Here is a 57,671-nt window from a genome sequence, read left to right as displayed (position 1 = left end):
GCGCTTCGTAGGGTATATGATCAGATGCCAGAGCCTCGTTATGTTATTTCTATGGGTTCATGTGCTAACGGAGGGGGATACTATCATTATTCGTATTCTGTTGTACGGGGATGTGATCGTATTGTTCCTGTTGATGTTTATGTTCCTGGTTGTCCTCCAACGGCAGAAGCTCTTATTTATGGGATTCTTTTATTGCAAAAGAAAATTCGTCGTATTGGTAATATTAAGCGTTAAAAAGGTTATGATGTGGTTAGAAAGATGGAAGATATCGGTGATTACATAGTTAATTCCTTTGGTCGCTCTGTGAGGTCTACTATTAATTCAGTGGGAGAATTATCTCTTGATGTTGATTGTGGAGATCTGCTTTCTCTTTGTTATTTTCTTCGAGACGATTCGAATTGCCGTTTTGTAAATATAGTAGATTTATGCGGTGTTGATTTTTTAAGTCGTTCGAGCCGTTTTGATGTTGTTTATCATTTTCTATCTCCAAAATACAATTGTCGTGTACGTGTGAAAGTGGCTGTGTCTGAAGGGGATTCTATCCCTTCAATGGTTGAAGTATATCCTGCGGCAAATTGGTTTGAACGTGAAGTATTGGATATGTACGGCATTAAATTTGAAGGTCATCCTGATTTACGACGTATACTTACGGATTATGGTTTTGAAGGGCATCCTTTGCGTAAAGATTTTCCGGTCACTGGTTTTGTAGAACTTCGTTATGATGATAAGGCTAAGAAAGTTGTTTATAGCCCTGTGGAGTTGATGCAGGAGTACCGTGATTATGATTTTTTATCTCCTTGGGAAGGGTCGCCTCTTTTTGCTGATAAAGATTCTGAGAATGGAAACGTTTCTTAGAAAGATCGTTATTTTATTTTTTTGGTTTGATAGGGTTGGAGTCCATTATTGATGGGTGAGAAGAAGATTCGTGGTTTTACTATGAATTTTGGTCCGCAGCATCCTGCGGCACATGGAGTTTTACGGCTTATTCTTGAACTTGATGGTGAGGTTGTAGAGCGTGTTGATCCTCATATAGGACTTTTGCATCGTGGAACCGAAAAACTTATTGAGACCAAAACTTTTTTGCAAGCAGTTCCGTATTTTGATCGCTTGGATTATGTGGCTCCGATGAATCAGGAGCATGCATACGCTTTAGCAGTTGAAAAGCTTCTCGGAATTGAAATTCCAATTCGAGGACAATTAATTCGTGTTCTTTATTCCGAAATTGGGCGTATTCTTTCTCATTTGTTAAATGTAACCACGCAAGCTATGGATGTCGGAGCGTTGACTCCTCCTTTATGGGGTTTCGAGGAGAGAGAAAAGCTTATGGTATTTTATGAGCGTGCTTCTGGATCACGTATGCATGCAGCGTATTTTCGTCCTGGAGGGGTTCACCAGGATATTCCGCCTGTATTAGTTGAAGACATTGGTTGTTGGTGTGATTCTTTTCCTGCGGTGCTTGATGATATTAGCGGTCTTTTAACTGAAAGTCGTATATTTAAGCAACGTAATGTTGATATTGGTACTGTTAAACTTGAAGATGCGTGGGGATTAGGTTTTTCAGGGGTTATGATTCGTGGGTCTGGTGCGGCTTGGGATTTGCGCAAGTCTCAGCCATATGAATGTTATGCAGAGTTAGATTTTGATATCCCAATAGGAAAAAAAGGGGATTGTTATGATCGTTATTTGGTGCGTATGATGGAAATGCGTGAATCTATAAAAATCATACGACAGTGTGTGGATCGTTTGCTTGGAGATAATAGAGTGGGTCCGGTATTTGCTTCGGATTCCAAAATTATTCCTCCAAGAAGAGCTGATATGAAACGTTCTATGGAGGCGCTGATTCATCATTTTAAACTTTATACGGAAGGATATCATGTTCCGGTTGGAGAAGTTTATGCGGCTGTAGAGGCTCCTAAAGGAGAATTTGGGGTTTATTTGGTTTCTGATGGGAGTAATAAGCCCTATCGGTGTAGGATTCGTGCGCCCGGATTTGCGCATCTTCAGGCGATGGAATTTTTATGTAAGGGGCATCAATTAGCAGATGTTTCTGCTATTTTAGGATCTTTGGATATTGTTTTTGGTGAGGTTGATAGATAAATTCTGCTTAAGAATTTTTTATTGGTATAAAACTTTATTTTATTGGCATAGGGTTTGGTGAGGACTTAAAAAGATATGTCTATTCGTCGATTGGCAGCGGAAGAATTTCAACCATCGTCATTTTCTTTTAGTGAAGAAAATATTGTTTGGGCGAATGAAGTTATGAGCAAATATCCTTCATCACGTTATCAATCTGCGGTTATTCCGTTGTTGATGCGAGTTCAAGAGCAAGAAGGATGGGTTAGTCGGGCAGCAATTGAATTTGTTGCTGGTATGTTGGATATGGCATATATTCGTGTCCTTGAAATTGTAACTTTTTATACTCAATTTCAATTAGCTCCAGTAGGAACGCATGCTCATGTTCAGGTCTGTGGAACTACTCCGTGTATGTTGCGGGGTTGTGAAGATTTGATTGAGGTTTGTCGCAATAAAATCCATCAAAAGCCATTGCACAGGAATCCAGAAGGAAAGCTTTCTTGGGAAGAAGTGGAATGCCAGGGAGCTTGTGTGAATGCGCCAATGGTCATGATAGGGAAGGATACATACGAGGATTTGACGCCAGAGCGTTTAGAAGAAATTATTGAAGCTTTTTCTGCAGGACGTGGCGATTCTATCCGTCCTGGTCCTCAAATTGATCGAATTAGTTCTGCTCCTGCAGGAGGATTAACATCGCTTGTTGAAGAATGATAAAACAAAGAGGGAAAATGATAAAAACAGGGATATATTACTTTTCTGACTTTTGATTTTCTAGAGTGGTTTATCAATCTTTGTAATCGAATAATTAAGAGATATTTTAGAACAATAAGGCAAGAGAGGATATCGTTTGAATTTAAATTGATATCTAGAATGGGATGCGAATTAATGAAAATGGTATATAATATTTTTGAAGATGTACGGAATGACTCTTTGTAAAAAAGTATAGAAAGCCTGAACATGCTAAAAGATCAAGATCGTATTTTTACCAATCTGTATGGTTTGAAGGGAAAGTCTCTCGATGAATCGATGGCGAGAGGTCATTGGGATGGTACCGATAATATTTTAGGTAAAGGTCGTGATTGGATTATTAGCGAAGTAAAAGCCTCTGGTTTGCGTGGACGTGGTGGTGCTGGTTTTTCAACGGGAATGAAATGGTCTTTTATGCCTAAGACATGCTCTGATCGCCCTCACTATCTTGTAGTGAATGCTGATGAGTCTGAGCCTGGAACTTGTAAAGATCGTGATATCATGCGGCATGAGCCACATGTTTTGATTGAAGGTTGTGTCATTGCTTCTTTTGCTATAGGAGCACATTGTGTTTTTATCTATGTTCGTGGAGAATTTATAAGGGAACGTGAATCTTTGCAAACAGCGGTGGATGAATGTTATGCAAGGGGTCTTCTTGGTCGTAATAGTAAACTTGGTTATGATGTTGATATTATAGTACATCATGGTGCTGGAGCCTATATTTGTGGAGAAGAGACTGCTCTTCTTGAAAGCCTTGAAGGGAAAAAAGGGTTGCCTCGACTTAAGCCTCCTTTTCCTGCTAATATGGGTCTATATGGTTGTCCTACTACGGTTAACAATGTTGAATCTATTGCAGTGGTTCCTACTATTTTGCGGCGTGGTGCGAGTTGGTATTCAAGCTTTGGCCGTGAAAATAATAGAGGTACGAAGCTTTTTTCTATTTCAGGTCATGTGAACTATCCATGTACCGTTGAAGAATCTATGTCGATCACTTTTGATGAATTAATTGAAAAGCATTGTGGTGGTATTAGGGGAGGATGGGATAATCTTTTGGCTGTTATTCCTGGTGGATCTTCTGTTCCTTGTCTTACGGGAGATCAGATGAGAGGCGCTATAATGGATTATGATAGTCTTAAAGCGATGGGATCAGGGCTGGGAACTGCGGCTGTAATTGTGATGGATCGGTCTACAGATATTATTAGGGCAATATGGCGTTTATCTGTTTTTTATAAGCATGAGAGTTGTGGTCAATGTACTCCTTGTCGCGAAGGTACTGGATGGATGATGCGATTGATGGAGCGTATGGTTAGAGGGGTGGCTCAAAAGCATGAAATTGATATGCTGTTTGAAGTCAGTAAGAATATAGAAGGGAGAACTATTTGTGCTCTTGGTGATGCTGCGGCATGGCCAATACAAGGATTAATAAAGAATTTTCGGCATGTAATGGAAGAGCGTATTGATCAGTATAATGTACATCATTTTTGATGGTAAGGATGTTGATTTGGATGGGCATCAAAAATATTTTTTAGAGTATCCTCTTGTAAAAAGTGGTTTATTAAAATGATGGTAAAACTGAAGGTTGATGGTATAGAGATTGAAGTTCCTAGTGATTTTACGCTTCTTCAAGCCTGTGAATTTGCTGGTGTTGAAGTGCCTCGTTTTTGTTATCACGAGAGATTGTCTATTGCTGGTAATTGTCGCATGTGTTTGGTGGAGATTAAGGGTATTGCATCGAAACCTCAAGCATCCTGTGCTATGAATGTTTTTGATTTGCGTGCAGGTTCTAATGGTGAATTGCCTGAAATTTTTACCACAACTTCTATGGTTCGGAAAGCCCGTGAAGGCGTGATGGAATTTCTCCTGATCAATCATCCTTTGGATTGTCCTATATGCGATCAGGGAGGGGAATGCGATTTACAAGATCAAGCTATGTTTTTTGGATTTGGATCTTCTCGTTATTGTGACAACAAGAGATCTGTTGAAGATAAATCCATAGGTCCTTTAGTTAAAACAGTTATGACTCGTTGTATTCATTGTACGCGTTGCGTGCGTTTTATCACTGAGGTAGCAGGAGTGCCGGACCTAGGTTTGATTGGAAGAGGTGAAGATGCTGAAATTACTACTTATCTTGAACAGTCTTTAACCTCTGAAATACAAGGAAACATCATTGACCTTTGTCCTGTTGGCGCTTTGACCTCAAAACCATTTGCGTTTACAGTTCGTTCGTGGGAATTGACCAAGACAGATAGTATAGATGTGATGGATGCTCTCGGTTCTGCTATTAGGATTGATACGCGTGGCTGTGAAGTAATGAGAATTTTACCGCGTATCAATGAATCTATTAACGAAGAATGGATATCAGATAAAACTCGTTTTATCTGGGATGGGCTTAAGGTGCAGCGTTTAGATCGCCCTTATGTTCGTGTCGATGGGCGCTTGAGACCTGTTGATTGGGATTATGCCTTGAAGGTGATTAAAACAGCTGTTTCTCCTTCTGGTGTAAAATTAGGGGCTATTGCAGGAGATCTTGCTTCTGTAGAAGAGATATATGCTCTTAAGTTGATGATGCAATCTTTAGGTTGTAATAATTTTGATTGTCGGCAAGATGGAGAGAGTCTTGATCCTTCGTATGGCCGTTCTAGTTATATATTTAATCCGACTATTCAAGGAATAGATGAAGCTGAAGCAATGTTGATTATTGGCTCTAATCCTCGTTTTGAAGCGGCTATTTTGAATGCACGTATTCGTAAGCGGTGGCGACTTGGGAATTTTCCTATAGCTGTCATTGGAGATGTCGGAGAGTTGCGATATAATTATCAGCATTTAGGTGTCGGAAGCGAATCTTTAGCTAATCTTGTTTCGGGGAAAGATCCTTTTTTTAAGACATTGCAAGGGGTTGAGAAACCTTTGATTATGGTGGGGCAAGGGGCTCTCAAGGGTTTTAACAAAGTTGAGGTATTGGCAAATGCTGCTAAATTAGCTATTGATGTTGGAGCAGTCAGTGATTCATGGAATGGTTTTGCCGTTTTACATACTGCTTCTTCGCGTGTTGGGGCTTTGGATTTAGGCTTTGTTCCTGCGGATGATAATTTAAATGCAATGAATCTTTTACATAAAACTGACGTTGTATTTTTGTTAGGAGCAGATGAATTAGATTTTTCTCGTAAGAAGGCTTTTACTGTATATATAGGTTCGCATGGTGATAAGGGAGCTCAATCCGCTGATGTTATATTGCCTGGCGCTGCGTATACAGAAAAGTCAGGTTTGTGGGTGAATACTGAGGGTAGGGTGCAGATGGGCATGCGTGCTAACTTCCCTCCAGGTGAGTCAAGAGAAGATTGGGAAATAATATGTGCTCTTGCGGATAAATTAGGATGTATTTTGCCCTTTAATTCCTTATTGCAGTTGCGCTCTCATTTATATTCGCATTACCCGCATTTTATGCGATTAGATGAAATCGTTCCTTCTTCCACGGAGGGTATTTATTCTTTGGCTAAAAAAGCAGGAGAAATGCAGAAAAGAGAATTTGTTTCAACGGTAAATAATTTTTATTTAGCAAATGCTATAGCAAGAGCTTCGGCTACCATGGCTCAATGCTCTCTTGTAGCGCAAAATTGCGGTAAAAGTGTTTCTAATAATAGAGTGAGGGAATTAGAGTAATGTTTTCCTTCTTGGGGGAATTTTTTGTTCCTTTATTTTTTATGATCATTAAATCAATCGTTTTTTTGGTTGGTGTTTTGATTTTTGTGGCATATATCTTGCTTATGGATCGCAAGATTTGGGCGGCAGTGCAATTGCGTCGTGGTCCCAATGTTGTTGGTCCTTGGGGATTATTCCAATCTTTTGCTGATTTTTTAAAATTTGTATTTAAAGAGCCTATTATTCCTGCTAAATCCAACAAATTTTTGTTTCTCTTGGCGCCGCTCATTTCGGCTATTTTATCTTTGTCTGCGTGGGCTGTAGTACCTGTTGCGGATGGTTGGGTTATTGCCGATATCAATGTGGGAATACTTTATATTCTAGCAATTTCTTCCCTTGAGGTTTATGGTATTATTATAGGAGGATGGGCATCAAATTCAAAATATGCATTTCTTGGTGCCTTGCGTTCTGCTGCACAGATGATTTCTTATGAAGTTTCTATTGGTTTAGTGATTGTGACAGTTTTATTGTGTGCGGGTTCGCTGAATCTTACAGATATTGTTAATGCTCAAAAAAGCGGTATAGGAACAATTTTGGGATTTCCTCCCTCGATACTTGATTGGTATTGGTTGGCTCTTTTCCCAATGTTTGTTATTTTTTTTATTTCTCTTCTTGCAGAGACGAATCGTCCTCCCTTTGATTTATCCGAGGCAGAATCAGAGTTAGTTGCTGGTTATATGGTGGAATATAGTTCAACTCCTTACTTATTGTTTATGCTTGCTGAATATTCAACTATTGTTCTGATGTGTGTTTTGACAAGTATTTTATTTTTAGGAGGATGGTTGCCTCCGGTTGATATAGCAGTCTTTAGATATGTTCCTGGATTTTTTTGGCTTGTCTTTAAAACTTTAGGAGTGTTTTTTATGGTTTCAATGGTCAAAGCTTTTGTGCCACGCTATCGTTATGATCAATTGATGCGGTTAGGATGGAAGGTTTTTCTTCCTCTATCGTTTTCAATGGTTTTAATAGTTTCTTTCTTTCTCAAAATTATGATGTAATCATATAAGGGATTTTAAAAGGGTTTTTATGTGTAATGTAAGCTTTCTTTTTCTCAAAGAATTTGTGTTATCTTTTTTTCTTTGTATGCGTTATTTTTTTAAGGCGAAAGCCACGATTAATTATCCTTTTGAGAAAGGCTCCGTGAGTCCTCGTTTTAGAGGAGAGCATGCCCTGCGCCGTTATCCTAATGGAGAAGAAAGATGTATAGCTTGTAAGTTATGTGAAGCTGTTTGTCCTGCGCAAGCTATTACAATAGAATCCGGACCTCGTCTTCATGATGGAACACGTCGGACTGTGCGTTATGACATAGATATGATTAAGTGTATTTATTGTGGTTTATGTCAAGAAGCTTGTCCAGTTGATGCTATTGTTGAGGGTCCTAATTTTGAATTTGCAACAGAGACTCGTAAAGAGCTTTATTATGACAAAGAGCGTCTTCTGGATAATGGTGATAGATGGGAAAGTGAAATTGTTCGTAATATTGTGATTGATTCTCCTTATCGTTAATATTGATTTTATGATTATATATGTTTTTTGTAATGACTATAATTTTTTCCTTCTAATGAAGATCTTAAGGAATATGTGAAGATGGTTGTACAATCTTTGTTTTTTATCTCTTTTCCTTTGTTGTAATAGCTTCCTCGCTTCTAGTCGTTACATTACGTAATCCCGTATATTCAGTTTTCTTCCTCATTCTTGCTTTTGTTAATTCTGCGGGTCTTTTTCTTCTTTTGGGGGCAGAATTTATCGCAATGATTACTCTAGTTGTATATGTTGGGGCTGTGATCGTTCTTTTCCTTTTTATTATTATGATGCTTGATATTGATGTTGAAGAAGCAAAACCTAGAAGAAATCGTCCATTTTTAGGGGCTTTTTTTATAGGAATTTTAGCTGCTGAATTGTTTGTATGTGCAAGTAATTTACTAGTTTTTGGATTAGAAGGTGAGGTTTCTAGATTGGTTTTTAGGGGAAATAATACAGAAGATATTGGTGAGGTTTTATACACAAAATATATTTATCCCCTTGAAATATCAGGATTTATTTTATTGCTATCTATGATTGGTGCAATTGTACTAATGCTCCGGCATCGTCCCGGCATTAAGAGACAAAATATTTCCAAGCAATTAAAGAGTAATCCTGGAAATTCTGTTACAGTAGTTAAAGTAAAATCAGGGGAGGGGATTGAGGATGAATATTAATCTTGCTCATTATTTGATTGTATCTGCTATTATATTTATTATCGGTTCTTCTGGAGTTTTTTTTAATCGTAAAAGCATTATCACGACATTGATGTCGATAGAGATTATGCTTTTGGCGGTGAATTTAAATATGATTTCTTTTTCTGCCTATATGCAAGATATTGCTGGTCAAATATTTTCTTTATTTATCTTGGTGGTTGCAGCAGCCGAGACTTCTATAGGACTTGCTATTTTAGTTGTTTTCTATAGGAAGCGAGGTTCAATTTCTGTTGATGATTTTAATCGAATGAAGGGTTGATTTGTAGCTATGATTTATGAGGCTATAGTTTTTCTTCCTCTCGTAGGGGCAGTTGTTTCTGGATTTTTCGGTCGTTTGATGAGAGAAAAATTGCCTGAGATTTTTACTTCTGTATTAATGGTAATCGTAGCACTGTTATCTTGGTGGGTGTTTTATGAAGTAGGTTTTTCTAACTTTACGGTAGTTAAATATGAAATATTTCATTGGATCAAATCTAGTGGACTGGATGTATCTTGGGGATTGCGTATAGATACTCTTTCTTCTGTTATGTTTGTGGTTATTAATTCTATTTCAGCAGTTGTTCATATATATTCTATTGGTTATATGCATGATGATCCACATCGCCGGCGGTTTTTCTCGTATCTATCATTGTTTACTTTTGCGATGCTTGTTTTGGTTTCTTCTGATAATTTTTTACAAATATTTTTTGGTTGGGAAGGTGTTGGCCTTGCATCTTATTTGCTAATTGGTTTTTGGTCTTTTAAAGAATCTGCCCTCAAAGCTTCAATGAAGGCTTTTGTAGTCAATAGGATAGGTGATTGCGGTCTTATTCTTGCTATTTCTGCGATAGTTTATCTTTTTCAATCGGTTGATTTTGATATTGTTTTTAACAAAGCCACTCAATACTTTACGCATGGTAATCTTGTAGGGACAACACATAAAGCTCTTGCTCCTTTTGGAATAGAGATACATAGGCATGATGCTATTGCGATAATTTGCTTTTTGTTGTTTTTAGGTGCCATGGGAAAATCTGCTCAGTTTTTATTGCATGTATGGCTTCCCGACGCGATGGAAGGCCCGACACCTGTTTCTGCTCTTATTCATGCTGCTACGATGGTGACAGCTGGTGTTTTTTTAGTAGCTAGAATGTCTCCACTTTTTGAGCTTTCTTCCGTTGTTTTGGATTGTATAGTAGTCGTTGGATCTATTACAGCTTTTTTTGCTGCAACCGTTGGCCTTGCTCAACATGATATCAAACGTGTTATAGCGTATTCTACTTGTTCACAGTTAGGTTATATGTTTGTTGCATTGGGGTGTGGGGCTTATGGAGCTGCTATTTTTCACTTGTTTACACATGCATTTTTTAAAGCACTTCTTTTTTTAGGGGCTGGATCAGTGATACACGCAGTCTCTGGAGAACAGGATATGCGTCGTATGGGTGGGTTATATAAACATTTGCCTGTAACAGGTTTGATGATGATTATTGGTACCTTAGCGTTGACGGGATTTGGGCTTCCTAAAACAAGTATAGGGCTTTCAGGATTCTTTTCTAAAGATGTAATTCTAGAAGTGGCGTATATGTCTTCGAATCGTTTTATTGCTTTTTTCCCTCTTTTATTTGCTGCTTTTTTAACCAGTTTTTATTCATGGAGATTAATGTTTTTGACTTTTTTTGGTAAGATGCGCGTGGATAAAAATATCTTACAAAAGATTCATGAATCTCCAATGGTTATGCAAATGCCACTTTTTATTTTGGCGATAGGATCTATATTTTTCGGATTTGTTTTTCATAGTTTCTTTTTTGGGGATGGATATTCTTCTTTTTGGAAAGAGGCGATTTTTACTTCTTCTCGTAATAAGATGTTGGGAATACATCATTATGTGCCTTTATGGGTAGAATATTCTTCTTTTATAGCTTTTTCTGCTGGTTTTGTGGTTTCTTTTATAATGTATATCGTTTTCCCAAGTTTACCAAAATTCCTTTCAAAAAAAATTTCTTATTTCTACTACTTTCTTCACAATGCTTGGTATTTTGATCGGATTTATGATTTCTTGTTTGTTCGTCCTACGATTCGTTTGGGAGAATGGTTATGGAAGGGTATTGATTTATCCATAGATAGATATGGTCCTAATGGCGTTGCAGCTTGTGTGCGGTATTTATCTTTTTATGCGAGTCGTTTGCAAACAGGGTATCTGTATCATTATGCATTTGCCATGTTGGTGGGAATTTCTATATTGGTGCTAGTCATGTTGTTGAAAGGTAATATTTAATGGATTTGCCATTTCTTTCAATTATAACTTTTACACCTTTTATAGGTGTTCTTCTTTTGTTTCTTGCTTCTTACTTGGGATGTGAGCGTCGCTCTTTTCTGGGTATTGCTTTGGGAACCAGTATTATCAATTTTGTTTTTTCCTTGTTTGTCTGGGCTATATTTAACCAAAATAATTCTGGATTCCAGATGATTGAATATTATCATTGGATTGATTATTTTTGTGATTATCATCTTGGAGTTGATGGTATATCGATTCTTTTAGTAGTGCTAACCGCTTTTCTTACTCCTTTTTGCATTTTATCTAGTTGGGAGTCGGTTCAAGAACGCTTCAAAGAATATATGATAGCTTTTCTAATTCTTGAATCTATGACAATAGGAGCTTTTTTATCGCTGGATATCGTATTATTTTACATATTTTTTGAAGCTAGTTTGATTCCTATGTTTATCATAATAGGTGTTTGGGGAGGAAACGAACGCGTTTATGCGGCGTATAAGTTTTTTCTTTATACATTTTTTGGTTCTGTTTTTATGCTCTTGGCGATTATGGTGATGTGTTGGGACAAAAAAACAACTAGTATTATTGATCTTTATGCAAGCAGCTCTTTCCCAATGTCTATACAGTGTTGGTTATGGTTGGCTTTTTTTATCTCTTTTGCGATAAAAATTCCTATGTTTCCTTTTCATACTTGGTTACCAAGTGCTCATGTACAGGCGCCAACTGCTGGTTCGGTTTTTTTAGCGGGTATTATGTTGAAAATGGGCGGTTATGGTTGTCTTAGATTTTTATTGCCTCTTTTTCCTTTGGCTTCTAAATATTTTTCTCCCCTTATCCTTATATTGTCTGTAATATCTATTATATATGCCTCTCTAGTTGCGATGGTACAGAGAGATATCAAAAAGCTTATAGCATATTCTTCGATAGCACATATGGGATATGTAACGATTGGTATATTTTCAGGAATAAGAAGTGGTGTTGAAGGTGCGATGTTTCAGATGCTATCACATGGTCTTGTGTCTAGTGCGCTATTCTTTAGTATAGGTATTCTTTATGATCGGTTACATACGCGTGATCTTTATGCCTATGGTGGTTTAGTTCGTAATATGCCTCGATATGCAGTAGTAATGATGGTATTTACTATGGCTAATATTGGTCTTCCTGGAACATCAGGATTTATTGGAGAATTTTTGATTATTGTATCTGCTTTCTTCAATCATAATATGATTGCCGTTTTTGCATCTTTTGGTGTTGTCTTATCAGCGCTATACTCTTTATGGTTTTATCGTAAGATTGTTTTTGGTGTGTCGGAACGTGAAGAAGTGAAAAAAATAAAAGATTTATCATTACGGGAGCGTTGTATTGTATATCCGATCGCAGTATTAATAGTTTTTTTTGGAATATATACTATTCCGGTTTTTGATACTTTTGCCCTTACCATTTCTTCTATTGTAAAAACTGATTCGTTCGGAAAATAATACTGGTTGTATTATCTAACTGACGAGGAATTGGAACTATTATTATGATTCCTATAAGCTGTATAAGTGATTTTTTTCTTTGTATTCCTGAAATCATTATTGCCCTTGGAAGCCTTTTTCTTTTATTGATGGGTGTCTTTTCTCGTCGCAAGAATGCCTTTCATTTGGTTGTTTTCCCAGTGATAGTGTTGAGTGTTGCTCTTATTTCTCTCTTTATTATGCCTTATAAAGGGATAGGATTGGGCGGGGCTTATATTTCAGATAGCTTTTCATATTTTGCAAAGTCTATCATTCTAGGTAGTAGCATCATGCTTTTCATAATGATGTTCAGCTGTATTCATGTGAAACCTTTTAGCTGTTTTGAATTTCCTGTAGTTATTTTGATGGCTATTTTGGGTATGCTTTGCATGATTTCAGCGAATGATATGATGTCTTTTTATATGGCACTAGAGCTACAATCTTTGGCGCTTTATGTGGTTATTGCAATGAATCGTGAGAGCGTTTTTTCTATAGAAGCAGCTCTTAAATATTTTGTGTTAGGGGCGGTTTCTTCTGCTTTTTTATTATATGGAATGTCTTTTATTTATGGATTTACAGGTTACACGGATTTTTCACATATAGTGACGTCGTTGTTCGTTGGGTATAAGTCGTCTGTTGTAATAGTCGGAGTTGTGCTGATTCTAGTGGGTCTTTTCTTTAAAATGGCACTGGTTCCATTTCATATGTGGATTCCTGATGTTTATGAAGGATCCCCTATGTTTGTTACTGCTTTTTTAGCAACTGTCCCAAAATTTGCTATTACGATGGCGCTTTATCGTATCACAATTGTTTTTTGGCCGATGATTTTTGATTTACTACAGATCTTTATGCTTGTTTCTGTTGGTTCAATGGTTTTGGGTTCCATTGTTGCGATCAAACAACAGGACTTAAAGCGTCTTATGGCTTATTCCTCCATAGGTCATGCAGGATATGCTTTGCTCGGTTTTTCGGCTGGTACTGTTCTTGGAATTTCTGCTATGATTAGGTATATGATCATTTATCTTGTTATGATGATAGGATTTTTTGCTTGTGTTTTATCGTTACGTCGTAAAGATGGGAGCAATATTAAAAACATTTCTGATCTTTCAGGATTATCGAAGCAGAGTATTTTTCTGACCTCTGTTTTGACTATTTTGCTTTTTTCGTTAGCGGGTATTCCACCTTTTGCGGGTTTTTTAGGGAAGTATTTTCTTCTTCTTTCTGCTGTAAATAGAGATTTTTATATTTTTGCTATGATTGGTTTGTTGTCTTCTGTAGTATCCGCTTACTATTATTTGCGTATTGTCAGTATTATGTGGTTTAATCAGCCAACGGAAGAATTGATTCTCGTTGGAAAGCAAATGAGTCCGATTATTATCGCATCTACTTTTTTTGTTGTTGGTTACTTCTTGTTTGAGAATATCTTAAACTCGTGGATTACTACGATAGTTAGATCAATGTTTTAACGATGTTATCTGATCTTTCTGAATGTAAAAAACTTTATAATTTTCGGTATGAATTTTTTGATACTATCGTTTCTACAAACGATGAATGTATGAAACGTGCATTATCTGGCGATTTAGGAAATTTATGGATAATTGCATCACGTCAAACATCTGGTCGAGGTCGTGGAGGGAAAAAATGGGTTTCTGATAAAGGGAATCTATACGCTTCGTTACTATTGATTGATTCTATATCGAAGGATTCCCTAACGCTCTTGTCTTTTGCAGTTTCTGTTGCTATGCACTCAATTATAGCATCTATTCTTCCTGCTGAGGTAGATGTCAAAATAAAATGGCCAAATGATTTGTTAGTTTTTCAACGTAAGATTGCTGGAATTTTAATTGAGACTTTAGATTTAAAAAGTGGTTTACAAGCAATTGTTATTGGAATAGGGTTGAACGTTGAGTATTGTCCCAAAGATACTTCTTATCCTGTTACTTCTCTGAGAAAAGAGGGAGGATGTATAGATTTAAAGAGTATTTTACCAATTTTTTTCCAAGAAATTGCAAAAATGTTAGCTATTTGGAAAAAAGATACAGGACGAGAAGAAATCATGAAACTTTGGCGTTGTTTTGCTTACGGAATAGGTAATCCTATCACGATTAAACTTCCCCAATTTTCTATTTCAGGTCATTTTGTTGGAGTTGATGATTTTGGATATTTATTATTGGAAGAAAAAAAAGGTTGTTTTCGTAAAATTTTTACAGGAGATATTTTTATTTAAAATGAAAGATCATATATGAAAGAACAGGAAGATTTAGTGTTTTTGCCTCTTGGTGGTGTTGGTGAAATTGGCATGAACATGGCTCTTTATGGATTTGGCAATCCTAACAATCGTAAATGGATAATGGTTGACTGTGGTGTTTCCTTTCCGAAAGATGATTTACCAGGAGTGGATCTCGTATTTCCAGATATTACTTTCGTTTTGGAAGAACGTAAGAATCTTATGGCAATTATTATTACGCATGCCCATGAGGATCATTATGGTGCTCTACATGATTTATGGTCATTTCTCAATGTTCCTGTCTATGCTTCTCCTTTTGCAATTGGGCTTTTAGAGGCTAAAGGAGTATACGAGCGTTTTCCTAAGAATATTCCATGTATATCCTTTCAAGCGGGAGATCAAATTGATATTGGTCCTTTTTCCATAAAATCTATACAAGTTAATCATTCAATTCCTGAATCTATGGCGTTAATTATCCGCTCTCCAGTGGGTAATATTGTTCATACAGGTGATTGGAAGCTTGATGATACTTCTGTTCTTGGAGATTTGACAGATGAAGATTCTTTGCGTGCTATAGGAGACGAAGGAGTCCTTGCATTAATGTGTGATTCTACTAATGCAATGCTTCATGGAACCCCTGTCTCAGAAAAAGATGTTGCTCAAAATCTGTATAATATTATTAAAAAAACTGAAGGCTATGCTGTGATCACAGCTTTTGCATCCAGTGTTAGTAGGATTCGCAGCATTATAGATGTTTCTGAAAAATTAGGGCGTAAGGTATTACTGCTTGGTTCTTCATTGAAGCGTGTAGTGAATGTTTCTATTGGTATTGGGCTTATAAAAAAAGATCAATCATTTGTTTCGGAGGAAAGTTTTGGATTGTATCCTCGCGAAAAATTAGTTGTTATTGCAACCGGTAGTCAGGGAGAACCACGTTCTGCTTTGGCTCAGTTGTCGCGTGGTGAAATGCGCAATTTAAAATTGAGTAACAAGGATAAGGTGATATTTTCGTCTCGTTCTATACCAGGAAATGAAGTGGCAATAGGTCAACTCAAGAATCAACTGATAGAGCAAGGTGTGCAGATAGTATCAGACGATGCAGAACATCCAGTACATGTTTCAGGTCATCCATATCGTAAAGATTTAAAACGTATGTATCAGTGGATTCGTCCTAAAATTATGGTTGCGATTCATGGAGAGCTTTCGCATCTTGTTGCGCAAAAAGAACTTGCTTTGCAATCTGGTATTGCTCAGGTTCCGTTTGTTCGCAATGGTAAGATGTTGCGTCTTTTCCCCGATCCTGTTGAGATTGTAGATGAAGTAGTTCATGGACGTTTTTTAAAAGACGGTTTTCTGGTTGGAAAATTTGAGGAATTGGGAATTGCTAAGAGAAAACAGCTTTCTTTTGTTGGACATATATCAGTCAATGTTCTTCTTGACAATCATTATGACATCATTGGTGTGCCAGAAGTTATTGATATTGGCATACCTACTTATGGTGAGGATGGAATCAAAATCAATAAACTATTGTCAAAAACGGTTATTACAACAGTAGTTAATTTTCCTCAAAATCGTCGGAAAGATTTAAAAGCATTGCGGGAATCAATAGGTCGTTCTTTACGTTCTTGTCTCAAACAGGCTTGGGGAAAGAAGCCCATTGTTACTGTTTTTGTGAGTAGAATATCTCGTCAACGGTAGTATAGTATGAGTATATCTTGAAATTAATATTTAATATTGCGTGATATCTCCACAGGAAATGATTTGAGGATTATCCTGGAAAATAGTTAAATTTTACAATTAAGTTCGTTTAATAAAAGGATATGATAGTGAAAAGATCAAAGTATTTTTTACCAGCTATGCAGGAAAATCCTAAAGATGCAGAAATTATCTCGCATAAAATGATGTTGCGTACAGGGATGATATCTCAACACTCAAAAGGAATGTATTCTTGGCTTCCTTTAGGAAATAAAGCTCTTAGTAAGGTTAATGCGATTATTCGCGAAGAGCAAGACCGAATAGGTGCACTTGAAATGAGTAATCCAACTTTGCAATCAGCTGACTTGTGGATTGAAAGTGGGCGTTATGAATCTTATGGGAAAGAAATGCTCCGGATCGTTGATAGAAACGATAAGTCTATGCTTTATGGTCCGACTAATGAAGAGATGATGACCGATATTTTTCGCTCTCATGTGAAATCTTATAGAGATCTTCCATTGATTTTATATCAAATGCAATTGAAATTTCGAGATGAGTTGAGGCCGCGTTTTGGAACTATGCGTTCGCGTGAATTTCTGATGAAAGATGCTTATTCGTTTGATTTAACTTTCGAGGATTCAGTACATTCTTACAATAAGATGTTTGTCTCATATCTTCGGATTTTTCATCGTTTGGGATTAAAATCTATACCAATGCGTGCTGAATCTGGTCCAATTGGTGGTAGTTTAAGTCATGAATTTATTGTTCTTTCGAATACAGGTGAAACACAATTATTTTGTTCTAAAGATTTTATGAATTTCCCGATTCCTTCAGAAAACACAGATTTTGATGATATTGTTTCTTTAAAAGATATTGTGAGACAATGGACTACTCCTTATGCTGCTACTTCTGATGTACATAATGAGAAATTATTTCATTCTTTATCGGAAGAAGATAGAATTGTGGCACGGGGTATTGAGGTAGGTCATATTTTCCATTTTGGCACAAAATATTCTCATCCCATGTCAGCGACATTTCAAGGTGCGGATGGTAAGAAACATTATGTCCAGATGGGATCATATGGAATTGGTCCTATGCGTGTTGTTGCTGCTATTATTGAGTCTTCCCATGATGCACAAGGGATTATATGGCCTGATTCAGTTTCCCCTTTTCATATATCGCTTATTAATCTCAAAATTCACGATCAGGCGTGTTGTTCTGCAAGTGACAAAATTTATACACAGCTTTCTCAAGCGGGATGTGATGTTTTTTTAGATGATGTAGATGAACAAGCGGGATCTAAGTTTGCTTTAGCTGATTTATTAGGTTTTCCTTTGCAGATTATTATTGGTTCAAAATTTATTTCTGATTCTAAGGTTGAAATCAAAAATAGATCAACGGGTACAAAAGAATATATGTCATTAGAAGAAGTTGTTAATTATGCCTCGAATCGCTTTTTTGGGGAAAAGTTGATGATTAAAACATCATATTAAGGGGAAAAAATGATTTTTTTTTCTAGATTTGAAGTGGCAATTGCTTGGCGTTATCTGTTTTCGCGTCGCAAAGAATCTTTTATCTCTATTGCTTCTTCTGTATCATTTATCGGCGTAATGATAGGGGTTATGGCTCTTATTGTTGTTATGTCTGTAATGAATGGATTCCGTGCAGATATGATTAAACGTATTTTGGGAATCAATGGGCATATCATAATACAGCAGAAATATTATCCGCTTGTTGATTACCAATCTCTTTCAAAGAAACTCAGTTCTATTCCAGATGTTACGCAGGTTTCACCTTTTGTCACTGGTCAGGCATTTATTTCTAGTATGAATTCTCGTGGTTCTGGCGTATCGGTACGGGGCATTTCTAGCAAAGATTTTTCTCATATAAAAAAATCTTTCTCACGTTTTTATGGTGGATTAAATGATTTTGATCAGGGAAAAGGGATTGTTATAGGAGAAGATCTTGCTCGTGTTTTAGGTATTTCAATAGGGGATAAAATCAAAATTCTTTCTCCATATGGTGACATTACGCCATTGGGAATAGGAACTCGTTCTAAGTCATATACTGTTTCAGCAATATTTCAAATACGTATTCCAGATTATGATAGTGGAATGATTTATATGCCCCTTGAAGAAGCACAGTTATATTTTAATATTGAAAATGCGGTCTCGGGCATAGAAATTTTTGTCAAAGATCCTGATATGATTGAAAAATCACGTAAAAATATTATCGATATCTTTGGAAATGATGTGTCAATTGTCGATTGGCAGCAACGTTATCAAATGTTTTTTTATGCCATGCAAGTTGAGAGTAATGCTATGTTTGTTATTTTGGCATTGATAGTTTTAGTCGCTTCTCTTAATATTATTTCTGGTTTAGTGATGTTGGTAAAAGAAAAAAGGCGGGATATAGCAATTTTGCGTACTATGGGTGCTCGCATTTCTTCTATTATGGCTATATTTTTTATGATAGGTGCTTTTATTGGTATTTCTGGAACTTGTGCAGGTGTTATTATTGGTATTTTGATTTCTGTTAATGTTGAAGTGATACGACAGTTTTTTTTGAATGCATTTGGTGTGGTAATATTTGATACAGAAGCATATTTATTAACTGAATTACCTTCTAAAATTTCATGGATTGAGGTTTCGTGGATTGTTGCAATGACTGTTTTTTTATCTTTGTTGGCAACAATATTTCCTAGTTGGAAAGCATCTCGTATAGATCCTGTCAAAGCTTTGCGCTATGAGTAGGAGAGCATGTTGAGTAACACAGAAGTTTTATTGCTTCAGAATATCAAGCATAGTTATTATCAGGTTGGCAAATATTTTCCAGTTCTTGAAAACGTTCACCTTAGCTTAAAAAAAGGTGAAATGGTTGCTCTCGTTTCTCCTTCGGGAACGGGGAAATCAACTATTTTGCATATTGCAGGTTTATTAGAAAATCCTGATAAAGGCGATATTATTATTGATAGTCAATCATGTAACCAACTTTCTGATGAGAAAAAAGCATTTTTGCGTTGTACTAAAATTGGTTTTGTATACCAAGCACATCGCTTGTTAACGGATTTCTCGGTCATAGAAAACATCATTATTCCTCAAATTATTGCTGGAGTCGATCATAATACGGCACATCAACGTGCTATGGAGATTTTAGATTATATGGGGATGGCTCCATATGCTAATAGGAATTCCTCTGATATTTCTGGGGGCGAGCAACAAAGGGTAGCAATTTGTCGTGCTGTTGCAAACAAGCCTTTAATTATTTTGGCAGATGAGCCGACAGGCAACTTAGATCCGAAAACAGCACAACGGGTTTTTGGTTTTTTAAAAGATTTGGTTGCTCGTTTCGGTTTGGCAACATTAGTCGCAACGCATAATCATGATCTTGCTTCTCAGATGGATCGGCAAATTACCATTAAAGATGGTATGATTGATATTTTATGATGCGTATTTTTTATCTTATTTTAGGCAGATGTGCTAATAGCATATAATTGACATCCATTTTTTTTTCAGAAAGTTTCCATTTATTACATAATATACTATAAACCACACCGATACGATCTATAACTTCTACGTTATTTTTAGCTAAAAGTTCTTCTATTTCTATTGGTTTGACAAATTTTTCATATTGATGAGTACCTTTTGGTAGCCATTGAAGAACGTATTCAGCTCCGACAATGGCCAATAACATTGCTTTAAAAGTACGGTTAATCGTAGAGACAAACATCAATCCATCGTCGAGAAGAAGAGAGCAACAAGTGTTTGCAAAGTAATGGATATTATTAACGTGTTCTATCACTTCCATGTTTAAAATAACATCAAATTTTTCATCAGTTTTAGCTATGTCTTCAGCACAAGCTACACGATAATCAATGTTTATATTGTGCGTATCAGCGTGATTTTTAGCTGTTGCAATGTTTTTTGGAGAAGGATCGATTCCTATTACAGTTGCTCCCATTCGAGCTATAGGTTCTGATAGCAAACCTCCGCCACAGCCTAGATCTAATATGCGTAAGCCTTTGAAAGGATAAGCATCATGATTATCGCATTGAAAGTGTTGCATTATTTTTTTTTGAATATACTGTAATCTTACTGGATTTATTTGATGGAGGGGTTTAAACTTTCCCGTGGGATTCCACCACTCGGATGCTATGTTTGAAAATTGATTTATTTCTTCTTGGTTTTTAGTGGTATAGTTCGGATATTTTTTTTGCATTTAAACCTCCTTATAAAATCAATAGACATGATCTATTGATTTTGTGTTATTTGCAAGTACGATCTTCTTTTGAAAAGGTGCTGATAGCTATCAAACCTTTATAATTAATATAAGAAAACTTCTGCTAGGATTAGTATGGCACGTATTGTTATGAAATTTGGTGGTACTTCTGTAGCTAATATTGATTGTATTCGCAATGCTGCTTTGCATGTTAAGCGTGAAGTGAATATGGGACAAGAAATTGCTATTGTTGTTTCTGCTATGAGTGGAGAAACTGATAGGCTAAGCTCTCTGTGTCAGTGTATGGGATCTCTCAATAATACACGTGAAAGAGATGTTGTTATTTCTTCAGGAGAACAGGTTTCTTCTGGGCTGATGGCTCTCGCTTTGCAATCATTGGGTATTGAGGCAATCTCATTGCAAGGGTGGCAGATTCCTGTTTTGACAGATAATATACATGGAATAGCGCGGATATCCCGTATAGATGGGACAAAAATTATTTCTCACATGAAGACAAAAAAAGTAGTAGTCATTACTGGCTTTCAAGGAATAAGCCCTGCAGGCTATATCACAACCCTTGGTCGTGGAGGATCCGATACTTCAGCGGTTGCAATAGCGGCTGCTATCAATGCAGATCGGTGTGATATTTATACAGATGTAGATGGTATTTATACTACTGATCCACGTATTGAGCCAAAAGCTCGTTTGATGAAAAATATTTCTTTTGAAGAGATGTTAGAAATGGCATCACTTGGAGCTAAGGTAATGCAAGTTCGTTCCGTAGAATTGGCTATGCTTCATAAAGTTTGTTTGTTCGTGCGTTCAAGTTTTGCAGATTCAAATCAACAAGAGCAATCAGGAACGTTTATTTGTGATGAGGAAAATATTATGGAACAAGAAGTAATTACTGGAATTGCTTATACAAAAGATGAAGCTCAAATTTCTTTGAGGCGTCTACAAGATCATCCTGGGATATCGGCATCTATTTTTTCTCCGCTTGCTAAAGCTAATATTAATGTTGATATGATTATTCAAAATATTTCTGAAGATGGTCAGTATGCAGATATCACTTTCACGACCCCTTCGTTGAGTTTAGAAAAAGCTCTTGCAGTTTTAACTGATAATAAAGATAAAATTGGTTATGATGTTATTCAACATGAGGATAAACTAGTTAAAATTTCTGCTATAGGAATTGGAATGCAAAGTCATACGGGGGTGGCGTCAGCTTTCTTTTCATGTTTTGCCGAAAAAAATATCAATATTAAGGCAATTACGACATCTGAAATAAAAATATCTGTTTTAATTGATAGTGCTTATACTGAATTAGCTGTGAGATCATTACACTCTTGTTATGGTTTAGATATTACTTAATATTATTTTTTGTCTTTAAAATAAAGTTTTTTAAATATGCTCGTATTATTGGTATACGTTATTGAATGTTTCCTTGAGGAACAATCAATTTTTAGGATATAGAGTTTTTTGCATATAGGTAATTTTCTTCGGATAATTTGTATTGACAAGAATATTTTCTAAGGTCATGATGCTGATATCTTTAGAAAATTTAAAGAGTTGCTATTCTAGTTTGGAAAATAATTTTTCTGTTTTTTGTAAGGTATGTTTTGATTTTGTGTTGCAAATAATTGTTTCCCAGCAAAGAATGCTTTCTTTAATTTAGGCGTTATTTTTTTTTTGAGCTTGATAAAACGTACTAAGGATTCTTTGCGTTAAAATAATTTATGCTTTTTTTTTCTATGATAGTATGTTAATGAGTGTTCTGTTGTATTTTTACGATAGAAGTGCTGTGTAACTTATTTTCTAACTAAGAATGTCATTTTTGTATATTTTAATAGGATATGCGGGATATTTTTAGAAAATGATTCTAATTAGCTAATCAGAATATTAAGTTTTTAAATATGCACATTCGCGAACAAGCAAAGAAAAAATAGTAAAATTTCGGTTGTGAATTCATTATTTGCAAAGTTATTTTCGGTGTATAAGACAGCATTGAAAATCATTATCACTCTGTGAATTAAGAATATTATTTCAATTTTTTATGAGAGTTTTTGGGTTTTGGTTTTTCTTTCTCACAAGCAAGTATGCAATTTGAAGAATCGTTTTTCTGAAATAGAATTACGTATGTCCGAGTCGCCTTCTGTGGATGTTTATATTAAGCTGACAGAAGAGTATGCTGCGATTAGTCCGATAATATCTAAGATCGATATTTATGAGAAAAAAAAAGGTGAAGAGCAAGATCTTCGTACTATTATTGATGATCAAGACAGTGACTTAGGCATTCGAGATCTCGCTAAGGCTGAGATTGGGGAAGTGGAAAAAGAAATCAAAGCGCTTGAATATGAAATAAGTTGTCTTCTTTTGCCCAAAGATACAGATGATGACAAAAGCTGTATCCTTGAAATTCGTGCTGGAACAGGGGGATCAGAGGCTGCGTTGTTCGTTGGTGATCTTTTCCGTATGTATGAGCGTTATGCTACATATCAAAAATGGAAAGTAGAAATATTGTCGTCAAGTGATAATGATGATGGTGGGTATAAAGAAATAGTAGCAACAATATCTGGTAACGGAGTTTTTTATCGTATGAAATTTGAATCAGGCGTGCATCGCGTACAACGTGTTCCTGCAACTGAAGCAAGTGGACGGGTTCATACCTCAGCAGCAACTGTTGCAGTGTTGCCAGAAGCAGAAGAAATTGATGTTGCAATTGCTACGGAAGATATTCGCATTGATACTATGCGAGCATCTGGTTCAGGAGGGCAACATGTTAATACTACGGATTCAGCTGTAAGAATTACACATATTCCTACTGGTATTATGGTAACTTCCTCTGAAAAATCACAGCATCAAAATAGATTACAAGCAATGAAGGTATTAAGAGCACGTCTTTATGATATTGAAAGAAAGCGTATGGCACATGAAAGATCCGAAAATCGTAAGGCACAAATTGGATCCGGAGATCGTTCTGAGCGTATTCGTACTTATAATTTTCCACAAGGACGTATTACTGATCACAGAATCAATTTAACTCTTTATAAACTTGAATATGTTTTGCAGGGTTATCTTGATGAAATTGTCAATGCATTGCTTACTGCGCATCAAGCAAAAATGATAGGTTCTGCAAGTGAATGATTCATTGTTAATTAAAGAACTTCCTCATACTGTTGAAGGTTGTCTTTCGTTGATAAAATATTATTTTAAAGAATCGGGATTGCAGGGATTAAGGAATCCTCGTTCTTTTCTATGTGGTGTTACGGGATTATCTTCTTGTCAGGTTATTGCGTGCCCAGATACAATTCTTGATGATGAACAGAGGCTATTGCTTAAAAAAGCGGTTATTCGTTCTTTGAATTATGAATCAATACATCGTATTTGTGGATGGCGTGATTTTTATAATGTAAGATTAGCTCTTTCATCGGATACTTTTGAGCCTCGCCCTGAAACGGAGCTTTTAGTTGATTCTATATTATCTTTTTTCCTTTCTCAAAGGGGAAAGAAAAAAGATGCTCGTATTCTTGATCTTGGGATGGGTAGTGGAGCGATTTGTCTTGCTTTGCTAAAGGAAAATTCTTTTTTTGAGGGTTTGGGGGTTGATATTTCCAGTAAAGCCCTTGAAATTGCTAGGAAGAATGCTGTTGCCAATGGTCTTTCCAAGAGATTTTCCGCATTGCAAAGCAATTGGTTTTCTTCTATTGAGGGGTTTTTTGATATTATTGTTTCTAATCCCCCTTATATAGAATCTGCTGTTGTGGATAAACTTGGGCCTGAAGTAAAGAATTTTGATCCGGTGATTGCTCTTGATGGGGGTCCAGATGGTTTGTCTCATTATCGTGTTATAGCAGATGGTGTATCTCGCCATTTAAGTAAGAATGGATTTTGTGGTTTAGAAATTGGTTATAATCAAAAAATAGACGTGATACGTATTTTTGAAGACAAGAAATTATTCTTAGTCAATTCTTTTAAGGACTATGAAAAAAACGATAGAATATTACTATTTTGTCGTTGATATGTGAAGTTTTTTAAAGAAGATTCTTGTAATATGTAGAAATGAAAGTGTTATCAATGGGTTAATTAATAAATTAAATTTTTATACTAAAAATAGTGAATAACAAGTATTTATGAGTTGGGATAGATAATAAATGAGATCAGGTCAACAATATAAACGTAGTCGCGGACGAGGATCTAGCGGCAGTAATGGAAATTTTGGTCGTAAAAATCTTAATCCATTGGTACGTAATTATGATAGCAATGGATATGATGTTAAGGTTCGAGGCACTGCTCAACACATAGCAGAGAGATATTCAGCTCTGGCTCGTGATGCAATAAGTGCAGGTGACTATGTAGTAGCAGAAAATCATTTTCAGCATGCAGAACATTACAATCGCATTGTTTCTATAGCTCAAGCGCAGATTCAAGAAAAGTTGCAACGTGATGAACAGGAAAACCTTCTTTCAAAAGAATCAAGAGGCCATGTTCAAAATGCACCTAGTGGTTTTGAAGATAATTCGACGATTAAAGAACAAAAGGAACCGCTTTTTAGTAGCGATATTCAGCCTGCAGTTGGGGATGAGGTATTTAAAGCCCCTGAGCCATCTCTTGAAAAAAAAGCGCCTAATAAAAAAGTATATCGTAGAAGAGTTGTACGTCCACGTGTATTCCATAATAATAAAATAAACAATAAACCTGCAGAAGAAACAACAACTTCTGTTCTTCTCCAATCTCAAGAAGTGAATTCAGAAACTGTAGATAAAGATTTTACATTGTGATATTTTACTGTCTTTAATATAAGGGCAATCAGAATCTGGAGGATTGTATGATGGATAGTGATAAATATTCAGACTCAAGAAGTGAATTCAGAAACTGTAGATAAAGATTTTACATTGTGATATTTTGCTGTCTTTAATATAAGGGCAATCAGAATCTGGAGGATTGTATGATGAATAGTGATAAATATTCAGAATTAATGCGTAAATTTTTGCATTCTTCCCAAGCATATGCTTTGGCACAAGGTCATCAGAATTTAGTGCCTGAACATCTTTTACATACTTTTCTTGAAGATGCAGAAGGATTTATTTGTTTGTTAATTCAAAGCTCTGGAGGAGATCTTGGGAAGCTAAGGAATGCTAATCGCAGTGCTCTTTCTAAAATCCCAAAGGTTACGGGAGGAGGCGGACAAGTTTATCTTTCTCAGCCTTTGGCTGCAATTTTATCTAAGGCGGAGGAGATAGCCAAAAAATCAGGTGATTCTTTTGTTACAGCAGAGAAAGTTCTTTTAGCTATGATATTAGCTAAGGAATCAGTAGGAGATTCCCTTAAAAAATGTGGGATCAGCATTAATCGTCTTGAAGAATCGATCAAGAAATTACGTAAGGGGCGTGTAGCTGATTCTGCTAATGCTGAGCAAGGATTTGATGCTTTAAAGAAATATTGTCGTGATTTGACTGCAGAAGCACGGGATGGAAAACTTGATCCCGTTATTGGTCGTGACGATGAAATGCGTCGTTCTATTCAGGTTTTATCGCGTCGCACTAAAAACAATCCAGTGCTAATTGGAGATCCTGGTGTCGGTAAAACTGCTATTATCGAAGGTTTGGCTTCGCGTATTGTTAATGGGGATGTTCCTGAATCATTGAAGGATAAAAGATTAATGGCTCTTGATATAGGAGCATTAATTGCAGGTGCCAAATTTAGAGGAGAATTTGAAGAGAGGTTAAAATCTCTTATTGGTGAAATACGATCAGAGAACGGGGAGATCGTTTTATTTATTGATGAATTGCATATATTAGTAGGAGCAGGGAAAACCGATGGAGCAATGGATGCATCTAATTTGCTTAAGCCCTCTTTAGCACGCGGAGAATTGCATTGTATCGGAGCAACGACATTAGATGAATATCGTAAATATATAGAAAAAGATCCGGCTTTGGCTAGAAGATTTCAATCAATCTTGGTTGGTGAGCCTACAGTCGCCGATACAGTATCTATTTTACGAGGGCTTAAAGAAAGATATGAACAGCATCACAAAGTACGGATTTCTGATTCAGCTTTAGTCAGTGCCGCAGTGCTTTCTAATCGTTATATTACGGATCGATTTCTTCCTGATAAAGCCATTGATTTGATGGATGAAGCTTCTGCTAGAGTACGTATGCAAATAGATACGAAGCCCGAAGCGCTTGATGAATTTGATCGTCGGATTATTTGTCTCAAAATAGAAAAAGAGGCTTTAAAAAAAGAAAAAGATCAGTCTTCGAAAGATCGTCTTCTAGATTTAGAAAAAGAATTAGCTTCTTTAGAAGAAAAAGCGCATTCTTTAACTTTGCGATGGCAAGAAGGTCAGCGAAAGCTTTTTTATGCTGCTGATCTTAAAAAGCGTTTAGAATCCATGCGTAATGAGCTAGCTATAGTACAACGTCAAGGACAATTTGAACGTGCTGGAGAGCTTGTTAATCTTTTGATTCCAAAAGCAGAAAAAGAATTAGATGAGGCTGAAAAAGCCGGTGGTGTCGCAGAAGATATAGTTCAAGAAGTCGTAACATCTGATAATATTGCAAGTATTGTATCAAGTTGGACGGGTATTCCTGTTGACAAAATGTTGGCAAGTGACCGAGAAAAATTTGTACGGATAGAAGAAGAAATATCTAAATCAGTTGTTGGTCAATCTGCGGCTATCGAGTCTGTATCTCATGCATTGCGTCGTTTCCGAGCTGGATTGCAAGATCCACGACGTCCGATGGGATCTTTTATGTTTTTAGGTCCTACTGGGGTTGGAAAGACGGAATTAGTTAAATCTTTAGCTCGATTGTTGTTTGATGATGAGAATTCTATGATTCGAATAGACATGTCTGAATATATGGAAAAGCATTCTGTATCTCGTCTTATAGGAGCTCCTCCTGGTTATGTTGGGTATGAAGAGGGGGGGATTCTAACTGAAGCAGTGCGCAGGCATCCTTATCAAGTTGTCTTATTTGATGAAATGGAAAAGGCACATTCGGATGTTCATAATATCTTATTGCAGGTTCTAGATGATGGAAGGTTGACAGATAGTCAAGGGCGTACGGTAGATTTTCGCAATACGCTGATTATTATGACCTCTAATTTAGGGGCAGAGTATTTAATCAAAGATTGTGACGCTACTGATTCTCACGACAAGGTAATGCAACTTGTTCGATCTACATTTAAGCCTGAATTTTTAAATCGTTTAGATGAAATAATATTGTTTCAGAAATTGCGTGAAGAAGATATGGCACAGATTGTTCGTATTCAGCTTGATATGGTATTATCACTTATTAAAGATAAAAATATTTCAATGAATTTTGAAGACGAAGTAATAGATTGGCTTTCTCACAAGGGATACGACCCTTTTTATGGAGCTCGGCCGTTGAAGCGTGTGATACAAAAACATATTCAAAATCCATTGGCTGAGAAGATTCTCTCTCAGACAATATCTGAGGGAGATTCCATTGAGGTTTTTGTTGAAAACGATAGCCTTAATTTTCGAACTGTTTAGAGTTATTTTTTGAAATAAGAGACTATCGTCATAATATTCTATATATTCGGACGATTTTTGTGAGGGCTTTCCCTTATTTGATAAAAACATTAGCAATAAATAGTTTGGGCGGAAACACAAACATTTAATTAAAAATATTTGTGTTTCCGTTGCACAGTCGTACTATTCAAATAGTATTTTTTCTTAATAATATTTGTAGTGTGGATTTTATTGTCTTATTCATGCAATTTTAAATCAAAGTATTATAAATTTCATAATTTCACGTAAATAACCATAAGGTATGATAGAGGAAAATGTGGAATCATACTTTTTAATAGAATAACTATTTGTTATTTTGATCATATTTCAAATTTTTATTTATCGTTAATAAAGAGATGTTTTTTGCGAATTTTTTCCGTTATTGATGAGGGAATTAATTCTTTTGTTTCCATAAGAAAACGTTGTAGCATCTCTCCTTTTAAAGTTTCTCCCTCGGGAATTCGAATTTTCATAGGATTTACTTTGATCCCGTTGACAATTAATTCATAATGTAGATGTGGTCCTGTTGCCAGTCCTGTTGCTCCAATCCAACCAATGATTTGTCCTTGTTTAACGGTTGTTTTTTCTGTGACATTTTTAGAGATTGCATCTTGATGATTATAGGAAGAAACAAATCCATTTGCATGACGGATAATAGTTTGTTTTCCATAACCACCTGCCCAACCAGATTTTTCAACAATACCATCACTAACAGCTATAATAGGTGTTCCTCTTGGTGCCGCCCAGTCTACTCCTGTGTGCATTCGCGTATAGCCTAATATTGGATGACGTCGCATACCAAATCCAGAGGTTATACGTCCAAATGGCACGGGGGTACGGAGTAAAAAAGGTCGAGAGCTTTTTCCATTTTCATTAAAATATTCCACTGATCCATCAAGGGGGTTTTGGAAACGATAGAAACGAGTGCGTGTTTCACCAAAGCGAGCATGAATATATAATAATTCGGAATCATTGGTGCTTTGGTTTTTAACAGGATCAACGGAGAAAAAAGTTTCAAGAAAATCAGTTGGTTTAAGATGTTCTTGTAAATTTAGGTTGTTTGCTAGGATTCTGATGACTAGTTGTACCAGATTTTTATTCATTCCATTAAAAGAAGTAGCGCGCCATATTCCATCATAAATACTTGGAAATGATTCAGATGTTCGTATGTTATCTGTATAAGAATCAATATCTATTTTAGCGGGTTCTGCGCCTAAGACATATTCATTATTGTCGTTAAGGGCGATAGTTAATATATGCTCTTTTTTATGGTAAATGCTGAATCTTATTATTGTAGATTCTGCTTCTTTTTGTAGCATGCCAATTCTGATTGTTTCGTCTTTTGTTAGCTTATCAACGTGTATTTTGTCTTTTAAGGCTTTTACTATTTTAGAGCTTTCACTGTTAGAATAACCAGCTTGGATCATAGCTTTAAAAACTGTGGTATTGTGTTGTATTACAATTAAATCATCGGCAAATTCAGGAGATATATTTGTTGATAATTGAGGTGTTGTAATCGTTCTATTTTCTTCGATTACTTTAACTGTTGTACTATTAATAGTGCTATTATATTGCTCTTTATATAAAGGCTGATCGTCGGCATAATAGAGGTTATATGATTGATTTTTATCATAATTTAAGGGAAAATATTGGTTTATAATTGCTTTTTTGATTGTATCATCTTTTTCTATAATATCTTTTTTAATATTAGTAATATCTGTTGGAAAATTGAATTTTTTGGTAGTTATTTCAAGCTTAGATTTAGTGTCATATAGTGTATCAATGTTGTTAATTGTATCCATCAACATTTGCGATGTTGATTCTATTCTCCCTCCAGAAAAAATTTTTAATGGATCAAATTTAGGATAATCTCTTAAATTTTGATATGGTGTTGTGAATGTCATTCTAGCATAAGCAAATGGAATTTTTTTGATGATATCTTTATCATGAGATTTGATGAGAGTGGGAACATCAATAATGATTTTTTCAGGATTTTTAGATTTTGTGTTTTTTGTAGATAATCGCGCTTTTCGCATAGAAAAAGGGTTAGGATTAAAATGAGCGGAATTTAGATCTAATGTTTGACGGGATAATTTTGCAGGTATCGCTACTTTTTGATGTCCATCTAAGGCGGTCAAAAGAGCCCCTCCCATGAGAACTCCAGAAGTGACTCCAGCAAAGAATGTTGTGTATACCCATCGAAGAGAAACCTTGCGTCTATTTAGAAATATTTTTTCATTATTGTCTCCTAGAATAGGAGGGTTATTACCAAACGAAAATAGTATTTCTTTTTTATTTAATGTACTATACAACGTCATTTCACACGATTAACATTCAAAAGATCCATTTTTCAACAGTGCATAATTTGTAAGGGGATATAATTTTTCTTACTAAGAGTCAAATTATAGGGTTTGGATATGGTTAATGGTTTGAGGGTAGTAATATTTTTTTGATTATTTTTTATTGACTTATTTATGGCAATTGTTTTAGTATGGCGGATGTTATTTGAGAATAGAGTAGAGAAGAAAGGGAGACATGGGCGGCGATTTTTTATATTTGTAATTAAGGATTTAATTACGAAGGTAGGAGGCGTTTTTTCATGTTTTTCTGGTTGTTATGACGTTGAGAGATGTTTTAGCATTAGGATTTTTTTTACATGGTGGCGCCTTTGGCAAGAACATGAGAGTTTGATCCTGGCTCAGAACGAACGCTGGCGGCAGGCTTAACACATGCAAGTCGAGCGCTTATTTTTAGTAGGAGCGGCAGACGGGTGAGTAACGCGTGGGAATCTACCTTTTTCTACGGGATAACGCACGGAAACGTGTGCTAATACCGTATACGCCCTGAGAAGGGGAAAGATTTATTGGAGAGAGATGAGCCCGCGTTAGATTAGCTAGTTGGTGGGGTAAATGCCTACCAAGGCTACGATCTATAGCTGGTCTGAGAGGACGATCAGCCACACTGAGACTGAGACACGGCCCAGACTCCTACGGGAGGCAGCAGTGGGGAATATTGGACAATGGGGGCAACCCTGATCCAGCCATGCCGCGTGAGTGAAGAAGGCCTTAGGGTTGTAAAGCTCTTTCGCCGGAGAAGATAATGACGGTATCCGGAGAAGAAGTCCCGGCTAACTTCGTGCCAGCAGCCGCGGTAATACGAAGGGGGCGAGCGTTGTTCGGAATAACTGGGCGTAAAGGGCGCGTAGGCGGGTAATTAAGTTAGGGGTGAAATCCCAAGGCTCAACCTTGGAACTGCCTTTAATACTGGTTATCTAGAGTTTAGGAGAGGTGAGTGGAATTCCGAGTGTAGAGGTGAAATTCGCAGATATTCGGAGGAACACCAGTGGCGAAGGCGGCTCACTGGCCTGATACTGACGCTGAGGCGCGAAAGCGTGGGGAGCAAACAGGATTAGATACCCTGGTAGTCCACGCTGTAAACGATGAGTGCTAGCTGTTGGGTGGTTTACCATTCAGTGGCGCAGCTAACGCATTAAGCACTCCGCCTGGGGAGTACGGTCGCAAGATTAAAACTCAAAGGAATTGACGGGGGCCCGCACAAGCGGTGGAGCATGTGGTTTAATTCGATGCAACGCGCAGAACCTTACCAGCCCTTGACATATAGAGGACGATATCAGAGATGGTATTTTCTTTTCGGAGACCTTTATACAGGTGCTGCATGGCTGTCGTCAGCTCGTGTCGTGAGATGTTGGGTTAAGTCCCGCAACGAGCGCAACCCCTACCTCTAGTTGCCATCAAGTTTAGATTTTATCTAGATGTTGGGTACTTTATAGGGACTGCCGGTGATAATCCGGAGGGAGGTGGGGATGACGTCAAGTCCTCATGGCCCTTATGGGCTGGGCTACACACGTGCTACAATGGTGGTTACAATGGGTTGCGAAGTCGCGAGGCGGAGCTAATCCCAAAAGGCCATCTCAGTTCGGATTGCACTCTGCAACTCGAGTGCATGAAGTTGGAATCGCTAGTAATCGCGGATCAGCATGCCGCGGTGAATACGTTCTCGGGCCTTGTACACACCGCCCGTCACACCATGGGAGTTGGTTTTGCTTGAAGACGGTGCGCTAACCGTAAGGAGGCAGCCGGCCACGGTAGGGTCAGCGACTGGGGTGAAGTCGTAACAAGGTAGCCGTAGGGGAACCTGTGGCTGGATCACCTCCTTTCTAAGGAAGATGTTTAGTATTGTTAGATTTATTTAATGATCTGAGCATTTTTTAAAGAATTAGAGCGATAAGCTCAAGAAAAGAATTTGTTAATTTTAGCAAGTTCTAAGGGATCGCCGTCCATGTTTCTCTTTCTTTTTGAATAATTTTGCGGTTGATGGGGTCATTTGAGTTTATGTTAAGGGCCCATAGCTCAGGCGGTTAGAGTGCACCCCTGATAAGGGTGAGGTCGGTAGTTCGAATCTACCTGGGCCCACCATTCAATCAGGCAAGGGGCCGTAGCTCAGCTGGGAGAGCGCCTGCTTTGCAAGCAGGATGTCAGCGGTTCGATCCCGCTCGGCTCCACCAATTGCGAATTTATAGTTTTTTTGTTCTAGGGATTTTTTCTTAGAGCAATAGTTTTTTGAAAATTGAATAGAAGGTAGATTTTTTTGTATTTTTTATATTGGCATTGTATGCGATATGGGAGGTACCGACGTTGTATAACCGCACGTTGAAGATTTATCTCAGGAAATTGGTCTATTGAAAGAGCATAATTTATTTATGTTTTTTTTAATTAAGAAACGTTTGTAATGAACTTTATGACGTATTGACAATGAGAGTGATCAAGCGCGATAAGGGCATTTGGTGGATGCCTTGGCATGCACAGGCGATGAAGGACGTAATACGCTGCGATAAGCTACGGGGAGCTGCAAATGAGCATTGATCCGTGGATTTCCGAATGGGGCAACCCACCTTAGGTGTCTAGGAAAGTATACTATTAAGGTTTAATTTTCTAGGTACTTGAAGGTATCTTTACCTGAATAAAATAGGGTAAAAGAAGCGAACGCAGGGAACTGAAACATCTAAGTACCTGTAGGAAAGGACATCAATTGAGACTCCGTTAGTAGTGGCGAGCGAACGCGGATCAGGCCAGTGGTAGGGAAGATTTAAGTAGAATTATCTGGGAAGGTAAGCCATAGAAGGTGATAGCCCCGTACACGTAATAATTTTTTCTATCCTTGAGTAGGGCGGGACACGTGAAATCCTGTTTGAAGATGGGGCGACCACGCTCCAAGCCTAAGTACTCGTGCATGACCGATAGTGAACTAGTACCGTGAGGGAAAGGCGAAAAGAACCCCTACTAGGGGAGTGAAATAGACCCTGAAACCGAATGCCTACAAACAGTCGGAGGCTGTAAAGCTGACGGCGTACCTTTTGTATAATGGGTCAACGACTTAGTGTGGCAAGCGAGCTAAGCCGATAGGTGTAGGCGCAGCGAAAGCGAGTCTGAATAGGGCGTTTAGTTTGTTGCATTAGACCCGAAACCGAGTGATCTAGCCATGAGCAGGTTGAAGGTTGGGTAACACCAATTGGAGGACCGAACCCGTATCTGTTGCAATAGATTGGGATGACTTGTGGCTAGGGGTGAAAGGCCAATCAAACTCGGAGATAGCTGGTTCTCCGCGAAATCTATTTAGGTAGAGCGTTAACTGAATACCCTCGGGGGTAGAGCACTGGATAGGCTATGGGGGCTTACCGCCTTACTGATCCAANCCAAACTCCGAATACCGAGGAGTAATAGTTGGCAGACACACAGTGGGTGCTAACGTCCATTGTGGAGAGGGAAACAACCCTGACCTCCAGCTAAGGCCCCGAAGTCATGGCTAAGTGGGAAAGGAAGTGAAAATCCCATAACAACCAGGATGTTGGCTTAGAAGCAGCCATCATTTAAAGAAAGCGTAGCAGCTCACTGGTCTAAAATTAAGGATTTTTGCGCCGAAAATGTAACGGGGCTCAAGCCATGCACCGAAGCTGAGGATTTGTTTATTTTTTTTAAGATAAGCGAGTGGTAGCGGAGCGTTCCGTAAGCTGATGAAGGAGGATCTGTGAGGACTTCTGGAGGTATCGGAAGTGAGAATGTTGACATGAGTAACGATAAAGAGGGTGAGAAACCCTCTCGCCGAAAGACCAAGGGTTCCTGCTTAAAGTTAATCTGAGCAGGGTTAGCCGGCCCCTAAGGTGAGGCGGAAACGCGTAGCTGATGGGAACCACATTAATATTTGTGGGCCTGGTGTAAGTGACGGATTAAGTATATTGTACATCTTTATTGGATTAGATGTGCTTTGGATTAATTCCAGGAAATAGCTTCACCGTATAGACCGTACCCGAAACCGACACAGGTGGTCAGGTAGAGTATACTAAGGCGCTTGAGAGAACTGCGTTGAAGGAACTCGGCAAATTGCACGCGTAACTTCGGGATAAGCGTGACCTTTTTTGGGCAACCAGGAGGAGGTGTCACAGATTAGGGGGGTAGCGACTGTTTACCAAAAACACAGGGCTCTGCGAAGTCGTAAGACGAAGTATAGGGCCTGACGCCTGCCCGGTGCTGGAAGGTTAATAGGAGGGGTGAGAGCTCTGAATTGAAGCCCCAGTAAACGGCGGCCGTAACTATAACGGTCCTAAGGTAGCGAAATTCCTTGTCGGGTAAGTTCCGACCTGCACGAATGGCGTAACGACTTCCCCACTGTCTCCAACGCAGACTCAGTGAAATTGAATTCCCCGCGAAGATGCGGGGTTCCTGCGGTTAGACGGAAAGACCCCGTGCACCTTTACTATAGCTTTACATTGGCGTTTGCGTTGATATGTGTAGGATAGGTGGTAGGCATTGAAGTAGAGGCGTTAGCTTTTGTGGAGCCATCCTTGAAATACCACCCTTATCCATGTGGACGTCTAACTGCGCTCCGTTATCCGGGGCCGGGACATTGTATGGTGGGTAGTTTGACTGGGGCGGTCGCCTCCGAAAGAGTAACGGAGGCGCGCGATGGTAGGCTCAGAGCGGTCAGAAATCGCTTGTTGAGTGCAATGGCATAAGCCTGCCTGACTGTGAGACTGACAAGTCGAGCAGAGACGAAAGTCGGTCATAGTGATCCGGTGGTTCCGAGTGGAAGGGCCATCGCTCAACGGATAAAAGGTACGCCGGGGATAACAGCCTGATGACCCCCAAGAGCTCATATCGACGGGGTTGTTTGGCACCTCGATGTCGGCTCATCGCATCCTGGGGCTGTAGAAGGTCCCAAGGGTTTGGCTGTTCGCCAATTAAAGCGGTACGTGAGCTGGGTTCAGAACGTCGTGAGACAGTTCGGTCCCTATCTGCCGTGGGTGTAGGAATATTGACAGGATCTTTCCCTAGTACGAGAGGACCCGGGATGGACGTATCTCTGGTGGACCTGTTGTTATGCCAATAGCATAGCAGGGTAGCTAAATACGGAATGGATAACCGCTGAAAGCATCTAAGTGGGAAACCAACCTGAAAACGAGTATTCCCTATCAGAGCTGTGGGAGACTACCACGTTGATAGGCTGGATGTGGAAGCTAGGTAACTAGTGAAGCTGACCAGTACTAATAGCTCGATTGGCTTGATTGCTCTTATTGTCCATAGTCATATATAGTCATATAATGTTCTAGACCATTTTCCATTCGTTTTTTATAGACTTGGTGGCTTTTGCGGGGTTTCTGCACTCGTTCCCATTTCGAACACGGCCGTTAAATGCCCTAGCGCCTATGGTACTTCATCTTAAGATGCGGGAGAGTCGGTCGCTGCCAGGTCTATAAAAAGCGGGTTCTTATTTTATTGTTATTTGTATATTGATCAAAATTATTGTCGCGGGGTGGAGCAGTCTGGTAGCTCGTCAGGCTCATAACCTGAAGGTCGTGGGTTCAAATCCTACCCCCGCAACCATTGTATTATGGAATCTTATTACAATGAACCAAAACATAGAGCAACAAATTTTGGATGCGTTGAAAATCCTGTACATACCAGGAGAAACAATTAATATCGTGGATATGAAAAGACTATCTAATATCTGCATAGTCCAAAATACTGCCTACCTCTCCATAACAGTCCCTTATAATCTAGCACAACAATTGCAATCCTTGCGCTTGAATGCACAACAAATTGTCCAAAATATCCCGCAAATTAAAAATGCTGTCGTTACTCTAACTGAAAATAAAAATAAACCTATCCTAGATCCAATAATTGAAAATAAATTAAAAATTAATGCACTCATCACAATAGCTTAGTTTTTTTGTTGTTATTCGTTACTATAGGGTGACTTTGATCGTATATCTCTATGATTCTTTTGCTATCAACATTCGTATAAACTTGGGTACTTGATAACCTTGCATGCCCTAAAACACTTTGAATAGATCTCAAATCTCCTCCATTAGAGAGAATATGAGTGGCAAAAGAATGACGTAAAGTATGTGGCGTCGTGGTTGTAGGTAGAGATAAATTTTGGCGTAAGTAGCGTATATAACGTTGAAAAACTCCTGGATTTAGAGGTTTTCCACGTGCTCCACGAAATAAAGGAAGTTCTATATGAAGATCAAAGGGACATAGTGTATAATATTTCATTATAATTTCTCTTACTGAAGATAAAAGTGGTACGATTCTAGTTTTATTCCCCTTGCCTGTAATGCGGAGAGAGGATTCGTCGTCAATTATATTTTGAGGTGTAAGAGATAATGTTTCGGAAATACGTAATCCGCATCCATATAATAAGTATAATATAGCTGAGTTACGAGCATTAATCCATTTGGTATCATTATGGGTATTTATATCATAATTTATAAGATTGAGTGCTTGTTTTTCACTAAGTGGTTTTGGTAAAGAGTTTGATTTTTTGAGATTTTTCATGTTGAGGATGTTTGCTTCACCAGTTATTTGGCGTTTTTTAAGATATTTAAGAAAGGATCTAATCCCTGAAAGGCTCCTTGTGAGAGAACGGTTTTCTATCCCATGTAGACGACGTTTGGAAACAAAAGCACGAATATCCGTGTAGAGTAATTGGCGCATGGCTTGAAGGTCAATTTTTTCTCCAGTATAAAATGCCATAAAAGTTAGGAATTGACGCATATCACGTTCATAGGATTGAAGGGTTAGTTTTGACAATCCATGTTCAACTTTTAAACTATTAAGCCAATTTTGGCGTTCTTCTAGCAGTTCTGTGGTGACTATTTCATGAAGATTTTTTCTTTCCATTACAGAATCCTTATTAAAAATATTGCTCAATTTTTACGAAAATGTATTTTCATAAAAAGTCTGTTCTTAGCGGGGTATATTTTTTACTTTTTCCAAAGAGAGTAAATTTTTATTTTTTTTGGGAGATTGTCTGGAACGGGATTAAATCCATGTGATCCTAGGGGATTGCACTTTATTACTCGAAATAAAGTCAGCCAACCGCCGATCCATAATCCATAACGAGCAATAGCTTCATAAGCGTACTCTGAACAAGTAGGTAAATATCGACAGGAATGTCCAAATATATTAGAAAATACGAGTTGATAAATTCGGATGATTCCTATACCAATTAAGCGTCCAGGGGTTTTAGGAAATTTTCCAGTCCAATTTCGTGATTTTGGAATATTTTTTTGAGACAAAGGTGTTCCTTCTTTAAAATAAAGAGTAAATATATTTTTTCAAAAAGTTCGTAGTACATTATTACATAAAAAATAAAATATTCGAAATGTTTGAAAAAATTATTTTTAATTAAAAATAGGATTTTTAGGTTGTATTGATAAAATAAATTATATTGTATTCCTCTAAGTATAATGTCCAAATATTTCTGATAACTTTATTTTAATAAGGTATAAATTAACTTGTATTGTAATGGATATTTACATCGTTATACGATTTGTAATCTCAAAACATTAAATTTGAAGGGCCGGAGTTCCATTTTAATATGAAATCAAAAAATCCAACTTCTGAGGAAGCTAAGGAAGCTATACGGGTTATTTTACGTTGGATCGGCGATGATCCGGAACGTGAAGGGCTTAAAGACACGCCTGAACGTGTTATTAAATCGTATAAAGAGCTTTTTTCGGGTTATGAACAGGATTTCATTGTTCAAGATACATCGCGCTTTTATTTTGGAGAGGTATCCAATTATGGGGATATGGTTCTAATAAAAGATATATCCTTTTCTTCATATTGTGAACATCATATTCTTCCAATTTTTGGAAAAATACATCTTGCATATATTCCTAAAAAACGTGTGATTGGTTTGTCAAAGTTGATACGTATTTTAGAAATTTATTCACGTCGTTTGCAAATACAAGAACGATTGACGATGCAAATTGCTAATGAAATAGGAAATGTTGCTGATTCTAAGGGAGTCGCTGTTTTGATTGAAGGACAGCATATGTGTATGTCGATGAGAGGAATTAAACGAGAAGGTTTAACTACAGTAACAACATCTTTTACCGGTGAATTTAATAGCAACAAAGAAAATAAAGATATTTTCATCAGAATGATTAACAATAAAAGATAGTGTTTATCTTATTTTTATAGTGATAATATTTTGAAATTTATAATTTTTTTTAAAATATTCTGCTAATAGAAAAAAATAGAACAGTAATTTTTTATTGATATTTTTCTATCGAGGCTGCTTTAATTCACTATAATTTTAATCCATTAAAATTAATATACTTAACCAATTCTAGAAAACGATTATATAGCTAATATTCGGCTGTTATTAGCGCAGCATATCCTCATTTCTATGGCTCCGTTAACTGTATGAGGTAAAAATTCGGTTATCCTAGTTAATATTAAGAAAGAAAAATAGGTTATTTTAAATAAAATAATATTCAAATTATAGCTAAACTATCATAGAAAACATGCTATTTTTCTCTTGAATGATAGTTCGTTACGCTTAAAAGAGATTATATCTTCTATGATAACATATTGTATTTAGGGTCATATTATCCTCTAAAGCATTCTGCTATATTATAAAAATAAGTATCAAATTTTTAATAACATAGATTTGTTTTTGAAATAATAGATTGTTAATACATAAAGTGTACAACTTTTAGGGGGTTTAAAATGATCAGAGAATTTTATTATGTACCGAGGAATTCATAATCTACAGTTTATAGATCAGCGTGCATTTCAACGTATCAAAGTTGATCTCAAGGGTCGTTTTCTCTTGTTTGACGGCACAGAGTATGACTGCGTCGTAAGGGAAGTATCTCCTGGAGGACTTTGTATTGCTTGTGATGTACCAATTGTTCTTATAGGAGAACGTTTCATTGTTTTTGTTGAAAAAATAGGACGTATCGAAGGTAAGGTTGTAAATTTTGACATAAAAAAAGGATATGCTGTCAGAATAATTTCCTCTGAAGACAATCGAAGGAAATTAGCTGATAAGCTTGTATGGCTTGCCAATAAAGATGATTTATCTCTTCAAGATCATCGAAAGTATAGTCGCAAGATTTCTCAAGACGTTGAGGCTCAGTTAACATTAGAAAATAAAACCGTACATTCTTGTCAGGTTATTGATATATCAGAATCAGGAGTCTCTGTGAGTGTTGATTTGCATATCAAAATATTTTCTAAAGTATTTTTTAACGATATTCTAGGTCGTGTTGTGAGAAACTTTCCTGGAGGCGTTGCAATAGAGTTTGCTACTATCCAAAATATGGAAGAATGAGATCTGATATTTAGTTTATAGAATTTATTTTTTAAAGTTTGAAAATATTTTTTGAACATATAAATCAAGTGTCTTTTTTGCACGTTTGCATTTAATTTTTTCTTGAATTAACATTAATTCTTAGAATATTTTTATATTTACATAGTAATTGGCTCAAACATCCTTTTTATCTTAAATTTTCCTATAATCATTGATTTTTTTTAAAATATCAATACAATTCCATATTTTAAAGGGGTTTGTAATGGCGCGGATTATTGAAAATAATATAGGTGATATGGCGTTGACATTTGATGATGTTTTGTTACGGCCGGAATTTTCTGACGTTTTACCAGGGGATATTGATATATCCACGCAAATAGCTAAGGATTTTAAATTAAACTTGCCCATTATATCGGCCGCCATGGATCAGGTGACGGATTCGCGTCTTGCTATAGCAATGGCACAGGCAGGTGGTTTAGGAGTAATACATAGAAATTTATCTCCTTGTGAACAAGTTTCTCAAGTGCATCAAGTCAAAAAATTTGAAAGTGGAATGGTCGTTAATCCCGTGACAATTTCTCCCTGTTCTACATTGGAAGATGCTCTTTTTTTAATGAAAAATAATAGTATATCGGGAATTCCTGTTGTTGAATCCAATACGTGTTATCCAGGGAAACTAGTCGGTATATTGACTAATAGAGACGTACGTTTTGCTTCTGATACGCAGCAAAGAGTAGGTGAGTTGATGACTCGCGATTTGATTACAGTAAAGAAAGAGATTAGTTTAGAAGAAGCAAAAGCATTGCTTCATAAATATAGAATTGAAAAATTACTTGTCGTAGATGATGATAATTGTTGTATAGGGTTGATTACTGTAAAAGATATAGAAAGGTCAAGACTTAATCCACACGCAACTAAAGATAGTAAGGGACGTTTGCGAGTTGCGGCTGCTGTTTCAGTGGGAAAAGATATTGAAAATCGAGTAGGGCCACTTGTTGATGTAGGGGTAGATCTTTTGGTTGTGGATACTGCTCATGGACATTCTCAGAAAGTTTTGGATGCAGTAAAAAAAATTAAGAAAAATTTTCCTTCTGTATTGGTTATGGCTGGAAATGTTGCCACCTCTGAAGGGGCTTTGGCATTGATTGATGCGGGTTCTGATATTATCAAAGTTGGTATAGGTCCTGGATCAATTTGCACTACTAGAATTGTAACAGGTGTTGGATGCCCGCAACTTTCTGCTATTATGTCGGCTGTTGCCGTGGCAGAGCGTGCAGGTGTCGCAGTTATTGCTGATGGTGGAATCAGATTTTCTGGTGATATTGCTAAGGCTATTGCCGCGGGTTCTGCGGCTGTGATGATAGGATCGTTACTTGCGGGAACTGATGAAAGTCCGGGGGATATTTTTCTCTATCAAGGTCGTTCTTTTAAATCTTATAGGGGGATGGGATCTGTTGCTGCTATGGTGCATGGATCTGCTGCGCGGTATTCTCAAGATGGAGTAACTGATGTATTAAAATTAGTTCCCGAGGGGATAGAGGCTCGAGTTCCTTATAAGGGGCCTGTAGCATCAGTTCTTCATCAGATGGCAGGTGGTCTTAAATCTTCTATGGGCTATGTAGGGGCTGCGGATATTAAAAAATTTCAGAAAAAAGCCAATTTTATTCGTATTTCTGCTGCTGGAGTACGAGAATCACATGTTCATGATGTAAAAATTACACGTGAAAGCCCTAATTATTTTGAGACAGCGTAAAATGACATCCTAAATTTTGATATATATAAATTTATGATTATTTTTTAATCGGCGTAAGCTGATATTTGAGTGTATCAATTTCTTGCATTGTTGTCTGTGTTAGCAGGCTGTCATATTTTTTATTTTTTTTGAGATAATGAAAGATAGGAGACTTCTTTCCTTCACGAAGAGCGGTTAATGCTATGATACGCGCAGTAACAAGGTACATTTTCGTGTATAGTTCTTTGTCTGAAATTTCTTTTTTTTCTTGAGTTAAGATTTTAAATATTTCTTCTATTTGAAGACGAATGCTGTATATAACCTTGGATTCTAAGCAATCGTTTTTTCTGGTGGAAAACAACTTTATACCTCATAAAAATAAATCCTCAACAAGTATTATCATTTATAATGAGAATTAAGAGTATCTCAAGAGGCATATAAACAAAAATTAATAGTACAGTTTGAGGTATTCGCAGGATGATATGTTATATCTATGTGGATTCTGTAAAATAGAGAGAATTTTTATTTAAAGGGAGTGCTCAAATAATATTTAAGGATTTGAAATATTTTTTGTATTATTTCTTTGTTGGTTTGATGTGGCATTTTTTGAACAATAAACTCATTATATATAAGTGTGATCCTTTTACGAACTCACCTTTTAGTTAAAATATTTGAGTTGACCTTACTAGTAAGAAGAGGTGTCAGCTGTCGTTTTATTAGGATTTTGCTTAAACAAATTTTCCATCCACAGAAGAATGCAGTGAATGGCTATTAGAAAAGAATTGGTCTTGATTATTATACTTGGAATTATTTGAACATCATATATTATGTTTTTCATGTATATAGTTCAATCTAGAGAAGAAAATAATATTTTTGAATATTGTTCTTCAATGGAAATTTGATCAATTTGTGAGGAGAAAATATCGGTGGTAAACAATCTTTCTTTCAGCCTTTCTTCGATGGATCTTTCTGCATTGCTATGCAGTCGTATTTGTCATGATATCATTTCACCGATAGGCGCGATTCATAATAGTTTAGAGCTATTAGATGAAGAAGGAATTGAAGATGAAGCAATACAATTGATTCGTTTAAGCAGTATGAATGCAATAGCGCGTCTTAAGTTTATTAGATTAGCTTTTTGCTATACTGGTTCTGTCCATTCTTTAGTTGGCTTGGATGAAATTAAACAAATTATCAGAGATTTTATTGCTATTGATAATAGAATTACAGTATTTTGGGTAAGCGAGGAAACGGATCTTTTTAGGAAGAAATCTAAGCTTTTGCTCAATCTTTTTATGATAGCGTATGCTTCTCTTCTTAAGGGTGGAGAAATAATTATATCTATCAAGGATTCAACCGCTGACAATATTTTTTCTTTGAAAATTAATGGCAATCGAGTGCGATTACCTGAAAAATTCATTCAAATTATGGCTCAAGATGTAGATTTGGAAATTGATTCACACAGTGTGCAATTATATTACACGGCATTGTTAGCTGATGAAAATGATGTCAAGTTATCTTATGAGATTATTGATGACCAGAATGTTGTATTATCTGTATTAACAAAAAAATAGATTTCAATATGATGCTTGTTCCCTTTAATTTGTATTATAATAGGTATAGTTTAGGAGTGCTTTAGGATTATTATGATATAATATTAGTTGATATTAAATAATCAGGAGTAGTGTGATGCCCAGCCTTCTTTTAGTTGACTCTTCTCATATTGTTAGAAAAGTAGGGACAAAACTTTTTAGCAGCTTTGGTTTCACGGTTTATGAGGCTTCGAATATATATGAAGCACGAAAATTATGTGAAAAAGAATCGTTGCCAGATTATCTTATTATTGATGAATTTATGGAAGATGCCTTAGAATTTATTACTTGTATTCGAAAAATGCCTTTGGGTATTAATGTATTTATTTATTATCTTTTGATTGAAGTAGATTTTGATAAGATGATTGCTGGCGCTAGAGCTGGAGTGAATAGCTTTTTATTAAAACCATTCAATCGTGAAGCCATTCAATTCGCAATGCGGGATTTGCCACAGATAAATCAATTAAAAGATGGAAACAATCTTTCAAATTCAATCTGAAGATAAATAAAATAATTTTTCTGGTTTTTGCGAAATAAAAATTACCACAAAGGAACAAGAATTATTTCTCTTCCCATATATAATAATATTTAATTTACATACATTTCTGTATTTATGCTGTTTCGAGATATTCGCACGTTGCGTTTTTATCACTTTCTCTCAAAACATATCCGCGCCCCCAAACTGTTTCTATATAGTTTTTCCCATCGGCAGCATTGCTGAGCTTTTTTCGTAGTTTGCAAATAAAAACATCAATGATTTTAACTTCTGGTTCGTCTCTACCGTCATATAGATGATTGAGAAACATTTCCTTTGTTAAAGTTGTGTTTTTGCGAAGAGAAAGTAATTCTATCATTTGATATTCTTTCCCAGTGAGATGAATTCTATGCCCTTGAACTTCAACAGTTTTCGCGTCAAGATTCACCACTAAATCTCCGGTAGCGATTACTGACTGAGCGTGTCCTCTGGATCGACGGACAATCGCATGGATACGAGCGACAAGTTCATCTTTATTAAGAGGCTTGCTTATATAATCATCTGCTCCATATCCTAGTCCTCGCACCTTATCCTCTATGCTAGACATACCAGAAAGTATGCAAACAGGAGTAGAAATTCTTGCCATGCGCAATGTTCGAAGTACTTCAAATCCAGATATATCAGGAAGATTAAGATCTAGAAGGATGATATCATAGTCGTAAATTTTACCTAGATCTACGCCATCTTCGCCTAGATTGGTAACGTATACATTAAAATTTTCTGACTTTAACATTAGCTCAATACTGTTTGCTAATGCACTATCATCCTCAATCAGTAAAACCCGCATTAATTATCTCCCTATAATAAAACCATTTCAAGGTTAATCGCAGCGACAAACCAACCTTTTTTTCATTTGCTGACTTGAAACTACAAAGGACGAATAACAAACCAGAAAGGGATAGCAATCACTCTATTTTTTATAACTTGTGTAACCATTGCCCTTATCAAGATAGAAAAATCCGTATTTTCACAACCAAAAATCATTGTTTTTTGATCTTATCCATCTATGGTTAATAAATCCACCTTCATTTAATTACAAGTAGTTTGTTTACCACCTTTTAATTTTGCTCTCTTATTATTAACTATGCTCGTAAATGAAAGGTTACTATTTATGGATTTGTAGAGCTAAGTGTTCATTTTTTTTGTTTTTTACATTAATTTTTGTCTTAACGACCTTTGGATTGACAAAATATTTGAAGTTATGGAGTATAATTATGAAATTATCAGCACAACAAGTTCGTTTAAAAGAATTTCAATTGAATGATAAGCGGCGTCAATTACAACAATTGCGGGCGACGGTATCAGAATTTAGAAGGATAGCTGGTGATTTAGAGAAACAGGTTGCTATAGAGGAAAGACAAGTAGGAATTTATGATACAAATCACTTTGCCTATCCCATTCTAGCTAGATCTGCGCGTCAAAGAGCAAATAATCTTTTAATTTCCATAAAAGAACTCTTATTATTACAAGAAATGTTAGAATCTAGTTTGGAGCAGGTAGAATCAACTGAAAAGAAATAGTGTTTTAAAAAAGAATGGCTTGGCTAAATTTTGCGTTGACGTATCAGCTTATTTTCTCATATGTGATCGCTCTTATCGATTTTATTTTTTAATTTATTCGGCTACTATAAATAGTAGTGTCAACAGCAGTATTGTATTTTTTTGAATATTGTTGTTGTGTTCAAAAATTTATTTATTATTCTCGATATTTTTGTATTCGAGTGGTGCGCAATCCTGCAAGTCCATGTTGTATAATTGACGCTTGCCACGACAGAAATTCTTCTACAGTAAGCGTGTAAATTTGACATGCTTCTTCTAGGCTTAGTAACCCCCCTTGTACAGCAGCTACAACTTCTGCCTTTCTTCTTACAACCCAACGTCGTGTGTTGGGGGGAGGGAGGTTTGCCATGGTAAGAGGGCTTCCATCTGGACCTATTACATATTTCATATGGGACTGTAGTTTTTCAGTCATCGTACACTCTACAATTATTTAAAACACCAAGAATTATTTTGAATTATAGTAGATTAGATTTAATGAAAATCTAATTTTAGTGCTTTAAAATAGCTTAAGATCATGAAAAATAGATTTTTTTTTGTTATTTATATCATTTTTATTGTGTTTGGATTATTTTTTGAGCTGTCTAGAGGGTTGGTATATTTTTTCATAATGTATCTAAATGAATATTTAAAATAATATGTCTTGGAAATATTATAGGAATATTTTTTTATAATACTAAGTTCATTTTTTATACAATATCATTGCAAAATATATTTTATCGATGATTAATAGGTGGATTCTACTTCTTTAAATAATCAATTAGAATATGTATATTATATTTGAAAAGTATAAACAGGGGGTATATTTATCAGGATTTTGATTTTATATTATTCTTTCAAAATCTTTGGAAATATATTTTTACGGATACTTTCTTTTATAGCTCTTTGTTTTTTATAAAAAGTGGATCAACAAATTATGTTAGCCTTTCTGCCAAGAATGAAAAAGTATGATAAGTTTTTATTTTGTCTAGCCACAATATATCCTCTAGTTCTCTTTTTTTTATTTAATACTAATAAAGCTCAGAAATATATAGATTCTATAGGTATTCAGGCTCTTATCTATGTGATGCTCGCATGGGGTTTGAGTGTTATAGCGGGTTCTGCTGGATTATTTAGTCTTAATTATGTTGTTGCATATGCTGTTGGTGCATATACTTACGTTATCTTAGGTAATAATTACGGTTTTTCTCCATGGTTGTTGTTGCCTATGTCGGCTATTCTTTCTGGTGCCTGTGGATTAGTTTTAGGATTGCCTTCTCTCAAATTTCGAGGAGATTATTTAGCTATTGCAACATTTATTATATCGGAGATTTTTCATAACATTTTGATTCGATGGAAACCATTAACGAATGGAAAAGCAGGGCTTTATATAGCTGATCGTTTGATGTATCTTGGGGCGGATCTTAGGGGTATTTTACGTTTTTTCCGATATCCTTCTTCTATTGTTTTTTATAAAATATTTATGTATTACGTTGTGTTGTTTTTATGTTTTTTATCTGCATGGATCATTTTACGGTTGCGTCGTACATCTATGGGCAATGCTTGGAGAACTATTAAGGATAATCAAAGAGCATTTTCTTCCTTTAATACAACAATCATTTTTTCTAAATTATCCGCATTTTCTTTTGGTTGTATGTTTGCAGGAGTTGCTGGAGGATTATTAGCTGCCTCAAGGGGATATGTGTCTCCGGATATGTTTAAAATGTCTGAAAATATAGCTCTCATATCTATTGTTATTCTCGGTGGAATGACTTCTCTTTCGCATATTGCATGGGTTGCACTGATCATGATCAGTGGAATGGAGCTTTTATGTGGAGTTAATTTCTACTATTTTAATTCGTTCTTAAAATTTGATTGCTCGTTCAATATGCGGCATAGTGTCTTAATGATTGTTTCTTTATTTTTTGTCATATTATTGAGATCGTATTCTTTAATTAAGTTGCGTTATCCTTCTCCTTTTTTGGATTTGAAGAAGTAATGATAAAATCATTCTGAATGTTGATATGTCATTCATTGGACAATAAAATAGGGAAAATAATACATTTATTAAACTATGATGTTCCTTTAAATAGCAAAAAACAATAATTTATATTTTTGAAGAAAGAAAAAGCATTTATTGTTTAAAAAAATTAAATAGCAGTAGAATTTATGCAATGTTTATTTTAATAAATGAAAAGACTACGAGTGTTTTTATGCTTTTTATGAAATTGAGTGTTGTTTTTGATTAAGTATCTTCTTCTATTGCTGGATAGGAGAAGCTTGATCTGCTAAGAAGATATCTCAATCTAAACATTAGAAAAGGAGAAAAATATGGAATTATGACGCAATACTTTTTAATAAGGGAAGATAAGATACGTGTTTTTTATAAGAATCTTTCTTAATATAGCCGTTTCCTGCATCAAGAAGGGGTCTTTCCTTTTTTATAAAAGGTAATCTTATAATTTCCTATATTTGTTGTAGTTTGGCTTTTATGTTGAATTTCTATTGAAAAGATGATTTGTATTTGCTGTATCATGTTTTGAAGATGTTCTCATTTGAGTTCGTTTGGTTGTTTATAGGATTATTGTTTTCCTATGTAATATAATTAGTGAATTGTTTAGCTGGGATTTAAGATGCAAATTATTGAAAAATTTTCAGAAGGGTTAAATAGAGAATTGGATGTGGTTATACCGTCCAATCAATTGACTGAGAGTTTTAATAAGCGCTTAGAAGATATAAGAAGTACGGCTCATATTAAAGGCTTTCGTCCAGGTAAAGTCCCTTTTTCTCATATTAAATCAATATATGGAAAATCTATCCTATCTGAAATTATTGATGATCTTATTAAAAAGACTGTACCAGAGGTTCTTTCTAAGCGAGATGAAAGAGCTGCAATGCGCCCAAAAATTACAATTAATGAAGGGGATGAGAAGGAAACAACTTCTCGTTTGATGGACGGGTCTATAGATCTAAAATTAGGCTTGTCCTATGATATTCTTCCTAAGGTTGAAATTAATATTTTTGATGATTTGCAGATAACTCGAGATGTTTGTGAAATTGATGATAAAGAAATTGACAAGCATATGTCTGATATTGCGGAAAAAAATATCGCATTTGAAGTAAAAGAAAAAGAAGCTGCGATTGGTGATAGGATTACAGTAGATTACACTTTATCTGTTGATGATGTAGTACTCAAAGATCATTCTAAGGAAAATATTCAATTCATTGTAGGTTCTGAAGAGCTTTTTCCAGAAACAACCAATACTCTTGTGGATCTTAAAGCAGGGGAACATAAAGAAATAGAGCGTGTTTTTCCAGAAGATCATTCTATTAAAGATTTGGCTGGAAAGAAAGTTAAGCTCAATTTTTCTATTAAAGAAGTTTCTTCTCCTCTCCCTGCGATTGTAAATGATGATTTGGCTATTAGATTGGGTTTTGAATCAGAAGCTATTATGAGAGATTTTTTGTCTAACCAAATAAAAAAACAGTCTGAAGTTGCGGTAAGACAAAAACTTAAGCGTCAGGTTATAGATTATCTCAATGAGAAATATATTTTTGATATTCCGCAATCTCTTTTAGATAATGAATACAATGGTATTTTACAACAGATTCGTTCTGAGATGAATCCTTCTGGTAATGACATGCAAAATAACGATTCTATTAAAGAAGAAGATTTGCAAGATTATCGTCTGCTAGCAGAGCGTCGTGTTCGAGCGGGAATCGTTTTGGGGACAATAGGTGAAAAAAATAGTATAGAGGTAACAGAGGAAGAGATCAAATCTGCTCTTTACCAGCAATTAAGTCGTTTTCCTGGTCAGGAAAAGAAAATGCTTGATTATTTTCAGAACTCTCCTAACGCGATTGCTGAGTTGCGTGCTCCAATTTTTGAGGAGAAGGTTATTGATTATATATTAAAAAATGCACAGGTTGTAGATAAAAAAGTGACGATAGAGCAATTGTTTTCTTACTCTGTCGAATCATCTCAAGATGAAGTGTCTCATGAGATATCCTAATTTTTGCATACAATACCTATCCTGATCTTTTATCAAGTGGATAACTGGCATGGTATTTATCAAATATTTATCGACTAAGATCTTTGTTGTAAAAAATATTAATTAGGTGGATTTTTTCTACGCCAAATTGAGGAAATGTTTTGCATTTTCTATATAAAGATCATTAGAGAATTCTTTTGTGTATTTTTCAAACGTAATATCCATACTGCGCGCACCGAAAAGAGGAATATGTCCGTAAAATATAGAAAGTTGTCCGCTTGCTTTATATTTTGGATAGTGAGAAATAGAATAAAGATAAAGAGCAGAAGCTAACCCTGTTCTATCTGCTCCGGCTTTACAATGTATGAGAAGGGGTTTGGGAGCTTTTCTAAGGATATCAATTAGTTTTTTTATTTCTGCGTTGTTTAATTCTTTAGAGGCGGGAATGGGAAAATTTATTAATTGTATTCCTAGATTTCGTATAGTCATTTCTTCTTCCCGATACCAAGGCTCGTTATTTTCCCCACGTAGGTTTAGGATAGACTTGATTCCATGCTTTTCCCAAATAGTTTCTATAAATTGGCCAGTTGGTTGTGCAGAACGATATAATTCATTTGGCACTATTACGTGAAAGTTCTGCGTATAAGAAGTTAGTATGAAGCAAAAGAGTCCTAATACGATAGGAAAAATAACGAATAATCCTAGAAGGGATATTTTGAAAGATAAGAAGATATTTTGTTTTAATTTTTTAGTATAGTTCATATTATTCTCAGTCCTTTAAAACTCACAAATTCATCTTTTCCAATAATAATATGGTCATGAACGGTGATATTGAGGGGGGTAAGGGTGGATATAATATTTTGGGTCATTCCAATATCAGCATTTGAAGGATTTGGATTCCCACTGGGATGATTGTGAACCAATATTATAGAAGATGCGGAAAGTTCTAAACAACGATAGACAATTTCACGTAGATACACAGGAACATGATCTATGGTTCCTCGACTTTGTATTTCGTCTGCGATTAACACGTCATGTTTATTGAGAAACAATATACGGAATTGCTCACGTTCTTCGTGAGCTAATGTTATTTTGCAATAGTCAAGCAAAGTTGACCAAGAATTCAGAATCTTTTGATTAATTAATTTACTTTTTAAAATGCGTTGGGATGCAACTGATATTAACTTTAGTTCTAGGGCAGCTGTTTTACCAATTCCTTCAATTTCTTGTAAAAGGTGTAATGGCGCTCCAAATACTCCTCCTAATGTGATGAAGCGTTTTAGAAGTGCTTTGGCAATAGATTTAGTATCTCGACGTGGAATAAGCTTAAAAAGAATTAACTCAAGTATTTCATAATCAGCTAATGCAGAGTCTCCTCCTTGCAGGAAACGATCTCGAAGACGATTGCGATGTCCGATACAATCTATATCAAAATCTTTTGCAGAGCGTTTACTCATTAGAAAAACTTTCAATTATAAAATTCATTGAATGGGAGGGATGCCCGGTCTTCCTAAGTTATTGGGAGATAATGTAAAAATTTCACATCCTTTTTTAGTAATGGCGATTGTATGTTCATATTGTGCGGATAAAGATTGGTCTCGTGTTACTGCGGTCCATCCATCGGAGAGAACCTTGACAGAAGCGCTTCCTAAATTCAACATTGGTTCAATGGTAAATACCATGCCTTCTTGAAATTTTATTTCATCAGAAGGGTAAAGTGGATCATAAAAGTGCAGGATTTCTGGATTTTCATGAAAACATCGTCCTATGCCATGTCCACAAAAAACTTCAACTATAGAATAATTTTCACTATGGGCGTATTGTTGTATTGCTTTTCCAATGTCGGTTATATTTCCATTTAGTTTTACTGCTGCGATTCCTTTATAGAGAGCTTCATAGGTGACTTGGAGCAGTCTTTCTGCTGATCGTTTTATTTTTCCCACTGGATACATACGGCTACTATCGCCGTGCCAACCATCGACAATGTAAGTAACATCGACATTGATAATATCTCCATCACGTAGTTCTTTGTTTGAAGGTATTCCGTGGCATACAACATGATTGACAGAGGTACAGCATGATTTTCTGTAGCCTCGATAATTGAGAGTAGCAGGAATTGCATTATTTTTTATTCCAAATTGGTAAACAAAATCATTAATTTCTTCAGTGGTTATTTTAGGTTGTATCATGGATGTTAAAGAATCAAGGCAACGAGCAACTACGCTACATGCATTGCGTATACCTTCAAGTTCTTCTGATGTGTATATGTTGATGGTTTTTGATTTTTTTAATGAAGAAGATGACATGATATTTATTATCCATTGTGAAAAGATCATGAAAAAATTGTCTGTATTACATCTATAGCATCATATATCATTGTTTATTGTACATAAAAGATATTTTTTATTCACAAAAGATTGCAAATCGAAGCTTATGGATGATAGACAACATATCATAATATCTTTTAAGAGTTACTGCTCTTCATTAATACCCGTAAGATTTTCAAAACAACAGAAGTATTTTTCTAAAAAGTAGATCATAATTTTTTTTGTATAGTGTTTAAAAAAACGAATTCTTATTTCTTTTTTAAATTTGACAAAGAAATTCTTTGACTAAAAAATTTTTAAAATTATATCATATAGGGCAAGAGATATCAAGATCTTCCGATGGAAAAAACATATGCTAATCATATACGTATAAAAAATATAAATGTATGATATTACAATGTTATTTGGAAATTATTCTTAATAAAAGCAAATATAATTTCTATATTTTATATATACTATAAAGTATAGGATATTACCTTTATTTTCTCAATTTTTTCTCTTATCTTTCTTAATATTTTTAGGGGTTTTTGGAACGATAAAATATATATTTTATGGATAGAAAGATCATATCTGTTGTACAAAGTTACTAGTAATTTGACAAAATTTTCTTTAGAATCGATGATGTTATCATCGATAGTGGTATTCTACTATTATGTGTTTTCCGCTTTTTTAAGTTTTCTGCTTTGGTATTTTTAAAGGATTGCAGGTTAATTGAATGGAAAATGTTTTAAGAATTGGTGTTGCAGGGCTGGGAACAGTAGGATCTTCCTTGATTAAAATTATTCAAGAAAGAGAGGAGAGATTAAAAGGTACTGACCATCTTTCGTTCGTCGTTTCTGCTATTAGTGCACGTGATAGAAATATTGATAGGGGTATAGATCTTGTCGATGCCGAATGGTTTGATGATCCTATTGTGATGGCTGATAAAGCGGATATTGATGTATTCGTTGAGGTTATAGGTGGAAAAGGTTATCCTGCTTATGATTCTGTGCGTGTCGCTTTAATTCGAGGATGTCACGTAGTGACCGCTAACAAAGCATTGATAGCAAATCATGGCGTGGATTTATCCTTATTAGCGCAACAAAATAAAACAACTCTTAGTTTTGAAGCGGCTGTAGCTGGTGGAATCCCTGTTATCAAAGTTTTGAAAGATTATGTGGAATATGATAAAATTAATCGTATTTATGGAATCATAAATGGGACGTGTAATTATATGCTTTCGCATATGAATAAGATGGAATTGTCTTTTGAAGAGTGTTTGGATGAAGCTAAAAGATGTGGCTATGCTGAAGACAATGCAGAATTTGACATTAATGGAATAGATTCCACTCATAAACTTGCTATCCTTTCATCCATAGCCTTTGGTATCAATACATCTGTTGAGGGAATATATTGTGAAGGTATTTCTAGTATTACTCTAGAAGATGTCAGGGTTGCTGCCGATTTTGGTTATGATATTAAACTTTTAGCCATTGCTCAGCGCAAAGATGAGAAAATCGTAAGATATGTGTACCCAGCTTTATTGAAATCTGATTCCACTATGGCTTTAGTGGATGGAATAACCAATGCAGTAGTTATTGAAACAGAGGTATTGGGTAAATTAGTGATGATTGGGCCTGGTGCCGGCGGAAATCCGACGGCTTCTGCAGTATTGGATAATATTTGTAATATTGCTAAAATTGATACAGAAAAGTCGGTTTCTTTGGCTTTGGGTAATGTATCCTCTACTTTGATCGGTCAGTGTAATAATGCATATGAACAGGAAAAAGAGTATTTTATTCGTCTAAAAATACGTAATGATGAGGGTGTTTTAGATAAAATTATTGCTCAAATGGCTGATTTTCACATTTTCTTTCGTTTATTAACTTGTCCGCATCAAGATGAAAATTCTCAAGAGTGCTCTGTTTTTATGATAACACATGAGGTTTCAGGAATATCTATTCATAATGCAATTCAATGCATTAACGATAAAAGTGATGTTATACAATATTCTCGTGTTATTTGTATTGAAAATCTTTGATAAAAAACAGATGTTCAGCAGGAATAATAGATCATCTTTTAGAAAACAATACGGCTCAACCGATGGATTTCAAATAATTGTCGGCACTCTTTTTCTTTTGTCAAATATTATAAATATCTTTTTTTCGATTGGTTCATTGCGTTAATTATTCGTACCCAAAGGGCATTTTGACATCTTTTGCATATGGATTACATATAGAATCTTTGCGTTTTTGTTTATTTTATAATCTCAAAGATGCCTCTTAATCTATTATGCATATAGGGTTTTATTTTTATTGTAGGAATAAATCATGAATTATCAGGCTTTTTTAGGGGTAGAGCGTTCTATTTCAGGATTTCGATGGTTATCTTTATTGGGGCAAGAGGAAATAAACCGTGCTCTTGCGATAACTCAAAAACATGCAATTCCTGATCTTGTTGCTCGTGTTTTGGTTGGTCGTCATGTTTCTATTGATTGTGCTGAAGAATTTTTAAATCCTTCTATTCGTTCTCTCATGCCTAATCCTCTGACGTTGACCGATTGTGATAAAGCTGCGCGTCGGATTGTCCAAGCAATTTATAATTCTGAAAAAATTGCTATTTTGGGTGACTATGATGTAGATGGTGCTGCTTCAGTTGCTTTAATGATGCGATTTTTCTCGTATTATGGTGTTGATTCTAACATGTATATACCAGACCGTATTTTGGATGGATATGGACCTAACCCGGATCTTATGAAAAAAATCATCGATGAGGGAGCGCAGCTGATTATTACAGTAGATTGTGGCTCTACAAGCCATGAAGCTTTGCAATTTTCTTCTAATCAAGGGATTGATGTGATTGTTATTGACCATCATCAAATGAAAACAGAAGAAACCCCTGCATATGCATTAGTCAATCCAAATCGTTCGGATGATTTGTCTGGGCAAGGTCATTTATGTGCTGCTGGAGTTGTTTTTCTTGTATTGGTAATGATTTGTCGTATTCTGCAGCAAGATAATAAAATTCCGATCAAATATTTTGATCTATTGTCTTTGTTAGATCTTGTGGCTCTTGCAACGGTATGTGACGTTGTTCCTTTAATCGATTTAAATAGAGCATATGTTACCAAAGGTTTGCTGGTTTCTCGCAAGCAAGGGAATCCAGGGCTAAAAGCATTAATTGAACGCATTAATCTTTCTGCTCCAATAACAGCTGATAATTTAGGATTCATGATAGGCCCATGCATCAATGCAGGGGGGCGTATAGGGGAAGCTAATCTTGGAAGTCGTTTGTTAATATCAGATGATCCGCAAGAGCTTGAAGCGATTGCGATGAAGTTAGATGTGCTCAATCAGAATCGTCGTTTGATGGAATCTGCAATGTTAGAGCAGGCGGAAGTTGAAGTTCTAGCTCAATATGAACATATGCAACAAGCTTCTATTATCGTGGTGGCAGGAGATCAATGGCATCCTGGTATTGTAGGATTGTTGGCTGCGCGTTTAAAAGAAAAGTTTGATCGACCATCTTTTGCCATTTCTTTTGATGAAAGTGGAAAGGGTATTGGTTCGGGACGCTCCATTGAAGGTTTTGATATTGGTAAAATGGTTTCTTTTGCATTTGAAGAAGGTATTTTGTTAAAAGGTGGAGGACATGCTATGGCAGCTGGTTTGACTGTAGAACGTGTAAATTTTAATCGATTGCGTGATTTTTTCCAAGCATTTGCAAATAAGAGGATGTCTTCATTAGTATCAATGCCAGTTTTAAAAATAGATGGTGCTCTCAATGCTTCTGCTGTGAATATCAAATTAATTGAGATGCTTGAATCAGCGGGGCCTTATGGTTCGGGAAACCCGCGCCCTGTCTTTGCGTTCCCTAGTCATAAGTTAGAGAATGTCCGTATTGTTAAATTGAATCATTTGCAAATGACATTCAAATCGCAAGATTCAGAGGTTTTGCAAGGAATTGCTTTTCGTGTCTATGGAACTCCTCTAGGTGAATTTTTAATGCAATCTCATGGGAAATGGATGCACGTAATCGGTCATTTATGTGTCAATCATTGGAGAGGAAGTAAGCGTGCCCAACTACGTGTATTAGATGCGGCTCCTGTAGAGAATCATTGAGATATAAGATTGATTTTTCAGGGAGAAGAAAGCTACAAGGATTAGTTTTAAAATGATAAATTGAAACAAAATTATTATTGAATAAACCGTCTTCCCTATAATAAAAGGAGGAAATATCCGTAACATAAAAATAATTTCAAGCCAACAACTTACATAATAAAGAGGTACGCCCTAGGGAATAATAACAACTGATCCTTTATTACTCCTTGCCCCATTCACACAAGAGATTATCGCTTGTATCCTTGGCTTCTCTTCTTTATCTGCTTTCTCTGCTGCTGCCTTTAGTTTATCTGCTTTAGACCGTAATTCAGCAGCAGTTGCGGTCTTAGGAGTTTAACCACAACCACTTAATGTTGCGGTTACTGACAACATCGCTATCGTAGAGGCTATAAACCTAGTTTCTTGATGTCCATCATTTGTTTAAACTCCTTAAATATTTTTAATTATATTCTATAATCTTTTTTCACCATAAATGGTTCCTCTGTACCTTATTGTCGATTCTATTATCTCGTCCAATGTGTGTACTTTATTGAAGTATGCTTCAGTTTCATCTTTATATTTTTCCGCATTTTTATCTTTAGGATTTAACATGTATTTTTTTCTTGCATCTAAAAATTGTTGCTCAGCTTGAGTAATACTATGATGATTGTGCCCAAGAAACTCGTAAATTTCCTTACTAGGATGCATTCTTAGTATATTGGTTGCATCTTGAGGGCTTAGTTTTAAGAGCGTCGAAAAATCGAGAGAATCCTTTGGTGTTTTTGGTTCTTCTGTACTTTTACTACAAGAAGTATTTGCTATTGGTATTTGAGCTATCTTCGCAGGAGTGTTATGAGATTCAGATTCTAACAAATCACAACCATTTAACCATACAGACGATGACAACAGTATGGAAGTCAATGCAATTTTTTTTGATATCATCATTAAACTCTTTGGTTTTAAAAATAAAAAAATATTTTACAACACACCTGAGTGAAATAGTCTAGTAATTGAAAATTGCATTTTTTATCTATTCGTAACCTCTTCTTGATTTAATCAAAAGATTTGCAGGACTTCGCCTAACAGCTTATCGATGTTCTGCTGGCATTTGGACTATCGGTTATGGCCATACTGGAAATGATGTTTTTGAGAACTTGGCCATAACTGAACAACAAGCAGATGATCTTCTTAAATGGGATGTTTCGAAGTGCTTAAGCCAAGTATTTACCGTTTCTCCGATTCTTATTCATGCTGGTGAAAACCGCATATCGGCTATTGGAGATTTTGTTTTTAATTTTGGAATTGGAAGATATCGGGCAAGCGCTTTAAGGAAATGTGTAGATGCTGAAGATTGGGTTACTGCTTCTCATGAAATACGAAAATGGGTTTTTGCTGGTGGCAAAAAGCTCAACGGATTGGTATTGAGGGGAGAGGTTGAAGCAGAGCTGTTGTTGAAAAATTAGATAAAAACATGATTATGAATTACTAGCGTTAGTCGCACTTTCTTAAAAGGTAAGACCAACTTATATAAAAAATACCTTTAAATCAATCGTTTATATTTTTAGTGGTGACCCCTGCAGGATTCGAACCTGCGACATCCTGCTTAGAAGGCAGGCGCTCTATCCACTGAGCTAAGGAGCCGAGTTGTCATAATATTAAAATTATCTTAATGAGTCCATGGTTCAAGACGATTATATGAGAAATTATTTTGATAAGAGATTTTTTTTTGTGATTCTTTATGTAATGGGATTACATGATATTGAATCTCATGATCTTTTGCATATTTTTCCGCTTCTTCTAGGGATAAGAAAAAAAGTTTTACTTGTTGAAGCGTGTCTTTAGAAGAAGTATAACCTAAAAGAGGTTCAATATAAGGAGCAATCTGTCTTTCAAACTCCAGAACCCATTTTCCTGTTCTACCTTTTTTCCCTGATTGAGTAGAAGATTTACTTTTATTATAAATTCTTGCTAACATCATCTATGATCTCAATCTTATTGCTCTATATAGTATATTCCAGTAAAATACTAATACGTGGTCGGAGTGGAGAGATTCGAACTCCCGACCCCCTGGTCCCAAACC

General features: G+C 36.1%; 46 protein-coding genes, 5 tRNA genes, 3 rRNA genes and 1 pseudogene (2 of these 55 running past the window's edge). 41 read left to right on the top strand and 14 right to left on the bottom strand.

Annotated elements, in window-relative coordinates; all coding sequences use genetic code 11:
- The 18 genes and pseudogenes from CKC_RS04710 to CKC_RS04625 all read left to right on the top strand — a co-directional run.
- Positions 1–234, top strand: partial view of a NuoB/complex I 20 kDa subunit family protein gene (locus CKC_RS04710; protein WP_244392010.1) — the 3' portion only. It extends 255 nt beyond the left edge of the window; only the last 234 of its 489 coding nucleotides appear in the window; its start codon lies off the left edge, out of view; the stop codon is at positions 232–234.
- A 24-nt stretch (positions 235–258) separates the two neighbouring features.
- Positions 259–855, top strand: coding sequence for an NADH-quinone oxidoreductase subunit C (locus tag CKC_RS04705; RefSeq protein ID WP_013462381.1), 597 nt, complete (start codon positions 259–261; stop codon positions 853–855).
- A gap of 51 nt (positions 856–906) precedes the next feature.
- The gene (locus CKC_RS04700) at positions 907–2,097 is read left to right on the top strand and encodes an NADH-quinone oxidoreductase subunit D (RefSeq protein ID WP_013462380.1); all 1,191 of its coding nucleotides are present in this window, start codon (positions 907–909) and stop codon (positions 2,095–2,097) included.
- A gap of 75 nt (positions 2,098–2,172) precedes the next feature.
- A pseudogene (nuoE, locus tag CKC_RS04695) lies at positions 2,173–2,781 on the top strand (NADH-quinone oxidoreductase subunit NuoE); the annotation flags it as partial.
- Positions 2,782–3,030: 249 nt separating this feature from the next.
- Positions 3,031–4,305, top strand: a complete 1,275-nt coding sequence (gene nuoF / locus CKC_RS04690) for an NADH-quinone oxidoreductase subunit NuoF (protein WP_013462378.1) — start codon at positions 3,031–3,033, stop codon at positions 4,303–4,305.
- A 78-nt stretch (positions 4,306–4,383) separates the two neighbouring features.
- Positions 4,384–6,480: an NADH-quinone oxidoreductase subunit NuoG gene (gene nuoG / locus CKC_RS04685; protein WP_044054391.1), complete on the top strand. Its 2,097-nt coding sequence runs from the start codon at positions 4,384–4,386 to the stop codon at positions 6,478–6,480.
- 41 nt (positions 6,481–6,521) lie between these two features.
- Positions 6,522–7,517 (top strand): NADH-quinone oxidoreductase subunit NuoH, encoded by a 996-nt coding sequence (gene nuoH, locus CKC_RS04680; RefSeq protein ID WP_407059609.1) that lies wholly within the window; start codon positions 6,522–6,524, stop codon positions 7,515–7,517.
- A gap of 28 nt (positions 7,518–7,545) precedes the next feature.
- Positions 7,546–8,025 (top strand): NADH-quinone oxidoreductase subunit NuoI, encoded by a 480-nt coding sequence (gene nuoI / locus CKC_RS04675; protein ID WP_013462374.1) that lies wholly within the window; start codon positions 7,546–7,548, stop codon positions 8,023–8,025.
- Between the two features lie 71 nt (positions 8,026–8,096).
- Positions 8,097–8,717, top strand: a complete 621-nt coding sequence (locus CKC_RS04670) for an NADH-quinone oxidoreductase subunit J (protein WP_338028869.1) — start codon at positions 8,097–8,099, stop codon at positions 8,715–8,717.
- Positions 8,707–9,015: an NADH-quinone oxidoreductase subunit NuoK gene (gene nuoK, locus CKC_RS04665; protein ID WP_013462372.1), complete on the top strand. Its 309-nt coding sequence runs from the start codon at positions 8,707–8,709 to the stop codon at positions 9,013–9,015. The genes CKC_RS04670 and nuoK overlap by 11 nt, the downstream gene beginning before the upstream one ends.
- Before the next feature lie 9 nt (positions 9,016–9,024).
- Positions 9,025–11,007 (top strand): NADH-quinone oxidoreductase subunit L, encoded by a 1,983-nt coding sequence (gene nuoL, locus CKC_RS04660; protein WP_013462371.1) that lies wholly within the window; start codon positions 9,025–9,027, stop codon positions 11,005–11,007.
- Complete coding sequence (locus CKC_RS04655) at positions 11,007–12,482, top strand: NADH-quinone oxidoreductase subunit M (protein ID WP_013462370.1); 1,476 nt, start codon at positions 11,007–11,009, stop codon at positions 12,480–12,482. Before nuoL ends, CKC_RS04655 begins: the two co-directional genes overlap by 1 nt.
- Positions 12,483–12,526: 44 nt before the next feature.
- The gene (locus CKC_RS04650; RefSeq protein ID WP_013462369.1) at positions 12,527–13,966 is read left to right on the top strand and encodes an NADH-quinone oxidoreductase subunit N; all 1,440 of its coding nucleotides are present in this window, start codon (positions 12,527–12,529) and stop codon (positions 13,964–13,966) included.
- A 2-nt stretch (positions 13,967–13,968) separates the two neighbouring features.
- Complete coding sequence (locus CKC_RS04645) at positions 13,969–14,727, top strand: biotin--[acetyl-CoA-carboxylase] ligase (RefSeq protein WP_013462368.1); 759 nt, start codon at positions 13,969–13,971, stop codon at positions 14,725–14,727.
- A gap of 15 nt (positions 14,728–14,742) precedes the next feature.
- Positions 14,743–16,425 (top strand): ribonuclease J, encoded by a 1,683-nt coding sequence (locus CKC_RS04640; protein WP_013462367.1) that lies wholly within the window; start codon positions 14,743–14,745, stop codon positions 16,423–16,425.
- 128 nt (positions 16,426–16,553) lie between these two features.
- Positions 16,554–17,915 carry a proline--tRNA ligase gene (gene proS / locus CKC_RS04635; protein WP_013462366.1) on the top strand — a complete coding sequence of 454 codons (1,362 nt, stop codon included), beginning with the start codon at positions 16,554–16,556 and terminating at the stop codon, positions 17,913–17,915.
- A 9-nt stretch (positions 17,916–17,924) separates the two neighbouring features.
- Positions 17,925–19,175: a lipoprotein-releasing ABC transporter permease subunit gene (locus CKC_RS04630; protein WP_013462365.1), complete on the top strand. Its 1,251-nt coding sequence runs from the start codon at positions 17,925–17,927 to the stop codon at positions 19,173–19,175.
- A 6-nt stretch (positions 19,176–19,181) separates the two neighbouring features.
- Positions 19,182–19,868 carry an ABC transporter ATP-binding protein gene (locus tag CKC_RS04625; RefSeq protein WP_013462364.1) on the top strand — a complete coding sequence of 229 codons (687 nt, stop codon included), beginning with the start codon at positions 19,182–19,184 and terminating at the stop codon, positions 19,866–19,868.
- Between the two features lie 10 nt (positions 19,869–19,878).
- On the opposite strand, the gene ubiG is transcribed toward CKC_RS04625, so the two are convergent.
- Positions 19,879–20,640: a bifunctional 2-polyprenyl-6-hydroxyphenol methylase/3-demethylubiquinol 3-O-methyltransferase UbiG gene (gene ubiG, locus CKC_RS04620; RefSeq protein ID WP_013462363.1), complete on the bottom strand. Its 762-nt coding sequence runs from the start codon at positions 20,638–20,640 to the stop codon at positions 19,879–19,881.
- Positions 20,641–20,775: 135 nt separating this feature from the next.
- On the opposite strand from ubiG, the gene CKC_RS04615 reads away from it, so the two are divergent.
- The 5 genes from CKC_RS04615 to clpB all read left to right on the top strand — a co-directional run bounded on the left by CKC_RS04615 (position 20,776) and on the right by clpB (position 28,156).
- Positions 20,776–22,011 (top strand): aspartate kinase, encoded by a 1,236-nt coding sequence (locus CKC_RS04615; protein ID WP_013462362.1) that lies wholly within the window; start codon positions 20,776–20,778, stop codon positions 22,009–22,011.
- Positions 22,012–22,710: 699 nt separating this feature from the next.
- Positions 22,711–23,784 carry a peptide chain release factor 1 gene (prfA, locus tag CKC_RS04610; RefSeq protein ID WP_013462361.1) on the top strand — a complete coding sequence of 358 codons (1,074 nt, stop codon included), beginning with the start codon at positions 22,711–22,713 and terminating at the stop codon, positions 23,782–23,784.
- Positions 23,777–24,658 carry a peptide chain release factor N(5)-glutamine methyltransferase gene (gene prmC / locus CKC_RS04605; protein ID WP_013462360.1) on the top strand — a complete coding sequence of 294 codons (882 nt, stop codon included), beginning with the start codon at positions 23,777–23,779 and terminating at the stop codon, positions 24,656–24,658. Before prfA ends, prmC begins: the two co-directional genes overlap by 8 nt.
- A 133-nt stretch (positions 24,659–24,791) precedes the next feature.
- Positions 24,792–25,418 carry a DUF4167 domain-containing protein gene (locus tag CKC_RS04600; protein WP_013462359.1) on the top strand — a complete coding sequence of 209 codons (627 nt, stop codon included), beginning with the start codon at positions 24,792–24,794 and terminating at the stop codon, positions 25,416–25,418.
- A 170-nt stretch (positions 25,419–25,588) separates the two neighbouring features.
- Positions 25,589–28,156, top strand: coding sequence for an ATP-dependent chaperone ClpB (gene clpB / locus CKC_RS04595; RefSeq protein WP_013462358.1), 2,568 nt, complete (start codon positions 25,589–25,591; stop codon positions 28,154–28,156).
- Positions 28,157–28,509: 353 nt separating this feature from the next.
- Here the strand turns inward: clpB and CKC_RS04590 are convergent, their stop codons facing one another.
- Entirely contained in the window at positions 28,510–30,492 is a 1,983-nt protein-coding gene (locus tag CKC_RS04590) for a M23 family metallopeptidase (protein ID WP_013462357.1), read from the bottom strand.
- 357 nt (positions 30,493–30,849) lie between these two features.
- Here CKC_RS04590 and CKC_RS04585 point away from each other — a divergent pair.
- From CKC_RS04585 to CKC_RS04555, 7 genes are all read left to right on the top strand, one after another.
- Positions 30,850–32,351 (top strand): 16S ribosomal RNA (locus tag CKC_RS04585).
- Positions 32,352–32,533: 182 nt separating this feature from the next.
- Positions 32,534–32,610: transfer RNA gene (locus CKC_RS04580), tRNA-Ile, on the top strand.
- A gap of 13 nt (positions 32,611–32,623) precedes the next feature.
- A tRNA-Ala gene (locus tag CKC_RS04575) sits at positions 32,624–32,699 on the top strand.
- A gap of 255 nt (positions 32,700–32,954) precedes the next feature.
- Positions 32,955–35,757 (top strand): 23S ribosomal RNA (locus CKC_RS04570).
- A 67-nt stretch (positions 35,758–35,824) separates the two neighbouring features.
- Positions 35,825–35,939, top strand: a 5S ribosomal RNA gene (gene rrf, locus CKC_RS04565).
- Together the 16S, 23S and 5S rRNA genes with 3 tRNA genes alongside form the textbook arrangement of a ribosomal RNA operon.
- Positions 35,940–35,995: 56 nt before the next feature.
- Positions 35,996–36,072, top strand: a tRNA-Met gene (locus tag CKC_RS04560).
- Between the two features lie 23 nt (positions 36,073–36,095).
- Entirely contained in the window at positions 36,096–36,413 is a 318-nt protein-coding gene (locus CKC_RS04555) for an iron-sulfur cluster assembly protein (RefSeq protein ID WP_013462356.1), read from the top strand.
- Here the strand turns inward: CKC_RS04555 and CKC_RS04550 are convergent.
- Positions 36,400–37,374, bottom strand: coding sequence for a tyrosine-type recombinase/integrase (locus CKC_RS04550; RefSeq protein WP_013462355.1), 975 nt, complete (start codon positions 37,372–37,374; stop codon positions 36,400–36,402). The genes CKC_RS04555 and CKC_RS04550 overlap by 14 nt on opposite strands.
- Positions 37,375–37,457: 83 nt before the next feature.
- On the bottom strand, positions 37,458–37,772 hold the full coding sequence (gene yidD, locus CKC_RS04545) for a membrane protein insertion efficiency factor YidD (RefSeq protein WP_013462354.1): 315 nt from the start codon (positions 37,770–37,772) through the stop codon (positions 37,458–37,460).
- Positions 37,773–38,074: 302 nt separating this feature from the next.
- Here yidD and folE point away from each other — a divergent pair, with 302 nt between their 5' ends.
- The 3 genes from folE to guaB all read left to right on the top strand — a co-directional run bounded on the left by folE (position 38,075) and on the right by guaB (position 41,552).
- Entirely contained in the window at positions 38,075–38,662 is a 588-nt protein-coding gene (gene folE / locus CKC_RS04540; protein ID WP_013462353.1) for a GTP cyclohydrolase I FolE, read from the top strand.
- Between the two features lie 570 nt (positions 38,663–39,232).
- Positions 39,233–39,820, top strand: coding sequence for a PilZ domain-containing protein (locus CKC_RS04535; protein ID WP_013462352.1), 588 nt, complete (start codon positions 39,233–39,235; stop codon positions 39,818–39,820).
- A gap of 241 nt (positions 39,821–40,061) precedes the next feature.
- Positions 40,062–41,552 (top strand): IMP dehydrogenase, encoded by a 1,491-nt coding sequence (guaB, locus tag CKC_RS04530; RefSeq protein WP_013462351.1) that lies wholly within the window; start codon positions 40,062–40,064, stop codon positions 41,550–41,552.
- Positions 41,553–41,589: 37 nt separating this feature from the next.
- Here guaB and CKC_RS04525 read toward each other — a convergent pair whose 3' ends face one another.
- Positions 41,590–41,892 carry a hypothetical protein gene (locus tag CKC_RS04525; protein WP_013462350.1) on the bottom strand — a complete coding sequence of 101 codons (303 nt, stop codon included), beginning with the start codon at positions 41,890–41,892 and terminating at the stop codon, positions 41,590–41,592.
- Positions 41,893–42,457: 565 nt separating this feature from the next.
- Between CKC_RS04525 and CKC_RS04520 the strand changes: the two genes are divergently transcribed.
- Both CKC_RS04520 and CKC_RS04515 read left to right on the top strand, forming a co-directional pair.
- Positions 42,458–43,105: a histidine phosphotransferase family protein gene (locus tag CKC_RS04520; RefSeq protein ID WP_013462349.1), complete on the top strand. Its 648-nt coding sequence runs from the start codon at positions 42,458–42,460 to the stop codon at positions 43,103–43,105.
- 115 nt (positions 43,106–43,220) lie between these two features.
- Complete coding sequence (locus tag CKC_RS04515; RefSeq protein WP_013462348.1) at positions 43,221–43,622, top strand: response regulator; 402 nt, start codon at positions 43,221–43,223, stop codon at positions 43,620–43,622.
- Positions 43,623–43,734: 112 nt separating this feature from the next.
- Here CKC_RS04515 and ctrA read toward each other — a convergent pair whose 3' ends face one another.
- A complete protein-coding gene (gene ctrA / locus CKC_RS04510) occupies positions 43,735–44,445 on the bottom strand; it encodes a response regulator transcription factor CtrA (RefSeq protein WP_013462347.1) in 711 nt (236 codons plus the stop codon).
- Positions 44,446–44,872: 427 nt separating this feature from the next.
- Here ctrA and CKC_RS04505 point away from each other — a divergent pair, with 427 nt between their 5' ends.
- Positions 44,873–45,178 carry a hypothetical protein gene (locus CKC_RS04505; protein WP_013462345.1) on the top strand — a complete coding sequence of 102 codons (306 nt, stop codon included), beginning with the start codon at positions 44,873–44,875 and terminating at the stop codon, positions 45,176–45,178.
- Positions 45,179–45,353: 175 nt separating this feature from the next.
- Here CKC_RS04505 and sciP read toward each other — a convergent pair whose 3' ends face one another.
- A complete protein-coding gene (gene sciP, locus CKC_RS04500; RefSeq protein ID WP_013462344.1) occupies positions 45,354–45,629 on the bottom strand; it encodes a CtrA inhibitor SciP in 276 nt (91 codons plus the stop codon).
- A gap of 651 nt (positions 45,630–46,280) precedes the next feature.
- Here sciP and CKC_RS04495 point away from each other — a divergent pair.
- Entirely contained in the window at positions 46,281–47,192 is a 912-nt protein-coding gene (locus CKC_RS04495) for a branched-chain amino acid ABC transporter permease (protein ID WP_244391949.1), read from the top strand.
- A gap of 634 nt (positions 47,193–47,826) precedes the next feature.
- Positions 47,827–49,206 (top strand): trigger factor, encoded by a 1,380-nt coding sequence (tig, locus tag CKC_RS04490; RefSeq protein WP_013462342.1) that lies wholly within the window; start codon positions 47,827–47,829, stop codon positions 49,204–49,206.
- A 117-nt stretch (positions 49,207–49,323) separates the two neighbouring features.
- Here tig and CKC_RS04485 read toward each other — a convergent pair whose 3' ends face one another.
- The 3 genes from CKC_RS04485 to map are packed head-to-tail and all read right to left on the bottom strand — an operon-like array spanning position 49,324 to position 51,491.
- Positions 49,324–49,947 carry a dual specificity protein phosphatase family protein gene (locus tag CKC_RS04485; RefSeq protein WP_013462341.1) on the bottom strand — a complete coding sequence of 208 codons (624 nt, stop codon included), beginning with the start codon at positions 49,945–49,947 and terminating at the stop codon, positions 49,324–49,326.
- Positions 49,944–50,642: a RadC family protein gene (radC, locus tag CKC_RS04480; protein ID WP_044054128.1), complete on the bottom strand. Its 699-nt coding sequence runs from the start codon at positions 50,640–50,642 to the stop codon at positions 49,944–49,946. The genes CKC_RS04485 and radC overlap by 4 nt, the downstream gene beginning before the upstream one ends.
- A 24-nt stretch (positions 50,643–50,666) precedes the next feature.
- Entirely contained in the window at positions 50,667–51,491 is an 825-nt protein-coding gene (gene map, locus CKC_RS04475) for a type I methionyl aminopeptidase (RefSeq protein ID WP_013462339.1), read from the bottom strand.
- A gap of 736 nt (positions 51,492–52,227) precedes the next feature.
- Between map and CKC_RS04470 the strand changes: the two genes are divergently transcribed.
- On the top strand, positions 52,228–53,532 hold the full coding sequence (locus tag CKC_RS04470) for a homoserine dehydrogenase (protein ID WP_013462338.1): 1,305 nt from the start codon (positions 52,228–52,230) through the stop codon (positions 53,530–53,532).
- A gap of 289 nt (positions 53,533–53,821) precedes the next feature.
- Complete coding sequence (recJ, locus tag CKC_RS04465) at positions 53,822–55,612, top strand: single-stranded-DNA-specific exonuclease RecJ (RefSeq protein ID WP_013462337.1); 1,791 nt, start codon at positions 53,822–53,824, stop codon at positions 55,610–55,612.
- A 450-nt stretch (positions 55,613–56,062) separates the two neighbouring features.
- On the opposite strand, the gene CKC_RS04460 is transcribed toward recJ, so the two are convergent.
- Entirely contained in the window at positions 56,063–56,533 is a 471-nt protein-coding gene (locus tag CKC_RS04460; protein ID WP_013462336.1) for a hypothetical protein, read from the bottom strand.
- A gap of 113 nt (positions 56,534–56,646) precedes the next feature.
- Between CKC_RS04460 and CKC_RS04455 the strand changes: the two genes are divergently transcribed.
- The gene (locus tag CKC_RS04455) at positions 56,647–57,054 is read left to right on the top strand and encodes a glycoside hydrolase family protein (RefSeq protein ID WP_044054126.1); all 408 of its coding nucleotides are present in this window, start codon (positions 56,647–56,649) and stop codon (positions 57,052–57,054) included.
- 102 nt (positions 57,055–57,156) lie between these two features.
- Here CKC_RS04455 and CKC_RS04450 read toward each other — a convergent pair.
- The 3 genes from CKC_RS04450 to CKC_RS04440 form a co-directional block, all read right to left on the bottom strand.
- Positions 57,157–57,232, bottom strand: a tRNA-Arg gene (locus CKC_RS04450).
- 25 nt (positions 57,233–57,257) lie between these two features.
- Positions 57,258–57,569 carry an ETC complex I subunit gene (locus CKC_RS04445; protein ID WP_013462334.1) on the bottom strand — a complete coding sequence of 104 codons (312 nt, stop codon included), beginning with the start codon at positions 57,567–57,569 and terminating at the stop codon, positions 57,258–57,260.
- Between the two features lie 55 nt (positions 57,570–57,624).
- Positions 57,625–57,671 (bottom strand) — tRNA-Pro (locus CKC_RS04440) (it continues 30 nt past the right edge of the window).

This window comes from Candidatus Liberibacter solanacearum CLso-ZC1, assembly GCF_000183665.1.
GTDB classification, from domain to species: domain Bacteria; phylum Pseudomonadota; class Alphaproteobacteria; order Rhizobiales; family Rhizobiaceae; genus Liberibacter; species Liberibacter solanacearum.
Note: the sequence above shows the minus strand (reverse complement) of the source record. Positions and strands in the feature narration are given on the sequence as shown.

Coding starts and splice junctions, on each gene's coding strand:
- CKC_RS04705 (WP_013462381.1), top strand. CDS start 259: ATGGAAGATATCGGTGATTACATAGTTAATTCCTTTGGTCGCTCTGTG.
- CKC_RS04700 (WP_013462380.1), top strand. CDS start 907: ATGGGTGAGAAGAAGATTCGTGGTTTTACTATGAATTTTGGTCCGCAG.
- nuoF (WP_013462378.1), top strand. CDS start 3,031: ATGCTAAAAGATCAAGATCGTATTTTTACCAATCTGTATGGTTTGAAG.
- nuoG (WP_044054391.1), top strand. CDS start 4,384: ATGGTAAAACTGAAGGTTGATGGTATAGAGATTGAAGTTCCTAGTGAT.
- nuoH (WP_407059609.1), top strand. CDS start 6,522: ATGATCATTAAATCAATCGTTTTTTTGGTTGGTGTTTTGATTTTTGTG.
- nuoI (WP_013462374.1), top strand. CDS start 7,546: ATGTGTAATGTAAGCTTTCTTTTTCTCAAAGAATTTGTGTTATCTTTT.
- nuoK (WP_013462372.1), top strand. CDS start 8,707: ATGAATATTAATCTTGCTCATTATTTGATTGTATCTGCTATTATATTT.
- nuoL (WP_013462371.1), top strand. CDS start 9,025: ATGATTTATGAGGCTATAGTTTTTCTTCCTCTCGTAGGGGCAGTTGTT.
- CKC_RS04655 (WP_013462370.1), top strand. CDS start 11,007: ATGGATTTGCCATTTCTTTCAATTATAACTTTTACACCTTTTATAGGT.
- CKC_RS04650 (WP_013462369.1), top strand. CDS start 12,527: ATGATTCCTATAAGCTGTATAAGTGATTTTTTTCTTTGTATTCCTGAA.
- CKC_RS04645 (WP_013462368.1), top strand. CDS start 13,969: ATGTTATCTGATCTTTCTGAATGTAAAAAACTTTATAATTTTCGGTAT.
- CKC_RS04640 (WP_013462367.1), top strand. CDS start 14,743: ATGAAAGAACAGGAAGATTTAGTGTTTTTGCCTCTTGGTGGTGTTGGT.
- CKC_RS04630 (WP_013462365.1), top strand. CDS start 17,925: ATGATTTTTTTTTCTAGATTTGAAGTGGCAATTGCTTGGCGTTATCTG.
- CKC_RS04625 (WP_013462364.1), top strand. CDS start 19,182: ATGTTGAGTAACACAGAAGTTTTATTGCTTCAGAATATCAAGCATAGT.
- ubiG (WP_013462363.1), bottom strand. CDS start 20,640: ATGCAAAAAAAATATCCGAACTATACCACTAAAAACCAAGAAGAAATA.
- CKC_RS04615 (WP_013462362.1), top strand. CDS start 20,776: ATGGCACGTATTGTTATGAAATTTGGTGGTACTTCTGTAGCTAATATT.
- CKC_RS04600 (WP_013462359.1), top strand. CDS start 24,792: ATGAGATCAGGTCAACAATATAAACGTAGTCGCGGACGAGGATCTAGC.
- clpB (WP_013462358.1), top strand. CDS start 25,589: ATGAATAGTGATAAATATTCAGAATTAATGCGTAAATTTTTGCATTCT.
- CKC_RS04590 (WP_013462357.1), bottom strand. CDS start 30,492: ATGACGTTGTATAGTACATTAAATAAAAAAGAAATACTATTTTCGTTT.
- CKC_RS04555 (WP_013462356.1), top strand. CDS start 36,096: ATGAACCAAAACATAGAGCAACAAATTTTGGATGCGTTGAAAATCCTG.
- CKC_RS04550 (WP_013462355.1), bottom strand. CDS start 37,374: ATGGAAAGAAAAAATCTTCATGAAATAGTCACCACAGAACTGCTAGAA.
- folE (WP_013462353.1), top strand. CDS start 38,075: ATGAAATCAAAAAATCCAACTTCTGAGGAAGCTAAGGAAGCTATACGG.
- CKC_RS04535 (WP_013462352.1), top strand. CDS start 39,233: ATGTACCGAGGAATTCATAATCTACAGTTTATAGATCAGCGTGCATTT.
- guaB (WP_013462351.1), top strand. CDS start 40,062: ATGGCGCGGATTATTGAAAATAATATAGGTGATATGGCGTTGACATTT.
- CKC_RS04515 (WP_013462348.1), top strand. CDS start 43,221: ATGCCCAGCCTTCTTTTAGTTGACTCTTCTCATATTGTTAGAAAAGTA.
- ctrA (WP_013462347.1), bottom strand. CDS start 44,445: ATGCGGGTTTTACTGATTGAGGATGATAGTGCATTAGCAAACAGTATT.
- CKC_RS04505 (WP_013462345.1), top strand. CDS start 44,873: ATGAAATTATCAGCACAACAAGTTCGTTTAAAAGAATTTCAATTGAAT.
- sciP (WP_013462344.1), bottom strand. CDS start 45,629: ATGACTGAAAAACTACAGTCCCATATGAAATATGTAATAGGTCCAGAT.
- CKC_RS04495 (WP_244391949.1), top strand. CDS start 46,281: ATGCTCGCATGGGGTTTGAGTGTTATAGCGGGTTCTGCTGGATTATTT.
- tig (WP_013462342.1), top strand. CDS start 47,827: ATGCAAATTATTGAAAAATTTTCAGAAGGGTTAAATAGAGAATTGGAT.
- CKC_RS04485 (WP_013462341.1), bottom strand. CDS start 49,947: ATGAACTATACTAAAAAATTAAAACAAAATATCTTCTTATCTTTCAAA.
- radC (WP_044054128.1), bottom strand. CDS start 50,642: ATGAGTAAACGCTCTGCAAAAGATTTTGATATAGATTGTATCGGACAT.
- map (WP_013462339.1), bottom strand. CDS start 51,491: ATGTCATCTTCTTCATTAAAAAAATCAAAAACCATCAACATATACACA.
- CKC_RS04470 (WP_013462338.1), top strand. CDS start 52,228: ATGGAAAATGTTTTAAGAATTGGTGTTGCAGGGCTGGGAACAGTAGGA.
- recJ (WP_013462337.1), top strand. CDS start 53,822: ATGAATTATCAGGCTTTTTTAGGGGTAGAGCGTTCTATTTCAGGATTT.
- CKC_RS04460 (WP_013462336.1), bottom strand. CDS start 56,533: ATGATATCAAAAAAAATTGCATTGACTTCCATACTGTTGTCATCGTCT.
- CKC_RS04445 (WP_013462334.1), bottom strand. CDS start 57,569: ATGATGTTAGCAAGAATTTATAATAAAAGTAAATCTTCTACTCAATCA.